Source organism: Massilia aquatica (assembly GCF_011682045.1).
In the GTDB taxonomy this organism is placed as follows: domain Bacteria; phylum Pseudomonadota; class Gammaproteobacteria; order Burkholderiales; family Burkholderiaceae_D; genus Telluria_A; species Telluria_A aquatica.
This window is the reverse complement of the sequence record NZ_VVIW01000004.1, coordinates 227784-282440: the sequence shown is the minus strand read 5'-3', so window position 1 is coordinate 282440 and position 54657 is coordinate 227784. Positions and strand designations below refer to the sequence as shown.

General features: G+C 60.8%; 64 protein-coding genes (1 of these 64 cut by a window edge). 45 read left to right on the top strand and 19 right to left on the bottom strand.

Annotation, left to right across the window (positions count from 1 at the left end; genetic code table 11):
• Positions 1-615 carry the 5' end (the start) of an efflux RND transporter periplasmic adaptor subunit gene (locus tag F1609_RS09885; protein WP_167076268.1) on the bottom strand. Its footprint begins 654 nt before the window's first position, so the window shows 615 of its 1269 coding nt (coding positions 1-615); the start codon lies at positions 613-615; its stop codon lies off the left edge, out of view.
• Positions 616-835: 220 nt separating this feature from the next.
• On the opposite strand from F1609_RS09885, the gene F1609_RS09880 reads away from it, so the two are divergent.
• A complete protein-coding gene (locus tag F1609_RS09880; protein WP_229421768.1) occupies positions 836-2455 on the top strand; it encodes a MutS-related protein in 1620 nt (539 codons plus the stop codon).
• Between the two features lie 95 nt (positions 2456-2550).
• Here the strand turns inward: F1609_RS09880 and F1609_RS09875 are convergent, their stop codons facing one another.
• Entirely contained in the window at positions 2551-4365 is a 1815-nt protein-coding gene (locus F1609_RS09875) for a phosphoethanolamine transferase (protein WP_167076267.1), read from the bottom strand.
• A 247-nt stretch (positions 4366-4612) separates the two neighbouring features.
• On the opposite strand from F1609_RS09875, the gene F1609_RS09870 reads away from it, so the two are divergent.
• From F1609_RS09870 to rpsJ, 8 genes are all read left to right on the top strand, one after another.
• Positions 4613-4996 (top strand): hypothetical protein, encoded by a 384-nt coding sequence (locus F1609_RS09870; RefSeq protein ID WP_229421766.1) that lies wholly within the window; start codon positions 4613-4615, stop codon positions 4994-4996.
• Positions 4977-5564, top strand: coding sequence for a hypothetical protein (locus F1609_RS09865; protein ID WP_167076266.1), 588 nt, complete (start codon positions 4977-4979; stop codon positions 5562-5564). The genes F1609_RS09870 and F1609_RS09865 overlap by 20 nt, the downstream gene beginning before the upstream one ends.
• Before the next feature lie 180 nt (positions 5565-5744).
• Complete coding sequence (locus F1609_RS09860; protein WP_167076265.1) at positions 5745-6488, top strand: M48 family metalloprotease; 744 nt, start codon at positions 5745-5747, stop codon at positions 6486-6488.
• A gap of 372 nt (positions 6489-6860) precedes the next feature.
• A complete protein-coding gene (rpsL, locus tag F1609_RS09855) occupies positions 6861-7244 on the top strand; it encodes a 30S ribosomal protein S12 (RefSeq protein ID WP_025603541.1) in 384 nt (127 codons plus the stop codon).
• A 127-nt stretch (positions 7245-7371) separates the two neighbouring features.
• Positions 7372-7842, top strand: coding sequence for a 30S ribosomal protein S7 (gene rpsG, locus F1609_RS09850; protein WP_054265804.1), 471 nt, complete (start codon positions 7372-7374; stop codon positions 7840-7842).
• A gap of 132 nt (positions 7843-7974) precedes the next feature.
• Positions 7975-10080, top strand: coding sequence for an elongation factor G (fusA, locus tag F1609_RS09845; RefSeq protein WP_167076264.1), 2106 nt, complete (start codon positions 7975-7977; stop codon positions 10078-10080).
• 79 nt (positions 10081-10159) lie between these two features.
• Complete coding sequence (tuf, locus tag F1609_RS09840; RefSeq protein ID WP_167076263.1) at positions 10160-11365, top strand: elongation factor Tu; 1206 nt, start codon at positions 10160-10162, stop codon at positions 11363-11365.
• A gap of 112 nt (positions 11366-11477) precedes the next feature.
• Entirely contained in the window at positions 11478-11795 is a 318-nt protein-coding gene (gene rpsJ / locus F1609_RS09835; RefSeq protein WP_005663509.1) for a 30S ribosomal protein S10, read from the top strand.
• A 93-nt stretch (positions 11796-11888) separates the two neighbouring features.
• Here rpsJ and F1609_RS09830 read toward each other — a convergent pair whose 3' ends face one another.
• From F1609_RS09830 to F1609_RS09820, 3 genes are all read right to left on the bottom strand, one after another.
• Positions 11889-14054, bottom strand: coding sequence for a peptidase domain-containing ABC transporter (locus tag F1609_RS09830; protein ID WP_167076262.1), 2166 nt, complete (start codon positions 14052-14054; stop codon positions 11889-11891).
• Positions 14055-14098: 44 nt separating this feature from the next.
• Complete coding sequence (locus F1609_RS09825; protein ID WP_167076261.1) at positions 14099-15385, bottom strand: HlyD family secretion protein; 1287 nt, start codon at positions 15383-15385, stop codon at positions 14099-14101.
• Positions 15386-15523: 138 nt separating this feature from the next.
• Positions 15524-16219, bottom strand: coding sequence for a PEP-CTERM sorting domain-containing protein (locus tag F1609_RS09820; protein WP_167076260.1), 696 nt, complete (start codon positions 16217-16219; stop codon positions 15524-15526).
• Positions 16220-16436: 217 nt separating this feature from the next.
• Between F1609_RS09820 and creB the strand changes: the two genes are divergently transcribed.
• The 3 genes from creB to creD all read left to right on the top strand — a co-directional run bounded on the left by creB (position 16437) and on the right by creD (position 20583).
• Positions 16437-17138, top strand: coding sequence for a two-component system response regulator CreB (gene creB / locus F1609_RS09815; RefSeq protein WP_167076259.1), 702 nt, complete (start codon positions 16437-16439; stop codon positions 17136-17138).
• Complete coding sequence (creC, locus tag F1609_RS09810; protein WP_167076258.1) at positions 17135-18565, top strand: two-component system sensor histidine kinase CreC; 1431 nt, start codon at positions 17135-17137, stop codon at positions 18563-18565. Before creB ends, creC begins: the two co-directional genes overlap by 4 nt.
• A 605-nt stretch (positions 18566-19170) precedes the next feature.
• Positions 19171-20583, top strand: coding sequence for a cell envelope integrity protein CreD (creD, locus tag F1609_RS09805; RefSeq protein ID WP_167076257.1), 1413 nt, complete (start codon positions 19171-19173; stop codon positions 20581-20583).
• Positions 20584-20630: 47 nt separating this feature from the next.
• Here the strand turns inward: creD and F1609_RS09800 are convergent, their stop codons facing one another.
• From F1609_RS09800 to F1609_RS09765, 8 genes are all read right to left on the bottom strand, one after another.
• A complete protein-coding gene (locus tag F1609_RS09800; RefSeq protein WP_167076256.1) occupies positions 20631-21863 on the bottom strand; it encodes a TerD family protein in 1233 nt (410 codons plus the stop codon).
• 28 nt (positions 21864-21891) lie between these two features.
• Positions 21892-22806 (bottom strand): HpcH/HpaI aldolase/citrate lyase family protein, encoded by a 915-nt coding sequence (locus tag F1609_RS09795; RefSeq protein ID WP_167076255.1) that lies wholly within the window; start codon positions 22804-22806, stop codon positions 21892-21894.
• Positions 22799-23890 (bottom strand): cysteine protease StiP family protein, encoded by a 1092-nt coding sequence (locus F1609_RS09790; RefSeq protein ID WP_167076254.1) that lies wholly within the window; start codon positions 23888-23890, stop codon positions 22799-22801. The genes F1609_RS09795 and F1609_RS09790 overlap by 8 nt, the downstream gene beginning before the upstream one ends.
• Positions 23887-24651, bottom strand: coding sequence for an HAD family hydrolase (locus tag F1609_RS09785; RefSeq protein WP_167076253.1), 765 nt, complete (start codon positions 24649-24651; stop codon positions 23887-23889). The genes F1609_RS09790 and F1609_RS09785 overlap by 4 nt, the downstream gene beginning before the upstream one ends.
• Positions 24638-25804 (bottom strand): phosphoribosyltransferase domain-containing protein, encoded by a 1167-nt coding sequence (locus tag F1609_RS09780; protein ID WP_167076252.1) that lies wholly within the window; start codon positions 25802-25804, stop codon positions 24638-24640. Before F1609_RS09780 ends, F1609_RS09785 begins: the two co-directional genes overlap by 14 nt.
• Before the next feature lie 2 nt (positions 25805-25806).
• Positions 25807-26841 carry an ATP-grasp domain-containing protein gene (locus tag F1609_RS09775; protein ID WP_167076251.1) on the bottom strand — a complete coding sequence of 345 codons (1035 nt, stop codon included), beginning with the start codon at positions 26839-26841 and terminating at the stop codon, positions 25807-25809.
• Positions 26842-26889: 48 nt separating this feature from the next.
• Positions 26890-28212 carry a VWA domain-containing protein gene (locus tag F1609_RS09770; RefSeq protein WP_167076250.1) on the bottom strand — a complete coding sequence of 441 codons (1323 nt, stop codon included), beginning with the start codon at positions 28210-28212 and terminating at the stop codon, positions 26890-26892.
• A gap of 194 nt (positions 28213-28406) precedes the next feature.
• Positions 28407-28982, bottom strand: a complete 576-nt coding sequence (locus F1609_RS09765; protein WP_167076249.1) for a TerD family protein — start codon at positions 28980-28982, stop codon at positions 28407-28409.
• Between the two features lie 256 nt (positions 28983-29238).
• Here F1609_RS09765 and F1609_RS09760 point away from each other — a divergent pair, with 256 nt between their 5' ends.
• The 31 genes from F1609_RS09760 to F1609_RS09610 all read left to right on the top strand — a co-directional run bounded on the left by F1609_RS09760 (position 29239) and on the right by F1609_RS09610 (position 47990).
• A complete protein-coding gene (locus F1609_RS09760; protein WP_166870756.1) occupies positions 29239-29742 on the top strand; it encodes a hypothetical protein in 504 nt (167 codons plus the stop codon).
• A 460-nt stretch (positions 29743-30202) separates the two neighbouring features.
• The gene (gene rplC / locus F1609_RS09755; protein WP_166870758.1) at positions 30203-30859 is read left to right on the top strand and encodes a 50S ribosomal protein L3; all 657 of its coding nucleotides are present in this window, start codon (positions 30203-30205) and stop codon (positions 30857-30859) included.
• 2 nt (positions 30860-30861) lie between these two features.
• The gene (gene rplD, locus F1609_RS09750) at positions 30862-31488 is read left to right on the top strand and encodes a 50S ribosomal protein L4 (RefSeq protein ID WP_166870760.1); all 627 of its coding nucleotides are present in this window, start codon (positions 30862-30864) and stop codon (positions 31486-31488) included.
• A complete protein-coding gene (gene rplW / locus F1609_RS09745; protein WP_166870762.1) occupies positions 31485-31802 on the top strand; it encodes a 50S ribosomal protein L23 in 318 nt (105 codons plus the stop codon). The genes rplD and rplW overlap by 4 nt, the downstream gene beginning before the upstream one ends.
• Positions 31802-32629 carry a 50S ribosomal protein L2 gene (gene rplB / locus F1609_RS09740; RefSeq protein WP_054265823.1) on the top strand — a complete coding sequence of 276 codons (828 nt, stop codon included), beginning with the start codon at positions 31802-31804 and terminating at the stop codon, positions 32627-32629. The genes rplW and rplB overlap by 1 nt, the downstream gene beginning before the upstream one ends.
• Before the next feature lie 9 nt (positions 32630-32638).
• A complete protein-coding gene (rpsS, locus tag F1609_RS09735) occupies positions 32639-32914 on the top strand; it encodes a 30S ribosomal protein S19 (protein WP_054265824.1) in 276 nt (91 codons plus the stop codon).
• Entirely contained in the window at positions 32911-33243 is a 333-nt protein-coding gene (gene rplV / locus F1609_RS09730; protein WP_181002795.1) for a 50S ribosomal protein L22, read from the top strand. Before rpsS ends, rplV begins: the two co-directional genes overlap by 4 nt.
• 9 nt (positions 33244-33252) lie before the next feature.
• Positions 33253-34104, top strand: a complete 852-nt coding sequence (gene rpsC, locus F1609_RS09725; protein WP_166897191.1) for a 30S ribosomal protein S3 — start codon at positions 33253-33255, stop codon at positions 34102-34104.
• Between the two features lie 2 nt (positions 34105-34106).
• The gene (gene rplP / locus F1609_RS09720) at positions 34107-34526 is read left to right on the top strand and encodes a 50S ribosomal protein L16 (RefSeq protein ID WP_167076248.1); all 420 of its coding nucleotides are present in this window, start codon (positions 34107-34109) and stop codon (positions 34524-34526) included.
• Positions 34527-34538: 12 nt separating this feature from the next.
• Positions 34539-34730, top strand: coding sequence for a 50S ribosomal protein L29 (gene rpmC / locus F1609_RS09715; protein WP_054265828.1), 192 nt, complete (start codon positions 34539-34541; stop codon positions 34728-34730).
• Complete coding sequence (gene rpsQ, locus F1609_RS09710) at positions 34727-34999, top strand: 30S ribosomal protein S17 (protein ID WP_054265829.1); 273 nt, start codon at positions 34727-34729, stop codon at positions 34997-34999. Before rpmC ends, rpsQ begins: the two co-directional genes overlap by 4 nt.
• A 422-nt stretch (positions 35000-35421) precedes the next feature.
• Positions 35422-35790 (top strand): 50S ribosomal protein L14, encoded by a 369-nt coding sequence (gene rplN, locus F1609_RS09705; RefSeq protein ID WP_008444317.1) that lies wholly within the window; start codon positions 35422-35424, stop codon positions 35788-35790.
• A 9-nt stretch (positions 35791-35799) separates the two neighbouring features.
• A complete protein-coding gene (gene rplX / locus F1609_RS09700; protein WP_099873836.1) occupies positions 35800-36114 on the top strand; it encodes a 50S ribosomal protein L24 in 315 nt (104 codons plus the stop codon).
• A 6-nt stretch (positions 36115-36120) separates the two neighbouring features.
• The gene (gene rplE, locus F1609_RS09695; protein ID WP_054265831.1) at positions 36121-36660 is read left to right on the top strand and encodes a 50S ribosomal protein L5; all 540 of its coding nucleotides are present in this window, start codon (positions 36121-36123) and stop codon (positions 36658-36660) included.
• A 4-nt stretch (positions 36661-36664) separates the two neighbouring features.
• A complete protein-coding gene (gene rpsN, locus F1609_RS09690) occupies positions 36665-36970 on the top strand; it encodes a 30S ribosomal protein S14 (protein ID WP_054265832.1) in 306 nt (101 codons plus the stop codon).
• Between the two features lie 14 nt (positions 36971-36984).
• The gene (gene rpsH, locus F1609_RS09685; RefSeq protein WP_166897186.1) at positions 36985-37380 is read left to right on the top strand and encodes a 30S ribosomal protein S8; all 396 of its coding nucleotides are present in this window, start codon (positions 36985-36987) and stop codon (positions 37378-37380) included.
• Positions 37381-37392: 12 nt separating this feature from the next.
• On the top strand, positions 37393-37926 hold the full coding sequence (rplF, locus tag F1609_RS09680; protein ID WP_054265834.1) for a 50S ribosomal protein L6: 534 nt from the start codon (positions 37393-37395) through the stop codon (positions 37924-37926).
• 11 nt (positions 37927-37937) lie between these two features.
• Positions 37938-38300: a 50S ribosomal protein L18 gene (rplR, locus tag F1609_RS09675; RefSeq protein WP_054265835.1), complete on the top strand. Its 363-nt coding sequence runs from the start codon at positions 37938-37940 to the stop codon at positions 38298-38300.
• 12 nt (positions 38301-38312) lie between these two features.
• A complete protein-coding gene (gene rpsE, locus F1609_RS09670) occupies positions 38313-38831 on the top strand; it encodes a 30S ribosomal protein S5 (protein ID WP_054265836.1) in 519 nt (172 codons plus the stop codon).
• A gap of 10 nt (positions 38832-38841) precedes the next feature.
• Positions 38842-39030, top strand: coding sequence for a 50S ribosomal protein L30 (rpmD, locus tag F1609_RS09665; RefSeq protein ID WP_054265837.1), 189 nt, complete (start codon positions 38842-38844; stop codon positions 39028-39030).
• A gap of 28 nt (positions 39031-39058) precedes the next feature.
• Entirely contained in the window at positions 39059-39490 is a 432-nt protein-coding gene (rplO, locus tag F1609_RS09660) for a 50S ribosomal protein L15 (protein ID WP_054265838.1), read from the top strand.
• Positions 39491-39522: 32 nt separating this feature from the next.
• A complete protein-coding gene (gene secY, locus F1609_RS09655; protein ID WP_167076247.1) occupies positions 39523-40857 on the top strand; it encodes a preprotein translocase subunit SecY in 1335 nt (444 codons plus the stop codon).
• 36 nt (positions 40858-40893) lie between these two features.
• On the top strand, positions 40894-41112 hold the full coding sequence (gene infA / locus F1609_RS09650) for a translation initiation factor IF-1 (protein WP_005663428.1): 219 nt from the start codon (positions 40894-40896) through the stop codon (positions 41110-41112).
• Between the two features lie 37 nt (positions 41113-41149).
• A complete protein-coding gene (rpmJ, locus tag F1609_RS09645) occupies positions 41150-41263 on the top strand; it encodes a 50S ribosomal protein L36 (protein ID WP_010394471.1) in 114 nt (37 codons plus the stop codon).
• A gap of 28 nt (positions 41264-41291) precedes the next feature.
• Positions 41292-41657, top strand: a complete 366-nt coding sequence (gene rpsM, locus F1609_RS09640; RefSeq protein ID WP_054265840.1) for a 30S ribosomal protein S13 — start codon at positions 41292-41294, stop codon at positions 41655-41657.
• A 12-nt stretch (positions 41658-41669) separates the two neighbouring features.
• Positions 41670-42074, top strand: a complete 405-nt coding sequence (gene rpsK, locus F1609_RS09635) for a 30S ribosomal protein S11 (protein ID WP_008444339.1) — start codon at positions 41670-41672, stop codon at positions 42072-42074.
• A 229-nt stretch (positions 42075-42303) separates the two neighbouring features.
• The gene (gene rpsD, locus F1609_RS09630; RefSeq protein ID WP_054265841.1) at positions 42304-42927 is read left to right on the top strand and encodes a 30S ribosomal protein S4; all 624 of its coding nucleotides are present in this window, start codon (positions 42304-42306) and stop codon (positions 42925-42927) included.
• A gap of 201 nt (positions 42928-43128) precedes the next feature.
• The gene (locus F1609_RS09625; protein ID WP_126077545.1) at positions 43129-44106 is read left to right on the top strand and encodes a DNA-directed RNA polymerase subunit alpha; all 978 of its coding nucleotides are present in this window, start codon (positions 43129-43131) and stop codon (positions 44104-44106) included.
• A gap of 123 nt (positions 44107-44229) precedes the next feature.
• Complete coding sequence (gene rplQ / locus F1609_RS09620) at positions 44230-44625, top strand: 50S ribosomal protein L17 (protein ID WP_099873839.1); 396 nt, start codon at positions 44230-44232, stop codon at positions 44623-44625.
• Between the two features lie 660 nt (positions 44626-45285).
• The gene (locus F1609_RS34085; RefSeq protein WP_187362975.1) at positions 45286-45642 is read left to right on the top strand and encodes a hypothetical protein; all 357 of its coding nucleotides are present in this window, start codon (positions 45286-45288) and stop codon (positions 45640-45642) included.
• Positions 45573-47990, top strand: a complete 2418-nt coding sequence (locus tag F1609_RS09610) for a M66 family metalloprotease (RefSeq protein WP_167076246.1) — start codon at positions 45573-45575, stop codon at positions 47988-47990. The genes F1609_RS34085 and F1609_RS09610 overlap by 70 nt, the downstream gene beginning before the upstream one ends.
• A gap of 47 nt (positions 47991-48037) precedes the next feature.
• Here the strand turns inward: F1609_RS09610 and F1609_RS09605 are convergent, their stop codons facing one another.
• A complete protein-coding gene (locus F1609_RS09605) occupies positions 48038-48997 on the bottom strand; it encodes a LysR family transcriptional regulator (protein WP_167076245.1) in 960 nt (319 codons plus the stop codon).
• A 92-nt stretch (positions 48998-49089) separates the two neighbouring features.
• Here F1609_RS09605 and F1609_RS09600 point away from each other — a divergent pair, with 92 nt between their 5' ends.
• Positions 49090-50022: a sodium-dependent bicarbonate transport family permease gene (locus F1609_RS09600; RefSeq protein ID WP_167076244.1), complete on the top strand. Its 933-nt coding sequence runs from the start codon at positions 49090-49092 to the stop codon at positions 50020-50022.
• Positions 50023-50082: 60 nt separating this feature from the next.
• Here F1609_RS09600 and F1609_RS09595 read toward each other — a convergent pair whose 3' ends face one another.
• From F1609_RS09595 to F1609_RS09580, 4 genes are all read right to left on the bottom strand, one after another.
• Positions 50083-50505: a hypothetical protein gene (locus F1609_RS09595; RefSeq protein WP_167076243.1), complete on the bottom strand. Its 423-nt coding sequence runs from the start codon at positions 50503-50505 to the stop codon at positions 50083-50085.
• Positions 50506-50724: 219 nt separating this feature from the next.
• On the bottom strand, positions 50725-51273 hold the full coding sequence (locus F1609_RS09590; RefSeq protein WP_167076242.1) for a tetratricopeptide repeat protein: 549 nt from the start codon (positions 51271-51273) through the stop codon (positions 50725-50727).
• A gap of 55 nt (positions 51274-51328) precedes the next feature.
• The gene (locus F1609_RS09585) at positions 51329-51601 is read right to left on the bottom strand and encodes a hypothetical protein (RefSeq protein ID WP_167076241.1); all 273 of its coding nucleotides are present in this window, start codon (positions 51599-51601) and stop codon (positions 51329-51331) included.
• A complete protein-coding gene (locus F1609_RS09580) occupies positions 51598-51900 on the bottom strand; it encodes a hypothetical protein (protein WP_167076240.1) in 303 nt (100 codons plus the stop codon). Before F1609_RS09580 ends, F1609_RS09585 begins: the two co-directional genes overlap by 4 nt.
• 163 nt (positions 51901-52063) lie before the next feature.
• Here F1609_RS09580 and dsbD point away from each other — a divergent pair, with 163 nt between their 5' ends.
• Positions 52064-53905: a protein-disulfide reductase DsbD gene (gene dsbD / locus F1609_RS09575; protein ID WP_167076239.1), complete on the top strand. Its 1842-nt coding sequence runs from the start codon at positions 52064-52066 to the stop codon at positions 53903-53905.
• A 21-nt stretch (positions 53906-53926) separates the two neighbouring features.
• Here dsbD and F1609_RS09570 read toward each other — a convergent pair whose 3' ends face one another.
• Complete coding sequence (locus F1609_RS09570; protein ID WP_167076238.1) at positions 53927-54598, bottom strand: hypothetical protein; 672 nt, start codon at positions 54596-54598, stop codon at positions 53927-53929.
• Between the last annotated feature and the right edge of the window lie 59 nt (positions 54599-54657).

Genomic DNA, 54657 nt, shown 5'->3' with positions numbered 1-54657 from the left:
CGCGGCCGCCTGCGTGGCGTGGCGCGCGCGGATGCCGGCCGAGTTGAGCGCGTCCTTGGCTTTCTGGTAGTCGATCTTGGCGATGATGCCTTCCTGGACCACGCTGTCGTAGCGCTCCAGGGTGCGCTGGGCCGACAGGCGGTCGATTTCGGCGGTGTCGGCTTCGCGCTGGGCCAGCAGCTTCTGCTTTTTGGCCAGGATGCGCTGGCGCGCCACTTCCGCCTCTAACTGCTGGTAGCTCGATTGCTCGCGTTTGAGCGCGTCCGACAGATCGGGCGATTCGAGCAGGGCCAGGACCTGGCCTTTCTTGACAGTGTCGCCGGCGGCCACCTTGAGCGTGACCGTGGCCGGCGCCGTGGCGTACAGGGTGGGACTGACGGCGGCCACCACGCGGCCGTTGACCGAGGCGTCGCGCACCAGGGTGCCGCGCGTGACCTCGGCCACGCGCAGGCGCGCCGCGCTGACCGCATGCTCGCTGCTGCGCCAGGCCGACAGCAGCAGCGCCGCGCCGCCCAGCGCGCCCAGCACCAGTGCGGCGGCGAGGATGCGGCGCCTGGCCTTGTGCGCCGGCGACGCGCTGATGGTGGCGTCCTGGGAAGAGGTATCTCGGATCATGGATCTTGTCTGAACAGTAAATGACAACACCAATGCAGGAAGCATGCCATGGATTAAGTCTTTGATTCATAAGAGGTTTAATACCGGTGAACGCCTGTCCGCGCTGTCCGGACAATGCGTATGGACAGGCGCCGGACAGTGCGGACTTGCATTTTGTCAATTTATCCACATCTTGCAGGCAGGCAGCGCAACCCGCGCCGCCGCAGGCCAGAAAGGCAGTATGTCCGCGTTCGTCTCGAAGTTGTCCGCCCTGTGGGTGCTGGTGGCGAGCCACTTGCGCGCTTTGCTGATGATTCCCGACCGGGAGCCGGTCGACCATGGTTTCGTCGCCAGCGACGTGGCGCAGCTACACCGGCTCTGCGCGGACCCGGCGCGCGGCGCGCTCGACGACGCCACCTGGAAGGACCTGCTGCTCGATACCTACCGCGCGCAGTTATCGAAGGAGGTCAGCATCTTTGGCCAGCAGGTGCTGTACCGGCGCCTGCGCGCAGGGCTCGGTGACGCCGCCTGCGCCGCCGTGGGCGAGCGGGTGCGCGCATTGATGCGCGAGCCGGCGCGCCTGGCCGCGCTGCACCGCGACTGTACCTCGCTGCGCCATGCGGAACAGGAAATCGCCACCTTGCTGTTCGAAGACGCCGCGCCGCCCGTGCCCTGGTGGGTAGGCAAGACCTGGCCGCTGCCGATCCTGCTGCTGGCGTCGATCGCCGCCGTCATCGTCACGCCGGCCGCGTGGCTGGCCACCGGCGTGGTGGCCTACCTGTTAATGAGCACCCAGATGCGCTACTACGAGCGGGTGGACGAATGGGACCGCTCGATGAACGCGCTGCAGATGCTGCTGCGGACCTCCAGCATCCTGGGCGCGCGCGGCGATGCGCTGCTGCTGCCGTTCGCCGAAGCGGCTGCGGCGGCGGGCAAGCTCAATCGCCAGCTGTCGCGTCCGCCCATGGTGATGCTGACGCCCGGCGCGCGCACTTACCTGGACTGGTTCATGCTCGACAACGTGAACCATTACTACAAGGGCGTGCGCCTGGTGCATGGCCATCTGGATTTTTTGCGCGCGTGCTTTGCGCGGATGGGCGAGCTGGAAGCCGATATCGCGCTGGCGCGCCATCTGCTTGAGGCTCCGGTCCTGTGCTGGGCCGAACGGCATGCGCACGGCGCGCTGGCGCTGGAAGGGACCGTGCATCCGCTGCTGCCGCAGGCGCAGGCGCTGTCGGTCAGGCTGGCTGGTGGCGGGGCCTTCATCTCGGGCCAGAACGGCATTGGCAAGAGTACTTTGCTACGCACCGTGGGTGTGAACCTGGTGGCGGCGCGGGCGTTCGGCTTTTGTTATGCGCACAAGGCCAGCGTGCCGGACCTGCCGGTCTACACCAGCATGCAGAGCGAGGATTCGCTGTTCGGCGGCGAAAGCCTGTACATGGCCGAACTGCGGCGCGCGCAGGAACTGCTGGCGGCGGCCGACGGGCCGCATCCGGGCATCTGCATCATTGACGAGATTTTCAGGGGCACCAACCACCTCGAATCGGTGTCGGCGGCGGCCGCGGTGCTCGATGTGCTGGCCGCCAAGGGGCTGGTGATGGTCTCGTCGCACAACCTGGTGCTGGCGTCCCTGCTGGCGCAGCGGCTCGCGCCCCTGTGCGTGCGGCTGGACGCGGACGGGCGCCTGGTGCTGGAAGCGGGCGTGCTGGCCCATACCAACGGCATCGCCCTGCTGGCGCAGCGCGGCTTCGGCAGCGCCATCGAAGAACGCGCGGGCCGGGTGTTCGACTGGCTCGATGGCTACCTGGCGCATCCGGGCGATTGCGACGGGGTGCTGGCCGGCGCTCCCGTGTCAGGGTAGCGGCCCGGCCGGTGCTCAGCACGATTTCGCCATATTTATAATTAACGAATTTCCAACTCAGGACACGAGCCGCAGGCCGATGCCGATGAATTTTTTCATTTTTCGCGCTTGAGCGGCGTGCCCTTGTCGATCACTTCGCGGCAGTCGCCCTTGAAGGTGGCGTTGTCGTAGTCGCTCCAGCCGTAGCTGTCGACGTAGCGCTTGTGCTGCTCGAAGCCGGGGTTCACGAAACTCCACGCCAGGCGCTCGCCGGGATAGCGGATGTCGGCCAGGTCGAGCAGGGTGTGGAACATGTTCTCGGTCGCCAGGCGCGCGCCCCGGTGGCGCTGCAACTGTTCCACCTTGCCCGGATAATGCGCCTGGTACTGGTCGGAGTACCAGAGCAGCGCCGGTACGTGGAAGTCGTACTGGGTATTGTGGCCGTGGAAGGCCAGCTTGCAGCTGTTGTCGTACAGCGCCTGGCCATGGTCGGACACGTACAGCATGGCGCTGCGCTGCTGCGACGCCTTGAGCTGCCCGATCACGCTGGCCAGGAACCAGTCGGTATACAGAATCGTGCTGTCGTAGCTGTTATTGAGCTGCGTCTTGAGCGCCGGGTCGCTGTAGACCGGCTTGTCGATGCCGAACAGCGATGGCTGCCAGCGGTCGAACTGCTTGGGATAGCGCTGGCTGTAGTTCCAGTGGCTGCCCAGCGAGTGCAGCACGATCAGTTTTTTCGGGGCCGGGTCGGCAATGGCGCCGCGCAGCGGGTCGAACAGGATCTGGTCGAAGTTCGAGCTGTTGGTAAAGCCGCCCAGGTTGAGGAACTGGATCACGTCGGCCTCTTTGGCGAATACCGACACGGGCGTGTCGAATTCGCCGAACGAGATCTGGTTCGACAGCCAGTAGGTCTTGAAGCCGGCTTCCTTGTAGGCGGTCAGGAAGGATTTTTCGGCGAAACCGTCCTTGAGGCTCTGGGTGGCCGGTTTGCGCGAAATGATCACCGGTACCGACAGGCGCGTGGCCGAGACCGAGGTGATCACGTCGGGCAGGGTCACCAGGTTGCTTTCTTTTCCCAGCAGGGGATTGGTCTCGCGCGCGTAACCGTTCAGGCTCCAGCGGTCGAAGCGCGACGATTCGCCGATCACCATCACCACGATCTCGGGCTCGGCGTCGGGCGTGGCCTGGCGCGCGCCGAAGCGAAAGTGGCTGTTGCGCTCAACCAGTGCGGCCAGGTGCTTGCGTTCTTTATAGAAGTCGACCCCGCGCGCGGTGATGCCGAACGGCCAGGTTTGCGCGAAGGCGCCGAATTCGAGCGGCAGCACGGCCCAGTGCGGCAGGGGGGCGGACTTCCAGCCGGTCCAGGCGGCGCCGATGCCAGCGCTGGCCTTGCTGGCGCTGGCGGACGCCCTGGCGGCGGCGGGCGTGCGCGGGGAAACGCCGAATTCGTGGCCGTAGGCCCACAGGCCGGCGCCGATGGCCAGCAGGCCCAGGGTCAGCCAGCGCGAGCTGTCGTCCCAGTCGAGTTCGCGCGCGCGGCGGGCCGCCTGGAAGGAGGTGAGCCACCAGGCGATGACGGCGGCCATGACGGCCAGCATCAGCCACACCGTTTTGCCGAGAAACTCCAGCGCTTCCTTGGGACTGGTCTCGGCAATGATGCCCAGATGATGGGTGGAAATGCTTTGGCCGTAGAAACTGAACAGGTAGAGCTCGGTGGGCAGCGCCAGGAAGGCGGGAATCAGCAGCCAGTGGAACCAGGCGGGACGCTTGAACAGCGCCCACACCGCCACCCACGCCACCGCTTCGATGCCGAGCACCTGCCATGGACGGTCGAGCCGTTTGCCCAGCAGCATGGGAAAGAAGGGGATAGCGGACAGCGCCGCGTAGGTCAGCAGCAGGTACAGCGGGGCGGGGCGCAGCAGGTGTCGCATCAGGGAAAGGTGGGGCCGGCGAAATTGGCCATTATCCGGGGTTTTTCATTCTGATTGCCAAATATTCGAGTTGGCATACCTGTCTGCGACGTGCAGCGAGTCCTCCAACAATGCATATTGTATAAGTTGAATAATGTTTGGTTATAATGATATTGTTCACAAGTTCATTATTCTGGGGCGGCAATGAGCGGAAACCTGGCTGGCCCCTGACAATCTGGCAAACAACAACATCGTTTAAGGGCTGACTATGGCACTCGATTTGGAAAAATTTGTAAAACATTTGAAGGACAATGCGCTGCCGGGCTTCGGGCAGGGTAAGTGCGCCACCCATGTACGCAAAGCGCTGCAAGCCGGCGGCGCCTTTGTGACGCCGAATGTCGCATCTGCAAAAAATTACGGTCCGGTCCTGCTGCAAATCGGTTTTCGCGAAATCGAGGTCAAGGACCCGGGCAGCTTCCATTTCCTCAAGGGCGATGTGATGGTCATGCAGCCTTATACCAACGGTAATATCAACGGGCATGTGGCCGGATATACCGGAACCAAATGGATTTCCGATTTCGTTCAAACCGATTTCTGGGCAGGTCCCGGATACCGCGCAGAAAAGCCCGCTTATGTCGTCTACCGTTATTAAGCGCCTGTGCGCGGCCGTCGTCCTGGCGGCATTGAGCGCCGTTGCGGGCGCCGCCGAGAGCAACCAGCCGCCCAAATTCGTGCAGGACCCGATCCTGGGCCTGCGCTTGCCCGTGGCGAAGCTGAAACTCGATCCGGTATCTGAAGAGATCCGGGCCCTGTGCACCCAGATGGCCGACAACGAGAACTGGACCGCGCGCCAGTGGACTTTTGGCGAAGCCAAGTCTTCCGAGGCGACGTATTACCTCACCAGCGGGTATTTCCAGCGCCGTCATCCGCAACGCGGCCAGCGCCGGTATTTGCAGGAAGAAGGCGGCGGCGTGTATCAGGTAGCGGGCGGCAAGTGCAATGGCGACCCGGCACGCGAAACCTTCGCTGTGCGCGATGCCAAACAAATCCCGCATGAGGTGCTGCAACAGCTTGCCGCCGATCTGGTCAAGCGGCTCGAAGGTGCCGCCGGCGGCCCGGATCGACTGCGTGCCGACATCAAGAAGCAGCGCATCGACCTGCGCAAGCTCTCGCCCGAACTGCAGGAAGCATTCAAACCGTATATCGGGCCCGCCAGGTAGTTTGCCGCATGGCGCATGGCAACGCCCCGGATAGCATCCGGGGCGTTCTTCGTTTACCCGGTGTATTTGTCAATCGTGTTATCAGCGAGGTAAGTCGCGGTATCAAAATGGCATGAGTGATGCACGAGACTGTTATAATGGCAATGTTTGTATACTAATAACCTGACTGAGAGCACATCCATGAAAAACCCTATCCGTATTGCCGCGCTGACCATGTTGATCCTGACCGCGGGCGCCGCCCCGGCGATCGACCTCGGCGGCATGCTCGGCGCAGGCAAGGACCTGGCCAAGGCCGCCACCATCAGCGACAAGGACGTGATCGAAGGCTCGCGCCTGATGATGCGCCAGATGGACAAGGAAGAAAAAGTCGCCCCGGCCGGCAGCAAGTACGCCAAGCGCCTGGCGATGCTGACCAAGGGCCTGGAAAACGAAGACGGCCTGAAGCTGAACTTCGCGGTCTACCAGTCGCCCGAAGTGAACGCCTTTGCCACGCCGGACGGCAGCATCCGCATTTACACCGGCCTGATGGACCTGATGAACGACGACGAGCTGCGCGGCGTGATCGGCCACGAAATCGGCCACACCAAGCTCGGTCACTCGGCCTCGCAGATGAAAAAAGCATTGTTGCTGTCGGCCGGTACCAAGGCGGCGGGCGCGAGCGGCAACCAGATCGGCGGCATGGTCGCGGCCAACGAAGAAACCATCAAGGCCTTCGGCAATGCCCAGTTCTCGCAGTCGGACGAGACCTCGTCGGATGACTATGGCTTCAAGTTCATGCAGAAGCATAAATATGACGTGCGCGCCATGGAATCGGCCTTCCGCAAGCTGGCCAAGGGCGAGTCGGGCGAAGGCAGCATGATGGCCAGCCACCCGGGCTCGAACGCGCGCGCCGACCGTATGAAAGCGGCCGCCGACAAGCTGTAATCGAGGGATCAGACCCCGGTTTTTCCGTTGGGGGTCTGACCCCGGTGTCGCTTGCAGCTGTGTTGGGCCGACCGTTGGTCAGAGACCGGGGTCAGACCCCTTCCCGGTGTCTCAACCCGGCCACATCGCCCGTCCCGCCTAGCATCTTCGCCCCACATTCGCATTGCCAGGCGTTAAACTGTTTGACTGCCTGCCACTTCGCGTCTATACTCGCGAGTTCTCGATTTTATTCTGCGCATTGTTTACGCATTCAGCGCCGCTCCTCGCAGAGCGGCTGTCGGTGCCTCCCCTGCGCAGTCCTCGGGACTCCGTTTTAGTCCCCGGACAGTTTGTCCGGGTTATTCATGTTGTAATTTTGTTGGATTTATAACGATGCCAACCATCAATCAACTGATTCGCAATCCACGTGTCGCTCTGACCGTGAAAAGCAAATCGCCGGCGCTGGAAAACAGCCCGCAAAAACGTGGTGTTTGCACCCGTGTATACACGACGACTCCAAAGAAGCCAAACTCGGCTCTGCGTAAAGTCGCCAAAGTTCGCCTGACCAACGGTTTCGAAGTCATTTCGTACATCGGCGGTGAAGGCCACAACCTGCAAGAACACAGTGTCGTGCTGCTGCGCGGCGGTCGTGTTAAGGATTTGCCGGGTGTGCGTTACCACATGGTTCGCGGTGCACTGGATACTCAGGGCGTTAAAGACCGTAAGCAAGCTCGTTCGAAATACGGTACGAAGCGCGCTAAAGCAGGCAAGAAGTAATTTTTCGCCCCGCTTTCACTAGAAGTTTAACGAGTTGAACCGATCGTAATGGTCGAGTAAGTGGATGGCTATGATGGCCTCCGCGAGTGCGCACAGCGCGCTCAACTGAAGATAGGAAGGAATTGATATGCCACGTCGTCGTGAAGTACCCAAGCGCGAAATCTTGCCAGATCCAAAGTTCGGTAACCAAGATGTCGCCAAATTCGTCAACGTACTGATGCTGTCCGGTAAAAAATCGGTCGCAGAAAACATCATCTACGGTGCATTTGAGCACATCAAGCAAAAGTCCGGCAAAGACCCGCTCGAAGTGTTTGCAACCGCGATCAACAATGCCAAGCCGATGGTCGAGGTTAAGTCCCGCCGCGTCGGTGGCGCCAACTACCAGGTGCCAGTTGAAGTTCGTCCGGTTCGTCGTATGGCGCTGTCCATGCGTTGGTTGCGCGAAGCCGCAAACAAGCGCAGCGAAAAATCCATGCCGCAACGCCTCGGTGGCGAATTGATGGAAGCCGCTGAAATGCGCGGTGGTGCTATGAAGAAGCGGGACGAAGTTCACCGCATGGCAGAAGCGAACAAAGCGTTCTCGCATTTCCGCTTCTAATCAATTGGCCAATCCCCGGTTTGCACGATTGTGTAAGCCCGGGTGCGGCCATGTATCTGTTGTTCGAGGCCGGGCTCATTTTGTTCACAAAATGCCGCTCGGTTTTGTCCATTAAAAGATTTAGGAATAATTATGGCACGCAAGACCCCCATTGAGCGCTACCGCAATATCGGTATCTCGGCTCACATCGATGCTGGCAAGACCACCACGACCGAGCGCGTCCTGTTCTACACGGGCGTGAACCACAAGATCGGCGAAGTGCATGATGGCGCGGCCACCATGGACTGGATGGAGCAAGAGCAGGAACGCGGTATCACGATTACCTCGGCTGCAACGACCTGCTTCTGGAAAGGGATGGCTAACAATTTCCCTGAGCACCACATCAACATCATCGACACCCCGGGCCACGTTGACTTCACGATTGAAGTTGAACGCTCGATGCGCGTACTCGACGGTGCTTGCATGGTTTACTGCGCAGTGGGCGGTGTTCAGCCACAGTCGGAAACCGTATGGCGCCAGGCGAACAAGTACAAGGTGCCACGTCTTGCTTTTGTCAACAAGATGGACCGTACCGGCGCCAACTTCTTCAAGGTCTACGAGCAGATGCGTGCTCGCCTGAAAGCGAACCCGATTCCGCTGCAGATTCCTATCGGCGCCGAAGACAACTTCAAGGGCGTCGTCGATCTGGTCAAGATGAAAGCCATCTACTGGGACGACGCGTCGCAGGGCATGAAGTTCGACTACCGCGAGATTCCTGCTGAGTTGCAAGAGCAGGCTGCCGAGTGGCGTCTGAAGCTCGTCGAAACCGCTGCTGAAGCGAACGACGAACTGATGAACAAGTACCTGGAAGAAGGCGACCTGTCGGAAGCCGAGATCAAGGCCGCCCTGCGCCAGCGTACCATCGCGTCGGAAATCGTCCCGATGATGTGCGGCACCGCGTTCAAGAACAAGGGCGTGCAAGCCATGCTCGACGGCGTGATCGAATACCTGCCATCGCCAATCGACATCCCGCCAGTCAAGGGTATGGACGAAGATGACCAGCCGACCACGCGTAAAGCAGAAGACGACGAGAAATTCTCGGCGCTGGCATTCAAGATCATGACCGACCCGTTCGTGGGCCAGCTGATCTTCTTCCGCGTCTACTCGGGCATGATCAAGTCGGGCGACACCGTCTACAATCCGATCAAGAACAAGAAAGAACGTCTTGGCCGTATTTTGCAGATGCACGCGAATCAGCGCGAAGAAATCAAGGAAGTCCACGCCGGCGATATCGCTGCCGCGGTCGGCCTGAAAGACGCGACCACGGGCGAAACCCTGTGCGATCCATCGTCGATCATCACGCTGGAAAAAATGGTCTTCCCTGAGCCGGTGATTCAGCAGGCTGTTGAGCCAAAAACCAAGGCTGACCAGGAAAAAATGGGCCTGGCGCTGAACCGCCTGGCACAGGAAGATCCTTCGTTCCGCGTAAAAACCGATGAAGAATCGGGCCAGACCATCATCGGTGGTATGGGCGAGTTGCACCTGGAAATTATCGTTGACCGCATGAAGCGCGAATTCGGCGTTGAAGCGACCGTCGGCAAGCCACAAGTGGCTTACCGCGAAACGATCCGCAAGGTGTGCGAAGAATCCGAAGGCAAGTTCGTCAAGCAGTCGGGCGGTCGTGGTCAGTACGGTCACGTTGTCCTGAAGATCGAGCCGCAAGAAGCCGGTAAAGGTTTCGAATTCGTCGACGCGATCAAGGGCGGTACCGTTCCACGCGAATACATCCCTGCGGTTGAAAAGGGTGTGCGCGGCACGCTGAACGCCGGCGTGATGGCTGGTTATCCAGTGGTCGACGTCAAGGTCACGCTGTTCTTCGGTTCGTACCACGATGTGGACTCGAACGAAAACGCGTTCCAGATGGCCGCTTCGATGGCATTCAAAGATGGCTGCCGTAAAGCATCGCCAGTCATCCTCGAGCCAATGATGGCCGTGGAAGTGGAAACGCCGGAAGACTACGCCGGTACCGTGATGGGCGATCTGTCGTCCCGCCGCGGTATGGTGCAGGGCATGGACGAGATTCCAGGCGGCGGCGGCAAGATCATCAAAGCCGAAGTGCCACTGTCCGAAATGTTCGGTTACTCGACCTCGCTGCGTTCCGCAACGCAAGGCCGTGCTACCTACACGATGGAATTCAAGCACTATTCGGAAGCGCCTAAGCACGTGACTGACGCAATCGTTACGGCCAAGGCCAAGTAATTCAGTCAGGGCCGCGCCATAAGTGCGGCCCTGCTCATCGAACAAAAATTGTAAAAATAGTCTTTAAAGGAAGATCAAAATGGCAAAAGGTAAATTCGAACGGACCAAGCCGCACGTCAACGTGGGCACCATCGGTCACGTCGATCACGGTAAAACCACCCTGACGGCTGCGATCGCAACCGTTCTGTCGAAGAAATTCGGCGGCGAAGCAAAAGCATACGACCAGATCGATGCGGCACCGGAAGAAAAAGCACGCGGCATCACCATCAACACCGCCCACGTCGAGTACGAAACGGCTAACCGCCACTACGCTCACGTTGACTGCCCAGGCCACGCCGATTACATCAAGAACATGATCACCGGCGCGGCACAGATGGACGGCGCGATCCTGGTTTGCTCCGCAGCTGACGGCCCAATGCCACAGACCCGCGAGCACATCCTGCTGGCACGCCAGGTTGGCGTTCCTTACATCATCGTGTTCCTGAACAAGTGCGACCTGGTCGACGACGCAGAACTGCTGGAACTGGTTGAAATGGAAGTGCGTGAGCTCTTGTCGAAATACGAGTTCCCAGGCGACGACCTGCCAATCATCAAGGGTTCGGCACGTATGGCTCTGGAAGGCAACACCGGCGAAATGGGCGAAGTCGCGATCATGGCTCTGGCCGAAGCGCTGGACACCTACATCCCAACGCCAGAGCGCGCAATCGACGGTGCATTCCTGATGCCAGTCGAAGACGTGTTCTCGATCTCGGGTCGCGGTACCGTTGTGACCGGCCGTATCGAGCGCGGTATTGTTAAAGTCGGCGAAGAAATCGAAATCGTCGGCATTTCCGACACCGTCAAGACCACTTGCACCGGCGTGGAAATGTTCCGCAAGCTGCTGGACCAGGGTCAAGCCGGCGACAACGTTGGCCTGCTGCTGCGCGGCACCAAGCGTGAAGACGTCCAGCGTGGTCAGGTTCTGGCCAAGCCAAACTCGATCAAGCCGCACAATCACTTCACCGGTGAGATCTACGTCCTGTCGAAAGACGAAGGCGGCCGTCACACTCCGTTCTTCAACAACTATCGCCCACAGTTCTACTTCCGTACCACGGACGTGACTGGTTCGATCGAGTTGCCAGCGGACAAAGAAATGGTTATGCCAGGCGATAACGTGTCGATCACCGTCAAGCTGATCAACCCGATCGCGATGGAAGAAGGCCTGCGTTTCGCAATCCGCGAAGGTGGCCGTACCGTTGGTGCAGGTGTTGTTGCAAAGATTCTCAGCGAAGTCGCTGGTAAGTAATTCGTAGTCAAAGGCAGGAAAGCAGGTATACTTGCTTTCTTGCCTGATGTGCCCAAGCAAAAAATTCATATCGCCGGCTTCATGCCGGTTCGTTCTTTTTAAGGGAATTACCATGTCCGCACCAAACCAGAAAATCCGCATTCGCCTCAAAGCGTTCGACTACAAGCTGATCGACCAGTCCGCACTGGAAATCGTTGACACCGCCAAGCGTACCGGCGCTGTTGTCAAAGGCCCAGTCCCACTGCCAACCCGCATCCAGCGTTTTGACGTCCTGCGTTCGCCGCACGTCAACAAAACCTCGCGCGACCAGTTCGAAATCCGTACGCACCAGCGTCTGATGGACATCGTGGACCCAACGGACAAGACCGTTGACGCGCTGATGAAGCTGGACCTGCCAGCTGGCGTCGACGTCGAAATCAAACTGCAATAATCATTGCAGTGTTGCCGCCAGCGCATTGATATGCGCGGGCGAGTCAGGGCCGGGCGAGTTCGCTGTCAGCGAACGGACCCGGCCCTGATGCGTTTACGCGCACAGCTTGCCGGCCTCATCCAGCACATTCTCCTGTGCACTTTCCTGGACGACATCCTGGCAGATCGCCCCCTGCTGCAACACCACCACCCGCTGCGCCATGGCGATGGTTTCCGGCCGGTGCGCCACGATGATGCGGGTCAGGTTCAGTTGCCGGATCGAGGCATTGACCGCCACTTCGTTCCACACGTCGAGGTGGCTGGTGGCTTCGTCGAGCACCAGCAGGCGCGGCGTCTTGTACAGCGCGCGCGCCAGCAGCAGGCGCTGCTTCTGTCCGCCGGACAGGCCGGTGCCGATGTCGCCGACCAGGGTGTTGTAGCCCATCGGCATGGCCATGATGTCCGCATGCAGCGCGGCGGCCTGGGCGCTGCCCTGGACCCGCTCCTCGTCGCGCGTTTCGGCAAAGAAGCTGATGTTGTCGGAGATCGAGCCGGCGAACAGATGATCGTCCTGCATGACGGTGCCGATCATCCGGCGGTAGTTCGACAAGCCCAGCTGGCCCAGCTTGACCCCGCCGATCAGGATCTCGCCGCTGGTCGGCTCCAGTAGCCCGAGCAACAGTTTCATCAAGGTCGTCTTGCCGCAGCCGGATGGCCCTGTCACCGCGATGCACTGGCCGGCGGGGATGGTCAGGTCCAGGTCGTGCAGGATGAACGGTTCGCCGTCGGCGTAGCGGAACGACAGCTTGCGCATCTCGACCGATGGCGAGACCGAGGCCGGATCGATTTCGCATTCCGCCGTTGTTTCTTCCGGCGCCGAGAGGACAATATCGGCCACGCGCTCGCCGTGCAGGCGCAGCATGGCGAATTCGAACACCTTGTCGACCAGGCTGGCCATGCGGTTGCTGAACTGGTCCTTGTAGCTGATGAAGGCAAAAATCATCCCCACCGAAAAGCGGTTGTCGAGCACCAGCAGCGCCGCCATCCAGATCACGATCACCCTTTCGGTATTGAACAAAAACGTATTCGCGCTCTGGTACGACACCCCCATCCTGGCGATCCGCAGTTCGGCATTGACCTGGTCGACCAGGGTATTGAGCCATCCCGCGTGGCGCGCATCGTGGCGCCCGAACAGGCGGATGCTCTGCACTCCGCGCACCGATTCGAGAAAATGCGTCTGCTGGCGCGCGGCGTGGATAATCTGTTCGGCGTTGGCTTCGCGCAGGCTGCGGAAGATCGCGCAGCGCATGGCGATGTAAATGAGTACCGCGATGCAGGCCAGCGCCGACAGCTTTCCACTGTAGGCAATCATCATGGCCAGGGTTCCCAGCACCAGGAAACCGTCGATGATCCCCTCGACGAATTGGGTGGTCAGGCTTTCCTGGATCGCGCGGATCGAACTGAAACGCGACACGATGTCGCCCGTGTGGCGCTTTTCGAAATACGACAGCGGCAGTTTCATGAGGTGGCCGAAGGCGTTGCTGAGCCACTGGACGTTCAGATTGGTCGACAGCACCGTGGTCACCCACGAGCGTACCGCGCCGACCGCGGTTTGCAGCAGCACCAGCAGCAGAAAGCCGCAGCCCAATACCGTGATCATGTCGCGGTCGGCCGAGAGCAGCGCTTCGTCGATCATCCATTGCATATAGAAGGGCGCCACCAGCGCGCACACCTGCAGCACCAGGCCGAGCACCAGGATCTGCGCCAGGCCGCCCTTCAGGCCGGTCACGCCGCCCATCAGCGAATACAGTGAGAATTGCTGGGTCTCATTGTGCGGCTTGAATTGCTGCGACGGCAGCAATTCAAGCGCGACGCCGGAAAAGTGCTTGCCGCATTCCGGTAAAGGCAGGCGGCGCATGCCGACCGCCGGGTCGTGAACGACGGCGTGGGTCGCCGAGACCGATGTCAAGACCACGAAGTGATTCAGGTCCCAGTGCAGGATGCAGGGCAGTTTCAGCTGCGCCAGCTGGTCCAGCTCGAGTTTCAGGGGACGCGGCTGCAGCGCCAGCGCTTGCGCCATGGTCATCAGGCTGCGCAGGGTGGCGCCCTTGAGCGAGACCGAAAAACGCCGGCGCAGATTGGCCAGGTCGACCCGGTGTCCCCAATAGCTGGCGACCATGCCCAGGCAGGCCAGCCCGCATTCGGCGGCCTCGGTCTGGAGCAGGATGGGCAGCGATTTGCCGGGCCAGAAAGCGTGTTGCAGGCGTTCGTGGAAATGCATGGTGGTTCCGATATCGTGAGAACGCGGTCGGTCCGGGCCGCCCGTCAACGCCCGGAAATGGTGAACAGGGGTTCCAGCACCCACTCGTAGAGGCGGCGATGGTCGAGCGCGATGCTGGCGTCGACCAGCATGCCCGACTTGAGCGGCACCGGCTTGCCGTAGGCTTGCACCGACTGCCGCTCCAGCGTCAGGCGCAGGCGGTACATCGGTTCGGCCGCGCCCGTCGACGCCAGGGCGGTGTCGGCCGGGCGTGACGAGGTGTCCGCCACATCGCGCACGCGCGCTGTGTGCTGGCCGAATTTCTGATAGGGGAAGGCCGCGTAGCGCAGCGAGACCGCCATGCCCGGCTTGATAAAACCGATCAGGCGCGAGGGCACGTAGATCTCCGCTTCCAGCTGCGCGCCGGCCGGCAGGATGGCAGCCAGGCCGGTCTCCGGGGTAACGGTCTGGCCAATGTCGCCGCCAAGCGCGGTGAGCACGCCGTCGATCGGGGCGCGCAGCACGATGTCGCTTTGCGCCTGGTTTTCGGCCAGGTCCTGTTCGAGTGCGCGCATGCTGCGCTCCAGGGCTGCGCGTTCACGGTCCGCCTGCGGCGCGATGTCCTGCATCTGCGCGCGCGCTTCGCTGGCGGCGCGTTCGGTCACCGTCTTGATACGCACCAGTTCGGCCAGGCGCTGGCGTTGGTCGAGCAGTTCGGCGCGCTTGTCGCTTAACTGGTTGGGCGATATATAGTTGGTCCGGGCCAGGCCCTCGTAACGGCCGAACGCTTCGCGCGCCAGGGCCAGCCGGTCTTCCTGCAGCGCGATCTGCTCCACCACGCGCGCCAGTTCGGCGCCGATATCGTCCACCCGCCGCCGCGCCGCGCCGCTGCGCTGGGCGGCTTGCGCGATCACCTTGTCGAGCTCGGCGCGGTAGCTGTCGCGCCGCTGGTGCAACAGCGCGGCCACGGTTTGCTCGGTCGATCCGGCCGCCGCGATCGTGCGTTTTCCCGATAATACGAACAGCACGTCCCCGGCGGCAACCTGCTGGCCTTCGCGCACGCGCCTTTCCATGATCACGCCGACGCGGCCGGGGATCACGCGGATCACCCCGCCCGTGGGCAGCAGCAATCCTTGCGACTGGGCCTTGCGCGTGGTGCTGAAACAAAAGAAAAAGGCCACGATGGCCAGCGCCAGTGCGGCGAACAGGATCGTCAGCGTGCGCTGGCCGGGCGCGCGCGCCAGGATGACCTGGCCGTACTGGCGGGAGCCGGCGTGCTCCAGCGCCTGAAGGCGGAACAGGGGGCGCGGCGGGGATGGCTGTGCCTGGGCGGGCGATGACGGATCAGGCATGGAAACTCCGTTGATGGAGTCGTCATCCTTGCATGCATATTTACTTAAGGCAATTCAAGCAGGCCCATATTCGCGCCGGTCCAACACCGTCCTGTCATAACGTTGAGCCAGCGCAAACCAGGCGCTGGCTCGCTGGCGCTATCGGACCGATCGCGACCGGCGGCGTGCGCCCAGCATCGCCAGCGCGCCCAGGCCCAGCAAGCCCAGGCTGGCCGGTTCCGGCACGGCCGCCACGGTACTCATCGAAAACTCCTCGATCTCGCCATAGAACACGATCGAGCGTCCCGAGGCGACGTCGGCATGGCCGAACTGCGCCTGCTTGCTCATGTACTCATACAGGTCGGGGCGCAGCTTGGCCGAGAAGGGCGTGGTCAGGCTGGCATTGGCCCCGGCAAACAAGTGCTCCGCCGATTCGATGCCGTGGTAGGCGTACAGGCTTTCCTCGCGCGTGGTCCAGTTCACGCCGGCAAAGGCCTGGTCCGATCCAAACGGGCTCGGGGCTGAGGCGCCGTTGGCGGTCTGTTGCTGGAAATTGCCGGTACGCTGGTAGTGGCGCGTCACGCCGTCGACCGTGATGCGGGCGCTGAACAGATTCATGCCGTACAACCCTTCATACTGGTTCAGGTAGCTGTTGCGGGTGGCGCTGCTGTCGTCGAAGGTGAGCGTCATCTGGAATGCTCTGCCGGCCAGATTGCCCGGACCGAAGTCATCGAGCGTGTTCTGGACCACGCTGCTGACCACCCCGCGCGAGGTGGTGGTGAGGATGGTGGCGTGGGCGCTGGAGATCCAGGCGGAGGCGAGCAGGGCGATTGCGAAGAATGATGTTGAAGACAAGATATTCTTTCTTATACTTTGGTTAAGATGGCATCGTGTTCAAGCAAAAAACATACCATTTGGAAATTATCGTTTGGTATCATCAGCTTAGGATTTTCTATGAAGAAATTTCGTGAGCATCTGTAAGGTTTTCCGACAAGCAGGCTGCTGTTCCGCCGGTTGACTGGTCCGGCCCGGCCCCGGATACTGTCGCCATGACCATTCTTGAAACCCGCGCATGCCCGTAACGATCCTGATAGTCGAAGATGAGCTGGCCATTGCCGACAGCATCGCCTACGCCCTGCGCACCGACGGCTTCGTGCCGCGCCACGTGAGCCTGGGCGCGCAGGCGCTGCAGGCCATGCGCGAGAGCGATCCGGCCACCTTGCCGGCGCTGGTGGTGCTCGACGTCGGCCTGCCCGACATGAACGGCTTCGAGGTGTGCCGCCAGCTGCGCCAGTTCTGCAACGCCCCGGTGATCTTCCTGACCGCGCGCAGCGACGAGATCGACCGCATCGTCGGGCTCGAGATCGGCGCCGACGATTACGTCACCAAGCCGTTCTCGCCGCGCGAGCTGGTGGCGCGCATCCGGGTCGTGCTGCGCCGCCTGGCGCCGCCGGGCGCCGCGACCGCTGCCTTCAGCGTGCCCGCCGCCCGCTTCGAGATCCGCGAGGCCGAGGCGCGCATCCTGTACCGCGCCCAGGCGCTCGAGCTGACCCGCTACGAATACCTGCTGCTCAAGGCCCTGTGCGAGCGTCCCGGCCACGTGCTCTCGCGCGCGCAGCTGATGGACCGGGTCTGGGCCGACGCGCCCGATACGCTCGACCGCACCGTCGACGCCCATGTCAGGTCGTTGCGCGCCAAGCTGCGCCTGGTCGACCCCGCCGACGACCCGATCCAGACCCATCGTGGCATGGGCTACAGCCTGGCAGGCACATGAGAATCGGCCTGCGCATCCTGCTCGGCTATTTTCTGATTGTCGGGCTGGCGGCGTGGTTCTTGCTCAATGTGTTCGTGGCCCAGGTCAAGCCGGGCGTGCGCTCCACCCTCGAAGACACCCTGGTCGACACCGCCCACCTGCTGGCCGAGGTCGTCGCCGACGATGTCAAGGCCGGGCATCTGGACGAGTCCCAAGTGCTGGCGCGCCTGCAATCGTTCGGACGGCGCCATGTGGACGTCTCCATCGACGGCTTGAACAAGCGCGCCCTGAACTACCGCGTCTACATCACCAATGTGAACGGGCAAGTCACCTTCGACTCCAGCGGCAAGGATGTCGGCAAGGATTATTCGCGCTGGAACGATGTCTACCTGACCCTGCGCGGCGAGTACGGCGCGCGCAGCACGCGCGACGTCTACTCCGACGACAGCAACGCAGTGATGCACGTGGCCGCGCCAATCATGGACGGCAAGCAGATCATCGGCGTGCTGACCGTCGCCAAGCCGGTCTCGACCGTGCAACCCTTTGTCGAACGCAGCCAGCGCATCATCCTCACGCGCGGCGCGCTGCTGCTGGTGCTGTCGCTGCTGATCGGGATGGCCTTCGCCTACTGGCTCAACCGCTCCCTGCGCGTGCTGATGCTGTACATCGCCGATGTCGAGGCGGGCCGCAAGGCCACCTTGCCGGCGCTCGGCAACAACGAGATCGGCACGCTCGGGCGCGCGCTTGAAGCGATGCGCAACAAGCTCGAAGGCAAGGAATACGTGGAAGAGCTGATGCACACCCTGGCGCACGAGCTCAAGAGCCCGATCGCGGCGATCCAGGGTTCGGCCGAGCTGATGCAGGAAGACATGCCGGACGCCGAGCGCCGCCATTTCCTGAACAATATCCTGAACCAGAACCTGCGCCAGAAGCAGCTGATCGACAAGCTGCTGGCCCTGATCCGGGTGGAAAAGCAGCAGCGCCTGAGTGCGCCGGAGACGGTCGCGCTGCGCAGCCTGGCCGGGGAAGTGCGGGCCGATGTGTCGGCGCGCTTGCTGGCGCGCGGCCTGACCCTGGAAACCTTCATCGACAACCTGATCGTCAAGGGCGACCCGCTGCTGCTGCGCCAGGCGGTGGGCAACCTGCTCGACAACGCCATCGATTTTTCGCCGCCGGGCGGCGTGATCACGCTGCGCGCCGAGACGCTGGGGGACGAGGTGATCATCAGCGTGAGCGACTGCGGTAGCGGCATTCCCGAGTTCGCGCGCGAGCGGCTGTTCGAACGCTTTTACTCGCTGCCGCGTCCGGATGGCGCGAAAAGCACGGGTCTGGGCTTGCCCTTCGTGCGCGAGGTGATGGCGCTGCACGGCGGCCGAGTGAGCGTCGAGAACGCCGAGCCTGGTGGCGTATGCGCCGAACTGCGCCTGCCACTTGTTTTGGTTTCTTAACCTTCGCGTCAAAGAGAGTTATCCGCGCACGTTGATTTTAGTCAACTAAAATACGCAAATGGATTTTTGACAAAGTGCATATTTTACTTCGGCCTACACTTCAACGCTGAGTGAGCAAATAAGCTTGCTTATGGTATTTTGGGTATAAACGAGTGGCCGTTAATGGAGAGGGTCATCATGAATGGAATATGTAGAGATCTATCTGCTTTCATTAGTGCTTTACCTGTCCTGATGCAGTATTTCTTGAACGGAATTGCAGGGGTATTGCTTTATCTGATGGCCGAGCACGCTGGGGGCACCATTGGTAAAGCCGTGTATCTCATCTCGCAGACTTGATTGTTAACAGACCAGCATAGATAGGGAGTTGCATTGGGGCGCGCAGTCTACCTCATGACCCATAAATAGTTTCCTTGATTCGACTGAGAATAATGAGGTTTGGCTGGCTAAAATTTCCTGGTGACGTTTTAGCCAGCAAGCTGCCTGGTTTCGCACGCTAAAACAGCTTTCTTTCCTGCTTCACATCCACCGCACATCAACGCACATTCAGCGCATACCCAGCGCACACACGCTCCCTACACTGGCGCCATCACCAATCGGGAGCTTCCATGCAAAAAACACTGTTGTACAAGATACTCGCCATCCTGGCGCTCACTGTGCTGATCTGCCTGCCTTTGGCGATGATTCAGAGCACCATCAGCGAACGCAGCGATTTCCGCGCCCAGGCGGTCGCCAGCATCGCCGCCGATTCGGTGCGCGAACAGTCGATCGTCGGGCCGGTCATGGTCATTCCCTACACCGACGAGTTCGACGTCACTGTTCCCGCCGCCAACGATGCCAGCAAATCGGAAACCGTGAAACGCTCGGTCAGCCGCGTGCACCTGGTGTTTCCGAACCAGCTCAACGTCGAAGGCAAGTTCGATACCGATTACCGCTATCGCGGCATCCACCGGGTGCTGTTCTACAGCGGCCAGCACAAGCTGACGGGCGACTTCGACCTGCCGCTGAAATCGGCGCTGCCGCGTGCTAACTCGCTCTCGCGCATCACGCTCGGCCAGGTCAGCATCGCCGTCGGCATCGAGGATGTGCGCGGGATCCGGAATATCCCCACCATCGCCTGGGGCAAGCAGTCGATCGAATTCCAGCAGGGCACCGGTTCCATCGCCCTCGGCAGCGGCCTGCATGCCGACCTGCCGGCCATGGACCTCGAACAGACCGCGCGCGTCCCGTTCGCCTTCAACCTCGGCCTGGACGGCATCGAACGCCAGCATTTTGCCCCGGTCGGACGCAATAACCAGATCAGCCTGACGTCGAAGTGGCCGCATCCTCAGTTCGCCGGTAACTTCTTGCCGTCGACCAAGGACCGCGTCATCAACGATGACGGCTTCAAGGCCAATTGGGCGATTTCGTCCTTGTCGACTGCCGCCCAGCAGCAGTTGCTCGCCTTGCAAAACGGGGCGGCCAACGCCGATGCCGTGCCGGCCGGGCAAGTCGCCGCGGCACGCGCGGCGGTGCAGGTGGACCGCTTCAGCGTGGCCTTCATCGAACCGGTGAATGTGTATTCGCTGGCCGAGCGCGCCACCAAGTATGGCTTGCTGTTCGTGGCGCTGACCTTTGCCGCCTTCTTCATCTTCGAAATCCTCAAGCGCCTGCCAATCCACCCAGTGCAGTACCTGCTGGTCGGCATGGCGCTGGTGCTGTTCTTCCTGTTGCTGGTGGGCTTGTCGGAACATATCCAGTTCATCGTCGCGTATGCCATCGCCAGCACGGCGTGCATCTTGCTGCTGGGTTTTTATCTGAGTTTTGTGCTGCGCAACTGGCAGCGCGGACTGGGTTTCGGCGTGGCGCTGACCGTGCTCTACGGCGCGCTGTATGGCTTGCTGGTGTCGGAGAACAATGCGCTGATGCTGGGAAGTATCCTGCTGTTCGCCGTGCTGGGCGCGATCATGGTGGCAACCCGCAAGGTCGACTGGTACCAGGTCGGCAAGAGCGACGCGGAGCCGGTCACGGTGGTGTCGTAAAAAACCGCCGCCGGGCCCGCATTGCGCAGGTCCGGCGGCTTCAACGCTTAGTCTTTGGTGCCGGTGGTCCAGCGCAAGCCGAAGCCGAAGCGGCGGTCCATCAGTTCGTGCGCGCTTTCGCGGCCGACCTGCGAGAAGTACTCGGCCAGCTTGGTCACCTGCATGCTGCCGCCCCGGTTTTCGATCATGGCAATCGCGCACATCATCTGGTTGCCGCCCTGGTCGAGCCGTACTTCGATCGGCGCCTGGTCGGGCATGTTGATGGTCACCACGCCGTCGGTGGCGGCCCAGTTCGGTGCGCCGTCGTAGATGAAGGCGAAGATCAGGGCGCGCTTCATGTCGTTGAAATGGTCGCCGTTGATGCTCAGGTTTTCACCGTCGCTCGATTGCCCGGTGCGGTCGTCGGCGGCCAGGCGCATGTATGGCGGACGGTCGAAGTCGCCCCAGGCGTTGCCCAGCGCCTGCACCAGGCCCGGACGGCCGTCGGCCAGTTCGTACATGCAGCCGAGATCGAGGTCGACGCCCTTGTTGCCGCCACCGCCGGTCAGGCGCGAGAAAAAGCCTTGCTTGGGCGCAGCCCCGGGGGCGGCGCCACGGTTCCAGTTCAGGTTGACGTGGATGCGGCCGAAACCCTGGCTGCCGCCGCGCTTGTCGAGCGAAACCTTGTCGCCGCGCTTGTCGAGCGTGACTTTCGACAGCGACACCGGCTTGTGCGGTGGTGGCGCCGGTGGCGGAGGCACCGCAGCCGGTGGCGTTGGCGCCGACGTCGGCGCAGCCTCGGTGCCGCCAAAGTGCTTGAGCAGGGCCGACAGTCCGCCATTGAAACCCTGGCCGACGGCGCCAAAGCGCCAGATGCCGTCTTTACGATAGATTTCGCCGACGATGACGGCTTTTTCATCCTGGAAGTCGGCGCCCGACCACGGGAACTGCACCGCCTCGCCCAGCTTGATGCTGCTCGCGCCCACGCTGCGCATGGTGCCGTTGCCGTCGATCGCGGCCACGAACACCAGCTTGGCGATCGAGGCCGGCAAGGCGTCGAGGTTGACCGCGAAGCTGGCGGCGCGCCCGGCCAGGGTCATCTTGATTTCATTGGCGGGGCTGGCCAGCTGGTTGTAGAACACCATGTAGCGTTCGTCCGAGAGCTTGTCGCTGCCGTCCAGGCCGAAGCAGGAGATGTCGACCACCAGCCCGGCCGTGTCGATATCGACCATGACGGTGAAGGGGGCGCTCAAGCCCAGGTCGGCCAGCTTGCCTTTTTGTCCGCGCGAAAAATGTGTCACGTTGTGGTCCTTTTCACTCAAGTGATGGTCAGAGTTCCCGTGGGATTGCCGGGCTCATCGGTGGGAGGTCGTGATGAGCGCCAAATACTTTCGACTGTTCGATGGTGCGTTCGGCCCAGGCGCGGTGGGTGGCCACTTCGCACATGGAATCATGCATCTTGAACACGGCTGGCGCATCGACGTCGAGGATGGCGCGGGCGGCCGCCAGGTCGTTCGGCTTTACCCGGTAATGCTGCTCGATCGGCGCGATCTGGCTCGGGTGGATGGCGGTCTTGCCGACCATGCCGTGGGCCAGGTCTTCCAGCACTTCCTGGTCCAGCAGTTCAGGCAGGTCGAGGTGTTCGAACACCGGCGCGGTGAGCACGAAGCCGTACGGGCGGAAGGTGGTCACCAGGCGCGCCATGACCGGCCCCAGCGGCGTGCGGTACAAGGTCATGCTGCGCGGACGGCGCAGGCCCAGCAGGGCCAGCAGGTCGTTGCCGCCGATCCGCAGCGCCAGGATGCGGTGACGCACGCCGGGCGCTTCGAGCATCTTGCGAAATTGCCGCATTTCCCAGTCGTTGAAGACTTCGGCCGTTTCCAGGGTCGGCATGAGCATGTGATCGGTATTGCGGATCTGCTTGAAGTAGGCGTCGAAGTTGGTGCGCGTCGCTTTCGGGATCACGAAGCCGGTCAGCTTGTCGGCGCCCGGCATGGCCAGCACGCGCGCCATGACGTCGGGATTGCGCACGCGCACGAAACGCTCGGCCGTGCCGTCGCTGCGCATATTGGCCAGCACCACGGACAGGTTGAACAAGGCCCAGCTCAGGTCGGCATCGGCGACCGCGTCCTCGGTGCAGAAAATCAGCGAGCGCACATGCCCCATGCGCTCGCCATTGGCCACATCCATCAGGTATTTGTGATTCGCCGGCACATACAGCGACGCTCCCATCGACTTAACCATCCAATGCACTCCTGATCAATGAAACGGCGTGATACGGCAACGTAGCGTCGACGATCACGGGAATTGCTTTTTCCTGCGCCAGCAGGGCCAGATGCGCCACGTCGGGCGCGCCGGCGTCACGCAGGATCAACAGGCGCGGACTACGGCGCAGCAACACGCGGGTTGCTTCGCCGATGCCGGGCTTGATCATGTTGACGTCGGTAATGCCATGTTGTTCGAGCGCGGCCAGCATGTAGGCGCGCGAGACGGCGCCGGCGGCTTCACGGTCGACCGCTTGGGCGTCGGGCGTGCCGTCGGCGGCGGCGATCTCCAGCGCGGCGGCCACCAGGCCGTCGGCGAAACTTTGCGACTGGTCGTGCGCTTCGAACTGCTGATAGTACACGCAGCCGTGGAAGTCCCCGGGTCCGATTGCCTCGTTCAGGATCGAACGGCTGATCAGGCCGGAAACGGTGGCGTTCAGTATGCTCGACGGAATCAGGTAGTCGTCGCAGGAGGCGGCGCAGGCGGCGCTGCCGGCCAGGTCGGACAGCACGTACAGGCCGCCGTCGATGGCGGTGCCGCGGCGGCGGTTGAATTCGTCGATGGCGCTTAATAATTCGCGCGAGATCACGCCCTTGCCGGTCCAGCCGTCGATGAAGACGATCGATTCAGGGGCGTGGCCCTGCGCCAGGATATGTTCGAGCGCCACCTGGTCGATGCCGCGGTCGCGGATGATCGAGACCGAATAGTGCGTGCTGGCGCGCCCGAACACCTTGGGCAGCAGGCTGTTCAAGACCACGCCGACCGGGGTGCCGGCGCGCGCCAGCGAGACCAGGGTGACCGGGCCGCTGCGGCGTTGGGCGATCAGGCCGGCCAGGGTCAGGCAGTCGCGCGCCATGCGCGCCGTGTTGGCGGCGCAGGCTTCGCGAAACACCGCCAGGTAGCGCTCCGAGGGCAAGGATTCGGGCGAGAGCATTTCGCTGTAGTGGCGCTGGCCCGACTGGATCAGGAATTCTTTTTCGGGAACGTCGACGAAGTCCTGCATCGCCAGCGGCTTGAGCAGGAAGCTGACGTCTTCCGAACGGTAACTGCCGGAAAAATTCATAGGGTCTCCAGGGTCAGGCCCGCCAGCTGGGTGTGGCGCGGGGTGATGGCATAGTCGCAGGCGGCCATGAAGCGCGCGTCGGACTTGCTGTCGCCCATGCCGAAGGTGAGGATATCGCCGTGTTCGGCGCGCAGGCGCGCGCTCACGTGCGCCACCGCATGCGCCTTGTTCAGCGCGTTCGGCAAAATCGCCAGGTTGTTGCCGTTGCGATGGATGAAGTAATCGCGATTGCCATTGTCGATCCACGGCTGGACCACGTCACGCTCGATCGGTTCCAGGTTGGCCGCGATTTTTTGCGGGTCTTTCACCACCAGATAGAACGGCGTCTCGAAATCCTCGATCAGGCGGGCGCGGTTGCCGAAACCGGTGCGCTCGGCCCAGGCGTCGATCAGGCCGGCCAGTTCCTGCAGGCCGGGCAGGGCAGCCTGCATGGCGCCGCGCATGTGTTCCAGCCATTCCTGGTCGACCGAGCCGTCCGGCAGCAGGATGATCCCGCCGTAGTCGAGCACGGCATAGCTGTGGAAGTCGATGCCCACGCGCTGGAATGCATTGACGTTGCGCGCCGTGGTCGGAATCACCGTCATGCCATCCTGGGCAAAGGCCAGGAAGGCGCGCTGGCCCGGCGTGGTGTACGAGATCGGGCTGCCGTCCTTTAAAAAGGCGGCCGCTTCGATGGGCGTACCGCGCCCCTCGCACTTTTCCAGCGACTGGAACAGGGTGTCGTCCAGGTCGGCGAACAGGAATTTCTCAAACTTCTTCAATATGGGTCTCGGTCTTAAAGTGGAAAAGACGCGCGCTGAGCGTGTCCGCAAGGCCCCGCAGCGCCTCGGTGGGGGCGGTTTCGTGGCAAATGAATACGTGCCGGTACTGGCCGGGGGTGACGTTATACAGGAAATTGGCCACACCCTCGCCGTAATTGTCGGGGAACGTGAGCGCGGCCCCGACCGCGCCCCAGGTCAGGATCGGCGAGCGCGTGGTCGATTGCACGACCACGTCCACGCCGAGCCGCTCCAGGGCGGCGCCGAGCAGGTAGGACGGGTGCATGAACTCGCCGGTGCCGAGCACCAGCACCTGGTCGCCCGGCTGCACCTCGGCCGCCAGCCGTGCGGCCAGGGCGGCCGGCGCCGTGAGCGCGCGGTGCAGGCCGTAGCGGCCGAAGTCGCCGCTGGCGCCGCGGTCGGCCGAGGGGTCGAACAATTGCGCCGGGGCGCTGGCGCTGGCCAGCTGGCCGGGCGTAAAGCGATATTCGCCGCTGACCGGCGCGCCCATCGTCACCGGCAGGCCGAAGCGCGCCGACAGGGCTTGCGTGGCGGGGGCGCCCATGAAGTTGGTAATCGTCGCCAGGTGCACGTGGGCGATGCCGGGATTGAGCTTGCGGCAGGCGTCGGTCAGGTTCAGGAAGGTGTTGCCGGTGCTGGCTTCATCGTCCACCAGGACCAGTGCGCGGGCGCCCAGCAGCAGCTCGCGCGTGTGCGCGTCCGGCGGCATGTGCAGGAACTGGCGCGGGGCGTGGCTGTGCGCTTCCTCGAATTCGATGATGGGGGCCTCGCCCACCCGGTAGCGCGAGGTGTGCAGGAACAAGCCTTCGCGCCCGGGATGGGCGGCCAGCCAGGCTTCGAACACGCCCTGGCCCAGGCCAATGGCGGTTTCGGCCATGGCGATGAAGACCACCGGGCCGGGCAGTTCGGGCACGGTGTCGGCCAGGCTCTGGTGCACGGTGCGCATCATGCTCGGGGTGACCGGCCAGTGCTTGCCCAGCACCTTGCTCAGGAACAGGAAGCCGCGCTTGGCGTTGGCGCGCGCGGCAAAACCCATCACGTCGTCCAGGGCAAAGGCGCTGTCGTGGATGTCGAGTTCGAGCTCGCCGGTGGGCAGGCTCAGGCGGTGGCGCTGCACCTGTGGCGCTGGCATCATGCTCACAGCAGGTCCACCGAATGCAGCTCGGCCGGCGCGCTCAGTTCGGCCACGCGGATGCCGTCGCGCACCGGCGGCACCGTCACCGTGTCGAAACCGTCGGCAAAGCCTTTCAGGGCGATGTAGGGCAGGTTGGGGCCGGCTACGCAGGCCATGCCGATGCCGCCCGACATGCGCGGATTGATTTCGAGCAGGTGCAGCTTGCCGTCGCCTTCGCGGAACTGGACATTGAAGGCGCCGTTCAGGCCGTGGATGCGGGTCAGCTGGCTGGTTGCTTCAAGGATGTCGGCGCGCATGTCGATCAGCTGGCCGCGCCCGGGCGTCATCGGTTTCTTGCGTGACACGGCGGTCACCAGGCGGCCGTTGTCGCCCACGCAGTCGACGCTGTATTCATGGCCGTCCAGGTAGGCCATCAGCAGCATGGTGCGGAACTCGCCCAGCTCGGCCAGGCCGCGCCGCATGTCCTGGTAGCCGATGTGATATTCGGCGCCGGCCAGCAGCAGGGCGGCGCTGCTGCGCTCTTCGTCGAGGATGGCGAACCCGAGGCCGTACACCGAGCGCGAAGGCTTGACGCACAATGTCGGATAACGCGCGCGCAGTTCGGCGTAGTGGGCGTCGAACTGGGCGATGTTTTCAAACACGCGGAATTCGGCCACCGGGGCGCCGGGCAGGTTAGTGGTGGCGTAGAAACGCGCCTTGTCGTGGATCAGTTCGAGCTGCTCTTGCGTGGCGGCGCTGAGCACGCGCGTGCCTTGGGCTTCGAAGCGGGCGTGGGCGCTGGCCAGTTCGGTCGACAGGCGGCCGGCAATGAAGATCTCCACCCGGTGCTCGCGGCAAAAGGCCAGGCACCAGTCGATGTATTGCTCGTTATCCAGGCCGGTCGGCTCGATGAAGAATTCGTGCGCCACGCGCCCGGCCAGGGCGTGCGGATTGGCATTGCTGTAGATGAGGTGGAAACGGCCTTCCAGATCGGCTTCACGGATGAGGCCAATCGCCGCGTACACGGACGAAAACGTCCTGTTGAACCAGACACGCATGAGTTGCTTTCTTATTAAATCGGAATTGTTGTTATTGTTGCTGTCGTGCTAGGCGAGCAGGCGGTGTTGTTTTGCCAGTGTGATCCAGCCCGGGTATTCTGCCATGAGCAAGTCGTACAACGCCGAATCTGAATGTTCGTCGGGCGATTCGACCGAAAAGTAGTCGGCGTTGTCGATCAGGCGGCCGGGCAGTTCGTCGAGTTGTTCGAGAAAGGGGAAGTCGGAGTGGGCGAATGCCGCCAGCTTCTTGCTTTTCGATTTCTTGCCTTTGCCGATGCCCATGAATTGCCAGAAAATAGGCTCCTGGCTGGCCCAGCGCAGCTGTTTTTCGGTCACGGATTTGTCCGAGGTGGAACCGTCGGTGACGAACATCACGAACACCGGCACCGGTGCCGACTGCACGCTCTTGCGCTCGCCGCCGTTGGCGTCGGGGAAGTAGAAACGGCGTACCGCTTCCATCGCCTTGCCGTAGCAGGTATCGGCTTCGAGCGGATGGGCTTCGACCACGTCGCGGATGTAGTTGCGCGCGTTGGCCAGGGTCATGGGGGCGGGCTGGTGGACATTTTTGCCGAACAGGAAGACGTCGATCTCGCCGTCGTCGTCGAACTTGCAGCCCAGGGCCAGGATGCGGTCGGCGAATTGCTGTACCAGGCCCTTTTTGTAAAGCGACCTCATGGACCCGGAAATATCCAGCACCAGGGCGACCTTGGCGCGGTGCTCGGACAGGCCGGCCTTTTCCAGCGAGACGGTGGCGTGCTTGACCAGGCTGACCAGGTGCGGCGCGCTGCTGGCGATGCGTTTTTCGAGCGAGATGCGGGCAGGGGCAGGGGCGGGCGCGGCTGCCGGGGCCGGTGCGGCGACGGCGCCGCCGAAGTGCGCCACCAGCGCGTCCAGGCCGCCGTTGAAGCCCTGGCCGACCGCCATGAAGCGCCACTGGCCGTCTTTGCGGTACAGCTTGCCCAGCATGATGGCGCGTTCCTCGGCAAAATCTTTTCCGGAAAAGGCGAAGCGGGCTTGTTCAGCGCCGCCGGCGAGCAGGCGCAGGTGGCCGCTGGCCAGCTGCGACAGGGTGCCGTCGCCATCGACGCTGGCGGTGATGGCCAGCTGGTCGATGTTGGCCGGCAGCAGGCCGGTATCGATGGAAAAACCGCTCAGGTCGCCGGGGATGTCGGCCAGCACGGCGCCGCCGCAGGGCGTGCGCGGCTGGTTGAAGAAGGTCATGTACGACTCATCGAGCAGCTTGCCGTCGGCGCCCAGGCCGAAGCAGGCGAAGTCGAGGCGCAGGCCGCTGGCGGCCAGGCCGATCTCGATGCGGCCGTTGGGGGCGATGCCAGCCAGCGGCAAGCGCTGCCCGCGTGATAAGTTTTCCATGGTGTTTGTTTTCAGGAAGAGTCAGGTAAACGGTACGACGTGTTGTCCGTCGCCCTAAAGACGACTCTACAGCTGGAGCTTGTCGACGCGCACAAATATACATACGCAGGTCCACACGTCACAACGCCCGCAAGGCGCCGCTCTGAAGCAGCGATCCTTGCGGGCGCAAACCTGCGGGTCGGGCGGGTCGGGCTTTACGCGTCGACGCCGAACGACTTGGCCAGAGGCCCCAGGCCGCCAGCGAAGCCCTGGCCGATCGCCTTGAACTTCCACTCGGCGCCGGCGCGATAGAGCTCGCCGAAGATCATCGCCGTTTCGGTCGAGCCGTCTTCGGACAGGTCGTAACGCGCCAGTTCCTTGTCGCCGTCGGCGTTCAGGCAGCGGATGTAGGCCTTGCCGACCATGCCGAAGTTCTGCTTGCGCGACTCGGCTTCGTGAATGGTCACGCAGAACGAGATCTTGTCGATGTCGGCCGGTACCGCGCTCAGGTCGACATTGACCTTCTCGTCGTCGCCTTCGCCGGCGCCCGAGGTGTTGTCACCCGCATGCACCACCGAACCATCGCTCGACTTGAGGTTGTTGTAGAAAATGAAATCCGCATCGGCGCGCACTTTACCGTCAGCCTTGAGCATGAAAGCGCTGCCGTCGAGGTCGAACGCGCTGCCGTCGGTCGCGCGCGGATCCCAGCCGAGGCCGATAACGACCTTGGTCAGTCCCGGAGCTTCCTTGCTGAGGTTGACGTTGCCGCCTTTTTGCAAACTGATTGCCATGTAGAACTCCTTGTAACGGGTTGAGGGACACTTTCACGCCAGCATCCTGGCGGTGATAACAAAATTACAGTGTTGCAATTTCCGGTCGTAATATACAACGTGCCAGCCGCACTGTATATGGGCGCACATGATTAGTAGGCAAGCGCTAAATTCTGTTTTTGAGGTTTTCGCGTCACGCCGCTCTGGGCGTTGCTGGACAGAAATCACCGCTGGCCATAAACTGGCGAGGTTACCTCCAGGCTTTACCATACTGTCCATGACCCCAGATCTTGCTATCCGCCGTTCCATCCGCAAGGTCTCGCATGCCGACTTTGCCGCCTATCCTATCTGGGAATGGGCGATCGACGAGGAAGTCAACCTGGGCAATGGCGAGTCGTTCGTGCGCCCGACCAGCCTGGACGCGGTGCCGCTCGATCCGCTCGGCCATTATATTGTGGCGGCCAACACCACCCTGAGCGATGGCGTGATCCTGCCGTCCTGCGTCGAAGTGAGCACGCGCGGCAAGAAGCAGCATGTCGAGCCGATGTTCGTGTTCCTGCTGGACCGGCACCTCGATTTCGCCGGGGTCGAGACCACCGCGCTGTTGAGCCGCTACACCAAGCGCGTCAATATCTATCCGGTGCGCTGGGAAATGGCGGTGCCGATGGCGGGCGAGACGCGCCTGCGCAGCGGCAAGGTGCGGCGCGGGCTGTGGGAGCGCCTGGCGCAGTTCTGGGCCCGCCTGCGGCTCGGTTCGGGCGGACAGCCGCTGGCGCGTTAATCAACCTAATAACGCAAACCAACGCAATAACGCAAACGCAATAACGCAAACGCAATAACGCAAACGCAAACGCAAACGCAAACGCAAACGCAAACGCAAACGCGTTTCGAGCCACGAACCGCAAGACCGTCTCCCCCGCGAAGGCGGGGGCCCATAGCACCTTTGCTCAGAGGTGCTATGGACCCCCCGCCTGCGCGGGGGAGACGGATAAAAAGCTAGCGAAAACAATGGCAATATCCGTTTTTGTGCGCTTTTGCGCCCCCCTCGAATACCTCGCGCATCACACCTGCCTCACCCGCCGTACAACACATCGACATACCTCCAACTAAGTTGTTGCGTCAAGCCTTTTTGCGTGCTATCCTAGCCGGCTTCGGTATGGATTCGTGTGTTTTTGAATCTGTCCTTTACTTGGTAGTTAAACAGTCAGCCCCGCCCAATCGCAGGTGGGAATGGAGAAAAAATGAGCCTAGGCCTTCTCGGTCGCAAGGTTGGAATGATGCGCATCTTTACGGATGAAGGGGACTCGATCCCTGTCACCGTTCTGGACGTGTCGAACAACCGTGTCGCACAAATCAAAACCCCTGAAACAGATGGTTATTCCGCTGTCCAGGTCGCATTCGGTCAACGTCGCGCTTCCCGCGTGACCAAAGCTGTTGCGGGTCACCACGCTAAAGCCGGCGTCGAAGCTGGCACCATGTTGCGCGAATTCCGCGTCGACGCGGGTAAAGCAGCCGAACTGAAAGCTGGCGATGTTGTCGCCGCTTCCCTGTTCGAAGTCGGTCAGAAGATCGACGTCCAGGGCGTTACGATCGGTAAGGGTTACGCCGGCGTCATCAAGCGTTACCACTTCGCTTCCGGTCGCGCAACGCACGGTAACTCGCGTTCGCACAACGTTCCAGGTTCCATCGGTATGGCGCAGGATCCAGGTCGTGTTTTCCCTGGTAAGCGCATGACCGGTCACCTCGGTGACGTGAATCGTACCGTACAGAATCTCGAAATCGCCCGTATTGATGCCGACCGTCAGCTGTTGCTGGTCAAAGGTGCCGTACCAGGTGCGAAAAATGGCCAGGTGATCGTTTCGCCAGCTATTAAATCCAAAGTTCAGAAGGGAGCTTAATTATGGAACTCAAGCTTCTGAATGAGCAAGGTCAAGCAGGTTCGAACGTCGCCGCAGCCGATACCGTTTTCGGTCGTGACTACAACGAAGCGCTGATCCACCAGATCGTCGTCGCCTACGCTGCCAACGCACGTGGCGGTAACCGCAAGCAGAAAGATCGTGAAGAAGTTCACCACACGACCAAGAAGCCATGGCGCCAAAAAGGTACCGGCCGCGCGCGTGCTGGTATGTCGTCCTCGCCACTGTGGCGCGGCGGCGGTCGGATTTTCCCGAACTCGCCTGACGAAAACTTCACCCACAAAGTGAACAAGAAGATGTATCGCGCAGGTATCTGCTCGATCCTGTCGCAACTGGCCCGCGAAGAGCGCCTGGTTGTGGTTGAAGGCATGAACATCGATGCTCCTAAAACCAAGCTGCTGTCGCAAAAGCTGCAGGGCATGGGTCTGGAATCGGTCCTGATCATCGCTGACAACCTCGCGGATAACCAGAACCTGTTGCTGGCATCGCGCAATCTGCCGAACGTGCTCGTCGTTGAGCCGCATCAGGCCGATCCGATGTCGCTGGTGTTCTACAAAAAAATCGTGGTCACCAAAGCAGCACTGGCCAAGATCGAGGAGATGTTCGCATGAGCGGCGTAATCAAATTTTCCGAAGAGCGCCTGATGAAGGTGCTCCAGGCGCCGGTCATTTCCGAGAAGGCCACCATGGTCGCGGAAAAGAACGAGCAGATCGTGTTCCGCGTATTGCCGGATGCGACCAAGCCTGAAATCAAGGCAGCCGTTGAACTGTTGTTCAAGGTTGAAGTGCTGTCGGTGCAGACAGCCAATCGCCAAGGTAAACAAAAGCGTTCGGGCCGTTTCAATGGCCGTCGCAACCATACCAAGCGTGCTTTCGTGTGCCTCAAGCCTGGCCAGGAAATCAACTTCTCCGAGGAGGCTAAATAATGGCACTCGTAAAGATGAAACCAACCTCACCAGGCCGTCGCGGCATGGTGAAGGTTGTGAACCCGGACCTGTACAAAGGTCGTCCGTTCGCAGCCCTGGTTGAAAAGAAATCGAAAACTGCCGGCCGTAACAACAACGGTCACATCACCACCCGCCACATCGGCGGTGGTCATAAGCAGCACTATCGCCTGATCGACTTCAAGCGTCAGAAGGATGGTATTCCGGCAAAGGTCGAGCGTATCGAATACGATCCAAACCGTACCGCGAACATCGCCCTGCTGTGCTATGCAGACGGTGAGCGCCAGTACATCATCGCAACCAAGGGCATGTCCGTTGGCGATTCGGTGATGAACGGTTCGGAAGCGCCGATCAAGTCGGGCAACTGCCTGCCTATCCGTAACATCCCAGTCGGCACCGTGATGCATTGCGTCGAGATGCTGCCAGGTAAAGGTGCCCAGATGGCACGTACCGCCGGCGCTGGTGTTGTTCTGATGGCGCGTGAAGGTACCTACGCTCAAGTGCGTCTGCGCTCGGGTGAAGTGCGCCGCGTGCACATCGAATGCCGTGCAACGGTTGGCGAAGTCGGTAATGCCGAGCACAGCCTGCGCAAGATCGGTAAAGCTGGCGCGATGCGCTGGCGCGGTGTTCGTCCTACCGTTCGCGGTGTGGTCATGAACCCGGTCGATCACCCGCACGGTGGTGGTGAAGGTAAAACCGCAGCTGGTCGTCATCCAGTGTCGCCTTGGGGCCAACAGACGAAGGGTAAGAAGACGCGCCGTAACAAGCGTACGACTTCGATGATCGTCTCGCGCCGCGGCAAGAAATAAGGATAAGACATGACACGTTCATTGAAAAAAGGGCCGTTTATCGACGCCCACCTGGTGAAAAAAGTCGAAACCGCGCAAGCGAACAAAGACAAGAAGCCAGTCAAAACCTGGTCGCGCCGTTCGACGATCTCGCCAGACTTCATCGGCCTGACGATCGCAGTGCATAACGGCAAGCTCCACGTGCCGGTATACATCTCCGAGAACATGGTTGGTCACAAGCTCGGCGAATTCGCACTGACCCGTACGTTCAAGGGCCATGCCGCTGACAAGAAGGCGAAGAAATAATGGAAACCAAAGCTATCCTCAAAGGTGTGCGCCTGTCCGACCAAAAAGGTCGTCTGGTTGCCGATCTGATCCGTGGCAAGAAAGTTGACGCAGCACTCAACATCTTGCAGTTCAGCCCGAAAAAAGGTGCAACGATCATCAAGAAGGTTCTGGAGTCCGCCATCGCGAACGCCGAGCACAATGATGGCGCTGACATCGACGAGCTGAAGGTCGTCCAGATCTACGTTGAAAAGGGTCCTATCCTGAAGCGCTTCACTGCACGCGCTAAAGGCCGGGGTGATCGCATCTCAAAACAATCCTGTCACATCTACGTGACTGTCGGCAACTAAGGGGTCACGATGGGACAGAAGATTCATCCAACAGGCTTTCGCCTGTCAGTAACCCGTAACTGGGCATCGCGTTGGTACGCGGGCAATGGTAACTTTGCCCAAATGCTGAACGAAGATCTCAAGGCACGTGCGTTCCTGAAAAAGAAACTGAAGAACGCTTCGGTTGGCCGCATCGTCATCGAGCGTCCTGCCAAGAACGCGCGCTTCACGATCTACAGCTCGCGTCCAGGCGTGGTCATTGGTAAAAAAGGCGAAGACATCGAAGTACTGAAGTCGGCGCTGACCAAGATCATGGGCGTTCCTGTGCACGTGAACATCGAAGAAATCCGCAAGCCGGAAATCGACTCGCAGCTGATCGCCGATTCGATCTCGCAGCAGCTGGAAAAGCGCATCATGTTCCGCCGCGCTATGAAGCGCGCCATGCAAAACGCCATGCGTCTGGGTGCCCTGGGCATCAAGATCATGTCGTCGGGCCGTCTGAACGGCATCGAAATCGCACGTAAAGAGTGGTACCGCGAAGGCCGCGTGCCTCTGCACACCCTGCGCGCCGATATCGATTATGGCACCAGCGAAGCAGCAACGACCTACGGCATCATCGGCGTCAAGGTCTGGGTATACAAGGGTGACCGCGCGCCGAACGGCGACGCACCAGTCATCGATACCCCGGCTGACGAGAAGAAGAGCCGCGGTCCGCGCCGTGATGATGGCAAGCCAGCAGGTCGTCCGCGTCCAGCCGGTGCTCCAGGCGGTCGTCCAGGTTCAACCCCAACTGGCGCTCCAGTCGTCCGTGCTCGTCCTGCAGTCGCAGTGAAGAAGCCGGAAGCGGCTGCTGCTGCACCAGCTGAGAAAGCAGGAGAATAATCATGCTGCAACCAGCACGCAGGAAGTATCGTAAAGAGCAGAAAGGCCGTAACACCGGCATTTCGCACACACGCGGCACCGCTGTCTCGTTCGGTGAATTCGGTCTGAAGGCAGTTGCCCGCGGCCGTATCACTGCTCGTCAGATCGAAGCAGCTCGTCGTGCCATGACCCGTCACATCAAGCGCGGTGGTCGTATTTGGATCCGTATTTTCCCGGACAAGCCAATTTCGAACAAGCCAGCTGAAGTCCGTATGGGTAACGGTAAAGGTAACCCGGAGTACTACGTCGCTGAAATCCAGCCAGGCAAGGTACTGTACGAAATGGACGGCGTCGATGAGACGCTGGCCCGGGAAGCGTTCCGTCTGGCCGCCGCCAAACTGCCACTGGCAACGACGTTCGTCGTACGCCAGGTCGGCCAATAAAAGGAGTCGTATATGAAAGCAACAGAACTCCGCGGCAAAGACCAGGCAGCTCTTCAGAAAGAGCTGAATGATTTGTTGAAGGCACAGTTCGGCATGCGCATGCAAATCGCTACGCAGCAGCTGAGCAACACTTCGCAACTCAAGAAGGTACGCCGCGACATCGCGCGTGTGAAGACTGTCATGAACTCGAAGGAAGCCAAATGACCGAAACTACTAAAGTCGCCCTGAAGCGCACCTTGGTCGGTAAAGTGGTTTCCGACAAGATGGACAAGACTGTTACCGTCCTGATCGAGCGTCACGTCAAGCACCCGTTGTACGGCAAGATCATCATGCGTTCGAACAAGTATCACGCGCATGACGAAACCAACTCGGTCAAGACCGGTGATACGGTCGAGATTCAAGAAGGTCGTCCGATCTCGAAGACCAAGGCTTGGACTGTTACCCGCGTTGTGCAAGCAGCGCAGGTAATCTAAATCGTTGCGGGACAGGGCATGGTTCATCGCCGTTGCCCTGTCCTCAACTGACTAGAGATTGGTTGCGGGACAGGGCATGGTTCATCGCCGTTGCCCTGTCCTCAACTGACTAGAGTCTGATCAGACCAGCCTAGTAGCATCAGAAGTACCAGTAGTGCCGGATGGGGGTGTCGCTTTTTTGAGCGGCAGCCAGCTTCCGGATAAAAGTTCTTGCGGGTCCGCCAGTATTGTGTGATACTAGCGGGCTTCGTTCATGTAACGCCGCATTTATCAGTCACCCCGGTGGCAGCGGCCTGCAACGAAAGTTTTTGGAAAGTCCATCACCCAATCAATCGACCCAGCAGGGGAGGTTGGCGGGACCAAGACTGACCGCAGGCCCACATTGTGGGGATTCTTCGGCTTAAGTTGGGAAAGAGAATACTATGATTCAAACTGAAAGCCGGCTCGAAGTAGCCGACAATACCGGTGCCAAGGAAGTCATGTGCATCAAGGTATTGGGCGGTTCCAAGCGCCGTTATGCTGGCATTGGCGACGTGATCAAGGTAACCGTCAAGGTTGCTGCGCCACGCGGCCGTGTCAAAAAAGGTGAAATTTATAACGCTGTGGTTGTGCGTACCGCTAAAGGTGTGCGCCGCCAAGACGGCTCCCTGGTGAAGTTCGACGGCAATGCTGCTGTTTTGCTCAACGCCAAGCTCGAGCCGATCGGTACCCGGATTTTTGGACCAGTCACGCGCGAACTGCGCACTGAAAAGTTCATGAAGATCGTGTCCCTGGCACCTGAAGTCCTGTAAGGAGTCGTAATGGATAAGATTCGTAAAAACGACGAAGTCATCGTTCTGACCGGGAAAGACAAGGGCAAACGCGGTGTTGTTCAGCAACGTATCGATGCTGAGCATGTCGTGGTTGAAGGCGTCAACGTCGCTAAAAAAGCGACCAAGCCGAACCCAATGACCGGTGTAACTGGTGGTATCGTCGACAAGACAATGCCGATTCACGTGTCCAACGTTGCATTGTTTAATGCAGCGACTGGCAAGGCAGACCGCGTGGGCTTCAAAGACGTAGACGGCAAGAAAGTCCGCGTTTTCAAGTCCTCCGGCGAAGTAGTGAAGGTTTAAGACATCATGGCCCGTCTCCAAGCATTTTATAAAGATAAGGTCGTTGCCGACCTGGTCGCCAAATTTGGCTACAAATCGGCAATGGAAGTCCCGCGCCTGACCAAGATCACCCTGAACATGGGTGTTGGTGAAGCCATCGCCGACAAGAAGGTTCTCGAGCACGCTGTCGCCGACCTGACCAAGATCGCCGGCCAGAAGCCAGTGACCACCAAGTCGCGCAAAGCTATCGCGGGTTTCAAAATCCGTGAAGGTTACCCGATCGGTACCATGGTCACCCTGCGCGGTGCCCGTATGTACGAATTCCTGGATCGTTTCATCACCGTGGCCCTGCCGCGCGTGCGTGACTTCCGTGGCGTCAATGGCCGTTCGTTCGATGGCCGTGGTAACTACAACATCGGTGTCAAGGAACAGATCATTTTCCCTGAAATCGAGTACGACAAGATTGACGCGTTGCGCGGTATGAATATCAGCATCACGACAACCGCCAAGACCGACGACGAAGCGAAAGCTCTGCTCGCCGCCTTTAAATTTCCGTTCAGAAACTGAGATCATGGCAAAACTAGCACTGATTAACCGCGAACAGAAGCGTGCAGACCTGGTGGAGAAATTCGCCCCGAAGCGTGCCGCTCTGAAAGCCATCATCGACGACCAGTCGAAGTCGGAAGAAGAACGTTATGAAGCCCGTCTGAAGTTGCAGGCTCTGCCGCGCAACTCGGCCCCGACCCGCCAGCGTAACCGCTGCGCCGTGACCGGCCGTCCACGTGGCACATTCCGTAAATTCGGTCTGGCCCGTATCAAGCTCCGTGAATTTGCCATGCGTGGTGAGATTCCGGGTATGACTAAAGCAAGCTGGTAATAGGAGAATAAGCAATGAGTATGAGCGATCCTATCGCCGATATGCTGACCCGCATTCGCAACGCACAAGGTGTTCAAAAGACGACCGTGGCCATGCCATCGTCGAAAGTTAAAGTAGCGATTGCTGTCGTCCTCAAGGACGAGGGTTACATTGAAGATTTCGCCGTCACCGCAACCGGTGGCAAGGCGGAACTGAAGATCGGTTTGAAGTATTACGTTGGCCGTCCGGTCATCGAGCGCTTAGAGCGCGTGTCCCGTCCGGGTCTGCGCGTCTACAAAGGCAAAGATGACATCCCTACCGTGATGAATGGCCTGGGTGTGGCGATCGTGTCGACCCCGCAAGGCGTCATGACCGACCGCAAAGCACGCGCCACCGGTGTCGGCGGCGAAGTTATTTGCTACGTGGCTTAAGGAGTATCGACAATGTCCCGAGTAGCTAAAATGCCGATCGCTGTCCCAGCTGGCGCCGATGTGGCGATCACTGCAGCAGCGATCACCGTCAAGGGCCCGTTGGGCACCATGACCCAGGCCCTGAACGGCCTGGTAAAAGTAGAAAACAAAGATGGCACGCTGAGCTTCGACGTCGTCGACGACAGCCGTGAGTCGAACGCGATGTCCGGCACCTTGCGTGCCCTGGTCAACAATATGGTGACCGGCGTGACCAAAGGCTTCGAGAAGAAGCTGTCCCTGGTGGGCGTGGGCTACAAAGCCCAGGCCGCCGGCGACAAGCTGAACCTGTCGCTGGGTTTCTCGCACCCTGTTGTGCACTCGATGCCAGCAGGCGTGACTTGCGCCACCCCAACCCCGACCGAAATCATCATCAAGGGTATCGATCGTCAACAGGTTGGTCAGGTCGCTGCAGAAGTGCGCGCTTACCGCTCCCCTGAGCCTTACAAAGGCAAGGGCGTCCGCTATGTGGACGAAGTGGTTAAGCTTAAAGAAACCAAGAAGAAATAATAGGGCTGACCATGGACAAGAAAGAATCACGTCTGCGTCGTGGACGCCAGACCCGCATCAAGATCGCGGAACTGAAAGTAAATCGTCTGTCGGTACATCGTACCAACCAGCACATTTACGCCAACCTGATCAGCCCGGACGCGAAAATCCTGGTCTCGGCGTCCACCGCCGAAGCCGAAGTTCGCGCCGAGCTGGCAGGCAAGTCCGGCAAGGGTGGCAATGCCGCCGCTGCCGCCTTGATTGGCAAGCGCGTCGCCGAGAAAGCACTGAAAGCAGGGATTACCGAAGTTGCGTTCGACCGCTCCGGTTTCCGTTACCACGGCCGTGTGAAGGCGTTGGCAGAAGCCGCGCGTGAAGCCGGTCTGAAGTTCTAAGGAAGAATCGTCATGGCAAAAATGCAAGCGAAAATGCAAAGCGACAAGCCGGATGATGGCATGCGCGAAAAGATGATCGCGATCAACCGCGTGACCAAAGTGGTCAAGGGTGGTCGTATCATGGGTTTTGCAGCACTGACCGTTGTGGGCGACGGCGATGGCCGTATCGGCATGGGCAAGGGCAAATCGAAAGAAGTGCCAGTGGGCGTGCAGAAGGCAATGGAAGAAGCCCGTCGTAACCTGATCAAGGTTCCTCTGAAGAACGGTACTTTGCACCACACAGTTACCGGCCGTCACGGCGCATCGAAAGTAATGATGATGCCAGCCAAGCCAGGTACCGGCGTGATCGCGGGTGGCGCCATGCGCGCTATCTTCGAAGTAATGGGCGTAACCGATGTCGTGGCGAAATCCACGGGCTCGTCGAACCCTTACAACCTGGTCCGCGCTACCCTGGACGGTCTGTCGAAAATGAGTACTGCTTCCGATATCGCTGCGAAACGCGGCAAGTCGGTTGAAGACATTCTGGCTTAAGGCGGACAAAATGACACAAGCTACCAAAACAGTCAAAGTTCAGTTGGTCATGGGCCTGATCGGCACGCGCGAATCGCATCGCGCTACCGTTCGCGGTCTGGGTCTGCGTCGCGTCAACTCGGTTTCCGAGCTGGAAGACACCCCTTCGGTGCGCGGCATGATCAACAAAGTTTCGTACCTCGTTAAAGTTGTTTCGTAAGCCTTCGGGCTTATGAACGGAGAAAACAATGGAATTGAATACAATTCAACCAGCTGAAGGCGCCAAGCATTACAAGCGCCGCGTAGGCCGTGGTATTGGTTCGGGCATCGGTAAAACCGCTGGCCGTGGCCACAAAGGTCAGAAGTCGCGTTCGGGCGGTTTCCACAAGGTCGGCTTCGAAGGCGGTCAGATGCCTCTGCAGCGCCGTTTGCCTAAGCGTGGTTTCAAATCGCTCAATGCAACGTTCAAGGCTGAAGTGCGTCTGTCCGACTTGAACAACCTGGCGGTCGGCGATGTCGACATCCTGGTGCTCAAGCAAGCAGGCGTTCTGCAAGTGCTGGCGCGCGATGTGCGCGTGATCCTGTCCGGCGAGATCACCAAAGCGGTGAACCTCAAGGGCTTGAAAGTAACGGCAGGCGCGAAAGCGGCCATCGAAGCAGCTGGCGGCACGGTAGCGTAAGTTGCAGGCTAACAGCTTGATCGGAGCATAAATTGGCGACTAATTCACAACTTGGTAAAAGTGCAGCAGCCGGTTTCCCATGGAGTCGGCTCTGGTTTTTGCTCGGCGCGTTGGTCGTGTATCGTCTGGGTGCCCATGTCCCTGTTCCAGGGATTAACCCGGATGTACTGGCTGAGACGTTCAGCAGGAATCAAGGCGGCATCCTGGGCATGTTCAACATGTTCTCGGGTGGCGCGCTGGAGCGTGCAGCAGTCTTCGCTCTCGGTATTACGCCGTACATTTCGGCTTCGATCATCATGCAGTTGGCCGGCCTCGCAATTCCGGCCGTCGAGGCATTGAAGAAAGAAGGCGAAGCCGGACGCCGCAAGATCACCCAGTACACGCGCTACTTCACGGTGGTGCTGGCACTGGTGCAGGCAACTTTCATCGCTGTCGGCCTTGAAGCATTGCCGGGCCTGGTGATTGATCCTGGCATGGCTTTCCGTTTCGTGGCGGTCGTTTCGCTGCTGACCGGTACCATGTTCCTGATGTGGCTGGGCGAGCAGATTACCGAACGAGGCCTCGGCAACGGGATTTCGATCATTATCTTTGCGGGGATTGCCGCTGGTTTGCCATCGGCGCTGAGTAGCTTGTTCTCGCTCGTGTCGAACGGTGCCATCAGCAGCCTGTCAGCGATTTTCATCATTCTGCTGGTCGGATTCGTTACTTTTGGTGTGGTATTTGTTGAACGTGGCCAGCGCAAGATCCTGGTCAACTATGCGAAGCGCCAGGTTGGCAACAAAGTCATGGGTGGTCAGACCAGCCATTTGCCTTTGAAGCTGAACATGGCAGGCGTGATCCCGCCGATCTTCGCATCGTCGATCATCTTGTTCCCGGCCACCATCGTGGACTGGTTCACGAAAGGCAAAGATTCCAGCACACCGGTAGTCGGTTTCCTGAAAGACTTGGCAGCATCGATGGGGCCAGGCGAGCCTATCCATGCTCTGTTGTATGCAGTGGCAATCGTGTTTTTCTGTTTCTTCTATACGGCGCTGGTCTTTAACAGCAAGGAAACAGCGGATAACCTGAAGAAAAGCGGTGCCTTCGTGCCGGGGATTCGTCCCGGCGACCAGACGGCGCGTTATATCGACAAGATCCTGATGCGCTTGACACTGGCCGGAGCGGTGTACATCACTTTAGTGTGCTTGTTGCCGGAATTTATGCAGGCCCGTTGGAAAGTGCCATTCTATTTTGGCGGTACTTCCCTGTTGATTATTGTGGTTGTCACCATGGACTTCATGGCTCAAGTACAAAACTACGTCATGTCGCAGCAATATGAATCGCTGCTGCGCAAGGCAAATTTCAAGGGCGGAATTCCGACGCGCTAACCGGCGGTTACCGCGAACCAGGAGTGTACAGACCGAATGGCAAAAGACGACGTCATACAAATGCAGGGCGAGATTCTTGAGAATCTCCCTAATGCAACGTTTCGAGTAAAGCTGGAAAACGGGCACGTGGTGCTCGGACACATTTCGGGTAAAATGCGGATGAACTACATCCGCATCCTGCCCGGCGACAAAGTCACGGTGGAATTGACGCCGTATGACTTGAGCCGGGCCCGCATTGTGTTCCGGACCAAGTAAATTTAAGTAATCAATCCGAACATAAGAGAGTGCAAATATGAAAGTTCTCGCATCAGTCAAGCGGATCTGCCGCAACTGCAAGATCATCAAGCGCAAAGGCGTCGTCCGCGTAATCTGCGTGGAACCGCGTCACAAGCAGCGTCAAGGTTAATTTAACGTTATTTATTGAGGAATAACGAATGGCACGTATTGCAGGGGTTAATATCCCCAATCATCAGCACACCGTAATCGGCCTCACGGCTATCTACGGTGTTGGCCGCCCGCGCGCACAGAAGATCTGCGCACAAACGGGTGTTGCGACCAACAAAAAGGTCAAGGACCTGGACGACAGCGAACTGGAAAAACTGCGTGATGCCGTCGGCACTTTCGTAGTCGAAGGCGATCTGCGTCGTGAACTGTCCATGAACATCAAGCGTTTGATGGATCTGGGCTGCTACCGCGGTATGCGTCACCGTAAGGGTCTGCCTTGCCGCGGCCAGCGTACACGCACCAATGCCCGTACTCGCAAGGGTCCGCGCAAGGCCGCACAATCGCTTAAGAAATAATAGGACAACACCATGGCTAAGCAACAAAGCAGCGCCGCAGCAGCGCGCGTTCGCAAAAAAGTTAAAAAGAACGTCGCTGAAGGCATCGCACATGTCCACGCATCGTTCAACAACACCATCATCACGATCACCGATCGCCAGGGCAATGCCCTGTCGTGGGCGACGTCCGGCGGTGCTGGCTTCAAGGGTTCGCGTAAATCGACCCCGTTCGCAGCGCAGGTTGCGGCAGAAGCAGCAGGCAAGGTCGCTGTCGAATGCGGCGTGAAGAACCTCGAAGTACGCATCAAGGGCCCAGGTCCTGGTCGTGAATCGGCTGTTCGCGCTTTGAACAACCTGGGTATCAAGATCACCGAAATCCAGGACGTGACGCCAGTGCCGCACAACGGCTGCCGTCCACCGAAGCGTCGTCGTATCTGATACGGCCCGCTGGCGACCGGAACACCGTTTCCGGCCGTTTGTTGTAAATTAGTCGTTGATGATCGCCGGCGCAGTCCCCGAATAGGGTATACTGCCCGGCTGTTGTCGCCTGTCGCGTATTTTTCGCACAGGTATATTGTCAGCCACCGTCTGGCGCATCGCGTACGGACTAGCGCCTGGCCAGCATCACAGGATGCCGCCGGGGCGTCATTATTCTAAAGGAAACATTGTGGCACGTTATATCGGACCTAAAGCAAAACTGTCCCGCCGTGAAGGTACGGACCTGTTCCTCAAGAGCGCACGTCGCTCGCTCGATTCGAAATGCAAACTGGACGTCAAGCCAGGCCAGCACGGTGTCAAATCCGGTGCTCGTACCTCGGACTACGGTAACCAACTGCGCGAAAAGCAAAAAGTCAAGCGTATGTACGGCGTTCTCGAGCGTCAGTTCCGCCGCTACTTCGCTGAAGCAAACCGTCGCAAGGGCAACACCGGCGAAGCGCTGCTGCGTTTGCTGGAAGCGCGTCTCGACAACGTCTGCTACCGCATGGGCTTCGGCTCGACCCGCGCTGAAGCGCGTCAGCTGGTCAGCCACAAAGCGTTCACCGTCAACGGTAACGTTGTGAACATCGCCTCGTACGCTGTCAAGACCGGCGACGTCATCGCTGTTCGCGAAAAGTCGAAAAAGCAAGTGCGTATCGTTGAAGCCCTGTCGCTGGCTGAACAAGTTGGTATGCCTAGCTGGGTTTCGGTTGATTCGAAGAAAATGGAAGGCACCTTCCGTTCGTTCCCAGAGCGTAACGAAATCGCTAACGACGTCAACGAATCGCTGATCGTCGAACTGTATTCGCGTTAATCGGCCACGTTGCGGGCAGCCTGGCTGTCCGCATACTGGTTGCCCCGGCCTGTCCGGGAGCCAATTGTCGGCTTCCCGCCACGCGGGGGGCCGTCCCCACGAAGGTGGGGAGCCAAGTTTCTCGCGCAAGCGAGAATTTTCATTTCTAATGCCATCAGCCTTATCGGTGTAACGAGCCGAGGGTATTGAAAAGGACATTTCATGCAAAACAGTCTGTTGAAGCCACGTATTATCGATGTTGAAACGCTCGGTGCCGGTCACGCCAAAGTCGTGATGGAGCCGTTCGAACGTGGCTATGGCCACACATTGGGTAATGCGTTGCGCCGCGTACTGCTGTCGTCGATGGTCGGCTACGCGCCAACCGAAGTGACGATCGCCGGCGTTGTCCATGAGTATTCGTCGCTGGACGGCGTGCAAGAAGACGTGGTCGACCTGTTGCTGAACCTGAAGGGCGTGGTCTTCAAAGTCCACAACCGCGATTCCGTCACGCTGACCCTGAAAAAGGAAGGCGAGGGCGCGATCCTGGCTTCCGACATCGACCTGCCGCATGACGTCGAACTGATCAATCCAGACCACGTGATTGCCCACTTGACCGCTGGCGGCAAGCTGGACATGCAGATCAAGGTCGAAAAAGGCCGTGGCTATGTGCCGGGCAACGTCCGTCGCCTGTCGGAAGACACCAACAAGACCATCGGCCGCATCATCCTGGACGCGTCGTTCTCGCCGGTGCGCCGCGTGTCGTACTTCGTTGAATCGGCCCGCGTCGAACAGCGTACCGACCTCGACAAGCTGGTGATCAATATCGAAACCAACGGCGTGATCACGCCGGAAGAAGCGATCCGTCAATCGGCGCGCGTGCTGGTCGATCAACTGAACGTGTTCGCGGCGCTGGAAGGCACCGAAGCGGCTGCCGAAGCGCCTTCGCGTGCACCGCTGGTCGATCCGATCCTGCTGCGTCCGGTCGACGACCTGGAACTGACCGTGCGTTCGGCCAACTGCCTGAAAGCCGAAAACATTTACTACATCGGCGACCTGATCCAGCGTTCGGAAAACGAACTGCTCAAGACGCCGAACCTGGGCCGCAAGTCCCTGAACGAAATCAAGGAAGTGCTGGCATCGCGCGGCTTGACCTTGGGCATGAAGCTCGAAAACTGGCCACCAGCCGGCCTCGAGAAGTAATTTTTGCAGCACCGTCCGGGACAGGGGTTCCGGGCGTATCACTCCATACCAACCGGCCCGCGCTGATCCAGCAATGGAAACGCGATCGAAGAGCTGGATTTAAACAACTCGAAAGGAATTACCATGCGTCACCGTCACGGCCTTCGCAAGCTGAATCGTACTTCGTCCCACCGTCTGGCAATGCTGCGCAACATGACCGTTTCCCTGCTGCGTCATGAAGCCATCAAAACCACCGTGCCAAAAGCCAAGGAACTGCGCCGCGTTGTCGAGCCAATCCTGACGATGGGCAAGACCGATACCTTGGCCAACAAGCGTCTGGCATTTGCCCGCCTGCGCGACCGCGAAATGGTGTTGAAGCTGTTCGCCGAACTCGGCCCACGTTACGCAAACCGCAACGGCGGCTACCTGCGTATCCTGAAAATGGGTTTCCGCGTTGGCGACAATGCACCAATGGCTTACGTTGAACTGATGGACCGTCCAGAAGTCACCGAAGTTGAAGACGCACCAACCGCTGAGTAATCGGCGCGGTACGTAAAAAAAGCCAGGCCCAGCCTGGCTTTTTTTACGTCTGTACGCCGGCGGGAGCCTATGCATCGCCTTAAAAAGTGATGAATGTATGCATTCTGGGTGGAAATATCGCAAGAAAAAAGCATAACAAGAGATGCTAAATACCTATCTGAAAGTTGGGTATTTACATAAAGATAATACTTTACTGCAAGACTTTGAGCCTCTACACTGTTGCCTCCCGGAATTTATACATATAAACAGGAGATAACATTGAATACAACAAAACGTATCGTAGGCGTGGCGATTCTTGCAGCCTTCGCCGGTTGCGGCGGCGGATCCGGCAATAAGGACGTCGTTGGGACGCTTGGCGGCGCCATGCAGCCCGGTGTCGCCACGCCGCCGCAGGCCGCTACGCCAGCCGTGCCCGAGGTGACGCCAGGCGCCCCCGTGCCCCCGGTTAGCGCCACGCCCCCGGTCGATAACGTGCCCCCGGTTGGCGATACGCTACCACCCGGCACCGTCATTCCTGATGGCTACCTGCCCCCGGTCAGCGGGGTGCAGCCAGGCGCCAGCGCGCCCGAGGCTGCCGTACCGCCGGCAGCGGGCGTGCCTCCTGTGGCCGTCGTGCCGCCAGCCGTCGTCGTGCCCCCGGCGGTCGTGCCCCCAGCGGTCGTGCCCCCAGCAGTCGTGGCGCCCCCAGCGGTCGTGCCGCCAGCGGTCGTGCTGCCCCCGGCGCTCGTACCGCCGGCGCTCGTGCCGCCGGTGGTCGTACCGCCGACGGTCGGCGTGCCTCCGGTGGTGAGCGTGCCGCCGGTTATCGTGCCGCCGGCGCCCGCCCTTGCTTTCCCCGAACCAAACTCGGCCACATACGACCGCAGTACGGCGCTCGCCTTCTACGACACCACGCCAATGGCCAGCCGCGTGCCGTACGCAAAGACCTGCAAGGGTCGTTCGGCGCAATGGTCCAGTTCGTCCAAAGCCACGCTGTCAACCCGTCCGGCAACGAAGCGGCGAACTTGCCGCGTCTGACCACCGAGCGCGATGCACTGCTCCTGATTACCCCCGACGCCGCTTTGGGCAATGTGGAAACCCTGCAACTGACCGTGACGGTCGATGGCGCCGCCAGGCCGCTGCTGGCCATGCGCGCGCCGCAGGCTTTGTTCACGGCCGACCGCCCCGGCGCCGACGAGCGTCACGACGTGGTCTACTCGCACAAGGCCTGGTCGGTCGTGCTGCCCTGGAATTGGGTCAAGCCGGGCATGACCTTGAGCGTCCGTGACGACAAGGGCCGCACCGGCACGCTCGGCGCTGCCGCGATCGACTTCGCCGCACCCGCCGAACTGGTCATCGCCAGCATCCAGCTCGGCATGCTCGCAGACCCGCCGGCCAGCAGCGGCCACTACATGCTGACCGATGCCGCCGCCGCCGCCACCGACTATTTCCAGACGGTCCCCATATCGAAGCTGACCGTCGCCTCCTACGAGCCGCTCAAGCTGGCCCGCGTCATGGTATCGAGCGGCGTCATCTATGACGTGGCCAGCGCCACCAGCGGCGACGTCTACGGCGGCGACATGCGTGCCGATACGGCCAAGTCCACCTTCAGTACCGGCATCAACATGGCGAACTGGGGCGTTACCAGCTCGAATATGCAAAGCCAGAAGCAGCCGCACATCACCCAGGCGGCCACCATCCATCATGCGCGCGGCAAGTACACCAACGGCCTCGTCACCCACGGCCTGAGTGGCGGCAATGGAATCCTGACCCTGATCGACTCGGTGGGTAACGAATTCAGCCATGAGATCGGCCATCATTACGGGCTCGGCCACTATCCTGGCCAGGTCGGCGCCAACTGTTTCGATTGCGCGCATCACCATGACAGCGGCTGGGGTTTCATTGCCAACCGCAACCACATGCGCGCCAACCTGAACTGGGGCAGCAAGAGCCTGGGCGACGGCAGCAACGGCGTTCCCAATTTTGCCAAACTGTACCCGTTCGGATGGGACTCGATGGCCGGCGGCTTTTCGTCGAGCAGCATGTCGCGCTACACCCACTACACCGGCTACAGCACCAGGCAGAAGATCCAGCCGGCGCTGGACAAAGCGGTGTTTTCTGCGGACTCGCCGACCGGCTACCGCAAGTGGAATGCCACCCTGCGTGCCATGGAGAACACTGCGCCAGCGCTGCCAAGTTCGACTACCGAGTGGTACAACACGAGCGGCGGCAAATTTGCGCCGCCGCGCAAGCATGGCGTACCGGTCTGGACCATTCTCGGCGGCTACGACCCGGTCGCCGCAGTCGGCCTGCTGTATCCGGCCGCACGCGGCAACTGGGGCAACACCTTCGACCTGCCGCAACCGGCCGCGAATGCCAGTACGCGCCAATGCTGGCTGAGCGTCGACTTTGCCGCCGCGGCCAGCAAGAAGATTGCGCTGGCACCCAACCGGATGGGCGTCAACGCCAACAAGCTGCACGTCCAGCTGGCCCAGGACGAACAGCCGACCCAGGTGAAGCTGTTCTGCCAGGAACCGGGCGCGACGGCCAGGGAACTGTCCACGATCGCCATTCCCGGCAATCTTGCAGCCATGCCGCCGGCAGTACGGGTCGGGCGCGAGTTCGGCTACGCGGCGCTGCGCAAGGCTGAGATGCCGCGCTTCCAGACCGCACTGCTAGCATTGTCCGGACGCAAGGTGCTGGCACTCGACACCAGCGCGGCCCTGTTATTCGACAGTTATGCCGACAACTTTGCCAACGAATTGAGCAGCGCGGCACGGGCCCAGCTCGAACGCTATCAGACCCAGAACGACATCGCACGCCGCCTGAACCGCTGGATGGTTGCCTACGCCGCCAAACTGGACCAGAAGGATCCTGCGGCCCACAGTGCCTTGCTCGCACTGATCGAGAAACTGGGATTGAAAAGCACGCCGCAGATGCCGGCCGGCCAGTTGCTCAAGAATGGAAGCAATTGCCTGAAGACTGAAACGGTCGGCAACGCATTGCAACTGTTTATTTCGAATGCGGCCGGCTGCAGCGGTCAGCAAACCGAAAGCTGGGTCCAGGACGCCGCCGGCCGCATCCGTAGCGGGGCCCAGCTCGACCAGTGCCTGACCGATATGGGCGGCAGCAATCGGGTGACCTTGTCGACCTGCAGCCCGCGTGCCGACAACCAGGTATGGGATACCACCGTTGCAGGGTCGGTCAAGCGCGGTACTCGCTGTTTCGACCTGGCCAATGGCTTCCTGACCAACGGCCGTGGCAACCTCATCACTTATGGATGTACCGGCAACGCCAATCAGAAGTGGACGGGGCTGACCATGAGCGAGAACTTGCTGTTGCCGCTCACCGACGCGGCCAACGTGAAAAACTTGCCGTCCAGGTAAGGCGCCGGCGCGCCCTTCCTGGTCTTGAGGGTCGGAAAATCCGGCCCTCATCCGCCCTGGATGAAATCTTCCGCCACCTGCCCGATGTCGGGATAAATCCAGTCCGCCTCGATGCAGTCGGCCGCGTGCTGGCCAATGAAACGCACCAGTTCGCGCGCCGCGTACGGCAGGCGCCGGTCGCGCGGGGCCACCAGATACCAGTTGCTTTCCAGCGGAAAACCCTCCACGTCGAGCACCGCCAGCCGTTCGCGGCCCTCCTGCAAGGTGTGCTCGGAGATGACCGACAAGCCCAGTCCCGAGGCGACGCTGAGGCGGATCGCTTCGTTGCTTTCGATTTCCATGCTTTTCTCCAGCCCCAGCCCGCGCCCGGACAGCCACGCTTCGAACATCATGCGCGTGGCCGACCCCGGTTCGCGCATCAGGAAGCGTTCGCCCGCCAGGCGCGCGAACGGCAGCCTGGCCACGCCGGCCGCCCAGTGCCCCAGCGGCGCGATCAGTTGCAATGGGTTCTTGAGCATGCGCGCGCTGCGCACCGACGGGCCGCTCGGCGGATGGCTGAACAGATACAGGTCGTCTTCGCGCTTGTCGAAACGTTCCAGCACCCTGGCCCGGTTGGCTACGCTCAGGCGCACCTCGACCTCGGGATAGCTGGCCGCAAACGGACCCAGCAAGCGCGGCAGCACATATTTGGCGGTGGTGACCACGCAGATCCGCACATGCCCGGCATGCCCCCCCCGGGCGCGCTCCAGGAAGCCGGCGAAGTCGTCGAAGCGGTCGAGCACATCGCAGGCCGCCCGGTACAGTTCGCGGCCGGCCAGGCTCGGCTCCATGCGCGCGCTGCCGCTCTCGAACAAGGGTTCGCCGACCGCTTCGGCCAGCCTTTTGAGCTGCAGCGACACGGTCGGCTGGGTCAGGTGCAGCACGCGCGCCGCCGCCGAGACGCTGGCGCAACGCACCACTTCCACATACACCTGCAACAGCCGGAAACTCAGGTGCCGCACATTCATTGATGATCCTCTATGGGGTGTGGTTGAACAATTTATTATCCAATATACGTAACTTTCGGCAAACTCGCGATCCTGTCTTTGCCGGAGTGCACATGTTAGATATCGTCATTGCTTTTTTCGCGCTCGGGCTGGTCGCCGGGCTGGTCAAGTCGGACCTGAAAGTCCCGGTGGCGATTTACGACACCCTGGCGATCCTGCTGATGCTGGTGCTCGGCCTGAAAGGCGGCATGGCCTTGCACGGCGCCCTGGGCGCGGCCCTGCTGCCGGAACTGCTGGCAGTCGCCGCGCTCGGCCTGGTGCTGCCGGTCGCGTGCTATCCGGTGCTGCGCCGCCTGGTGCGGCTCTCGTCCGACGACGCCAGCAGCGTGGCAGCCCATTACGGCTCGGTCAGCGCCGGCACCTTCGCCGTCGTGGTGGCACTGGCCGAACGCTCCGGCCTGGCGCTGGCGCCGCAGACCACCTTGTATCTGGTGATGCTGGAACTGCCCGCCATCGTGCTGATGCTCCTGTGGCAGCGCCATCTGAGCGGCCGCGACGGCGGCGCCTGCGTGCTGTGGGAAGCGCTGACCAGCCGCGGCGTACTGCTTTTGGGTGGTGGCGTGCTGATCGGGTATCTGTACGGCCCGGTGGGGCTGGCCCCGCTCAAGCCGGTGCTGATTGACGGCTTCAAGACCATGCTCTCGCTGTACCTGCTGGAAATGGGACTGTGCACCGCGCGCAGCTTCACGGCCTCGTCGCCGCTGCGGCACTGGCGCCTGATGGTGTTTGCGGTGCTGGCGCCATTCGCGCTGGCCTGGGCCGGGATTGCCGTCGCGCTGTTATTGCGACTGCCTGAGGGCAGCGCCCTGGTGCTGGCCGCGCTGGCCGCCAGCGCCTCGTACATTGCGGCGCCGGCGGCGATCCGCAGCGCCATTCCGAATGCCGACCTGGGATTGGCGACCTTGGCCGCTCTGGGCATCACCTTCCCGGTGAACGTGTTGTTGGGCCTGCCGGTTTATCAACGCTGGGTGCATTGTTTTTACTGAAGACACATGACCGGCTTCCCTCCCGCGGCGACTGGCAACAAGCGTCATCGCCTCCCTAACCTAAGAGTATGTGGAAATCCACTCGTTATGTTCGTCATCGAGAACAGGGTCCGCGAAGTCAACATACGGCTCGTCTTTATAGTCCTTTCCGCTCCGGATTCTCGCCCCGAAACGCAGATTCAAAGCCGGGCTATCGAGGTCAATATTCAAGTCGGATCGCAGCTTGCGTTTGTAATACGCAAAATCTTTCGGATAGAACGAAACGCGGCTGAGCCGGTTGTTGAAGAAGTGTAAGCGAGCAGTTCCCAGGGCTCCGTGGTCCATCACATTCTCAACTGAAACAACTAGCAAGTGGTACGGCGGACGCTTGTCGGATGGACCAGTTTTGGTATTTTCGATCACTTTCCAATCGGCTGGCTTGACTGCGAGGCTTTGCATGACCGCTTGCGGCGAATCGTAGCTATGAACGGTCAGCGTCAGCATTACCGGCCTTGGGTCGGCCGGACGGCAGCCTGACAGAAAAACGCACACCAGAAGAAGCAGATATTTTATGAGTGACATCGGTGAGCTTGATTTGTGATGGAGATAGCCTGCTGGATCGAAAGCGCTTTGCGGGATATCTTCCCGCATTCCCGGGCTGTTCGTGCCCGACGGGCTGGGGGCGACGCGCCATGCCATTGTGACGACGCGCTTCAGCCTCGATTATCCCGTCGCACCAGTGAGCTTTTCCACGAGCGTGGCGGTCAATTCATCAGGATTGGCATGCATGCCATCCTCACATTTTGTCAGCGAGTCGCAGAAACGGAATACGGTCTCCTGGATGCGTGAGCGGTCTCCCAACTGAAGCATGCAGCACAAAAGCAGTTCGGCGACCTTGGCATCGCGCCACACCTGTCCCAGTGCGGAGAATTCGTCGTCCTTGAGACTGGACAATGCCGCAAGCGCGTCGGCAAATCGCCGCCGGTCGTAGTAATAATGGCCCAGGTAGAGACGCGCGAACCGGTGGCCGGGATCGATCTCCAGGGACTTTTGCAAATGCCAGGTCACCTTGCTGTTACGTGTCTGCGTCTCTTGCGGATGCAGATACCATGCGTAGCCAAGCGCATAATGGGTTTCGGCAGTGTGCACAGTGTCTGGCGCTGAAAGAGCGCTGATTGCCTGCTCAAGCAGCTGCGAGCGAACCAAAGGATCAATCTCGCCGTCCGCGTCGCCGATCGCCTGAAATGGATTAAATACGCAGTTATTCATCATGAGCTTTTATCATCAACGCGCCGTCCATGTTGGCATGTGTATTCAAGAGTCGATTTCATGCTGACGGAAACTCCTGATCGTGATTAACTATAGCGTCATCGAGCGAATCGAACCAAGAACAACGCTCGGTCGGCGATGTTTCGATGAGCAGCTCCACAAACTGTGCGGCGAAGTTGTGCGCCGAAGCGGGAGTCAGTGGCAATCGAAAAAAATCCGCGCTTTGCAGCGCGAACTTGTCGTTGTGCAAATCTTGAAGGCACGTGTATCGAACAGCCGAGACAGCGTCAAGACGTCTCCACACCATGACTTCTTTGAATAGCTCGGTCATCCTGCATCCCCTTGCGTAATCATGCTCTGGTGCCAATACCACCGTTCGTCCGCCAGCCAGGCAAACCTCTTGTTTTCCGCCAGCGGGGCCAGCGGCGCCATTGGAATCTGATATCGATAGAACAGGGCAATCAACTCCCGCAGCGTATTGTGGTTGAGGTGCTTCTGAACGATGCTCACTTGCAGTTGGTGCGCTATTCCCCGGTATCCGGACACTGCCGGGTTGTCGCCCAGCCCCTCAAAGAAGCGACGTTCGTCTCCCGCCGAGTAGAACGAATTCAGGTCGATCATCAGTTTCATAGGCAAGTCCTCAATCCACCGTCTGGTTTTACCGGTCGTGCTCGCGCAAGGCGCATCGGCGGGCACTTCAGGCGAGCCATTATAGAGCCCCGGCCATGCCCCAGCGCAGACGAGAACTCTTCCCCGGGTGTACTATTCTGCTTCGCATCCCGCTAAGGAAGTCATGTTTGCCTCTTCGTTGAAAGCGTTGAAAGCGCCGGCCCAGGCCTTCGCGCTGTTCCTGCTTGCCCTCGCATTCCTGTTCGCCGCCCCCGCGCGCGCGGAAGAAGACTATCTCGCGCCCGAGGTCGCCTTCAAGTTTTCGGCGCGCATGGTCGACCCGCAAACCGTCGCCGTGACCTACGACATCGCCGACGGCTACTATATGTACCGCGAGCGCTTTAAATTCACGGCCGCCAACGCCACCCTCGGTACCCCGGTCATCCCGGCCGGCAAGATCAAGTTCGACGAAACCTTCCAGAAGGATGTCGAAAGCTACCGCAAGAGCGTCACCATCACCATTCCGGTCGAGTCGTCCGGCATGTTCACCCTGACCGCCTCTTCGCAGGGCTGCGCCGACGCCGGCCTGTGCTACGCGCCGCAGGAAGCGGTCGCGCGCCTGGTCGGTTCCGGCGGTTCCTCGCCCGTGCCGGGCCTGAAACCGGGCATCGCTATCCCCGGCGCCATCCAACCCATGCAGGACAGCGGCAACCCGGCCATCCTCGACCGCCGCGTCGACGCACCCGCGACCGCCTTCACCCCAGCCCCGGCCGCCGGCGACGGCGCCGCGCTGCTCGGCGGCGGCAAGCTGTGGCTGATCATTCCGGCCTTTATCGTGCTCGGCCTCGGTCTCTCGTTCACGCCCTGCGTGCTGCCGATGGTGCCGATCCTGGCGTCGATCATCGTCGGCGAAGGCGAGGGGACCTCCCGCGCGCGCGGCTTCATCCTGGCGCTGGCCTATTCGCTGGGCATGGCCCTGGTCTACACCGCGCTCGGCGTGGCCGCCGGCCTGATGGGCGAAGGCCTGGCCGCCGAACTGCAAAAACCGTGGATCCTGATCGGCGTCGGCATCATGATCGTCGGCCTGTCGCTGTCGATGTTCGGCGTCTACGAGCTGCAAGTGCCGACCTTCCTGCAAAGCCGCCTGGCCAGCGCGTCCGACCGCCAGTCGGCCGGTAAACTGGCCGGCGTGTTCGTCATGGGCGCCATGTCGGCCCTGATCGTCGGCCCCTGCGTGGCGGCCCCGCTGGCCGGCGCGCTGACCTTCATCTTCCAGACCCGCGACGGCGTCATCGGCGGCGTGGCCCTGTTCTCGCTGGCGGTGGGCATGAGCATTCCGCTGCTGCTGGTCGGCTTGTCGGCCGGATCCTTGCTGCCGCGTACCGGCGGCTGGATGAACAAGGTCAAGAAGTTCTTCGGCGTGGCCATGCTGGGCATGGCCTTGTGGATCACCGCGCCGGTGCTGCCGCCGCTGCTGCAAATGCTGCTGTGGAGCGCGCTGCTGCTCGGCTATGGCGTATATCTCTTGCGCGATACCCGCCACTGGGGCGCGATGGCGCTCGGCGCCGCCTTTGCCATCCTCGGCGCGGTGCAGCTGGCTGGCCTGGCCACCGGCGGACGCGATCCGCTCGCGCCGCTGGCCCATCTGGGCGTGGGCGGGCAGCAGCATGGCCTGGCGTTCACCCGCATCAAGACCGTGGCCCAGCTCGACGCCGCGCTGGCGCAAAACGCCGGCAAGACCGCGATGCTCGATTTTTACGCCGACTGGTGTGTGTCCTGCAAGGAGATGGAAAAGCTGACCTTCGTCGATCCGCGCGTCAAGCAGCAACTGGCGGGAAGCTTGCTGTTGCAGGTGGACGTGACCGCCAACGATGCCGACGACAAGGCCATGCTCAAGCGCTTCGGTTTGTTCGGGCCGCCGGGGATCATCCTGTTCGACAAGAACGGCCGGGAAATCGCCGCCAGCCGCGTTATCGGCTACCAGAATGCGGACAAGTTCACGGCCTCGCTGAGCAAGCTGAACTGAGCCGCACCGACGTGAGCAATGCTACGGCAGCTTGAAGTCGTCGTGCTCGGGGGCGCCGCCGAGCAGTTCGTCGAGACGGCCGCGCAGGCTGCGCGCCATCTCGCTGCCCTTGGCCTTGAGCACCGCTTCCAGGTACTGCAGGCGCAGCGCGCGGAAGTCGGCCACGTTGTTGCACTTTTCAACCTTAAGCTGCAGCATGATGCCGCGCAGGCCGATGGTGCTCTTGATGGTCTGGTTGTAAAAATCGTACAGGTGACGGAAACGCGTAGCGTCGTCGAGCTGGCTTTCGGCCAGCGCCTGCGGCGATTGCAGGGGGGAGCTGGCCACCTGCGCCAGCGGCGCCGGCGCCGCTACCGCAGTCTCGTCCGCCACATCGGCTTCCTGATGCGCGCCCTCGACCCCGGCCGCGCGCCGGGCCAGCTGGCGCGCGCGCGCCGACATCGGCAGTTTCGATGGCGGTCCGGCCAGATCCGGTTCCGACCCGCTGGCGAGGAAGATATAGCCTTCTTGCAGCAATTCCTTGACGCTGTCCCCGGTCACGCCCACGCCGCCAAAATTGCGCAGCAAATCGTCGAGCGTATGGCGACCGTCGATCATGACCAAGAGGGTACGCAGGCGCGAGGCCAGCTGATGTTTTCGCGTGGAAATTTCCTCTCGACCCTTGTCGGTCTTGTCGTACACCATTGTGCCCATGCTGCCCCCGGATTGTGGTTTTTTAGTGCCGCAGCCGGAAACTGGTTGTGGATTGCCGC

Coding starts and splice junctions, on each gene's coding strand:
- F1609_RS09880 (WP_229421768.1), top strand. CDS start 836: ATGTCCGCGTTCGTCTCGAAGTTGTCCGCCCTGTGGGTGCTGGTGGCG.
- F1609_RS09875 (WP_167076267.1), bottom strand. CDS start 4,365: ATGCGACACCTGCTGCGCCCCGCCCCGCTGTACCTGCTGCTGACCTAC.
- F1609_RS09870 (WP_229421766.1), top strand. CDS start 4,613: ATGGCACTCGATTTGGAAAAATTTGTAAAACATTTGAAGGACAATGCG.
- F1609_RS09865 (WP_167076266.1), top strand. CDS start 4,977: ATGTCGTCTACCGTTATTAAGCGCCTGTGCGCGGCCGTCGTCCTGGCG.
- F1609_RS09860 (WP_167076265.1), top strand. CDS start 5,745: ATGAAAAACCCTATCCGTATTGCCGCGCTGACCATGTTGATCCTGACC.
- rpsL (WP_025603541.1), top strand. CDS start 6,861: ATGCCAACCATCAATCAACTGATTCGCAATCCACGTGTCGCTCTGACC.
- rpsG (WP_054265804.1), top strand. CDS start 7,372: ATGCCACGTCGTCGTGAAGTACCCAAGCGCGAAATCTTGCCAGATCCA.
- fusA (WP_167076264.1), top strand. CDS start 7,975: ATGGCACGCAAGACCCCCATTGAGCGCTACCGCAATATCGGTATCTCG.
- tuf (WP_167076263.1), top strand. CDS start 10,160: ATGGCAAAAGGTAAATTCGAACGGACCAAGCCGCACGTCAACGTGGGC.
- rpsJ (WP_005663509.1), top strand. CDS start 11,478: ATGTCCGCACCAAACCAGAAAATCCGCATTCGCCTCAAAGCGTTCGAC.
- F1609_RS09830 (WP_167076262.1), bottom strand. CDS start 14,054: ATGCATTTCCACGAACGCCTGCAACACGCTTTCTGGCCCGGCAAATCG.
- F1609_RS09825 (WP_167076261.1), bottom strand. CDS start 15,385: ATGCCTGATCCGTCATCGCCCGCCCAGGCACAGCCATCCCCGCCGCGC.
- creB (WP_167076259.1), top strand. CDS start 16,437: ATGCCCGTAACGATCCTGATAGTCGAAGATGAGCTGGCCATTGCCGAC.
- creC (WP_167076258.1), top strand. CDS start 17,135: ATGAGAATCGGCCTGCGCATCCTGCTCGGCTATTTTCTGATTGTCGGG.
- creD (WP_167076257.1), top strand. CDS start 19,171: ATGCAAAAAACACTGTTGTACAAGATACTCGCCATCCTGGCGCTCACT.
- F1609_RS09795 (WP_167076255.1), bottom strand. CDS start 22,806: ATGGTTAAGTCGATGGGAGCGTCGCTGTATGTGCCGGCGAATCACAAA.
- F1609_RS09790 (WP_167076254.1), bottom strand. CDS start 23,890: ATGAATTTTTCCGGCAGTTACCGTTCGGAAGACGTCAGCTTCCTGCTC.
- F1609_RS09780 (WP_167076252.1), bottom strand. CDS start 25,804: ATGATGCCAGCGCCACAGGTGCAGCGCCACCGCCTGAGCCTGCCCACC.
- F1609_RS09775 (WP_167076251.1), bottom strand. CDS start 26,841: ATGCGTGTCTGGTTCAACAGGACGTTTTCGTCCGTGTACGCGGCGATT.
- F1609_RS09770 (WP_167076250.1), bottom strand. CDS start 28,212: ATGGAAAACTTATCACGCGGGCAGCGCTTGCCGCTGGCTGGCATCGCC.
- F1609_RS09765 (WP_167076249.1), bottom strand. CDS start 28,982: ATGGCAATCAGTTTGCAAAAAGGCGGCAACGTCAACCTCAGCAAGGAA.
- F1609_RS09760 (WP_166870756.1), top strand. CDS start 29,239: ATGACCCCAGATCTTGCTATCCGCCGTTCCATCCGCAAGGTCTCGCAT.
- rplC (WP_166870758.1), top strand. CDS start 30,203: ATGAGCCTAGGCCTTCTCGGTCGCAAGGTTGGAATGATGCGCATCTTT.
- rplD (WP_166870760.1), top strand. CDS start 30,862: ATGGAACTCAAGCTTCTGAATGAGCAAGGTCAAGCAGGTTCGAACGTC.
- rplW (WP_166870762.1), top strand. CDS start 31,485: ATGAGCGGCGTAATCAAATTTTCCGAAGAGCGCCTGATGAAGGTGCTC.
- rplB (WP_054265823.1), top strand. CDS start 31,802: ATGGCACTCGTAAAGATGAAACCAACCTCACCAGGCCGTCGCGGCATG.
- rpsS (WP_054265824.1), top strand. CDS start 32,639: ATGACACGTTCATTGAAAAAAGGGCCGTTTATCGACGCCCACCTGGTG.
- rpsC (WP_166897191.1), top strand. CDS start 33,253: ATGGGACAGAAGATTCATCCAACAGGCTTTCGCCTGTCAGTAACCCGT.
- rplP (WP_167076248.1), top strand. CDS start 34,107: ATGCTGCAACCAGCACGCAGGAAGTATCGTAAAGAGCAGAAAGGCCGT.
- rpmC (WP_054265828.1), top strand. CDS start 34,539: ATGAAAGCAACAGAACTCCGCGGCAAAGACCAGGCAGCTCTTCAGAAA.
- rpsQ (WP_054265829.1), top strand. CDS start 34,727: ATGACCGAAACTACTAAAGTCGCCCTGAAGCGCACCTTGGTCGGTAAA.
- rplN (WP_008444317.1), top strand. CDS start 35,422: ATGATTCAAACTGAAAGCCGGCTCGAAGTAGCCGACAATACCGGTGCC.
- rplX (WP_099873836.1), top strand. CDS start 35,800: ATGGATAAGATTCGTAAAAACGACGAAGTCATCGTTCTGACCGGGAAA.
- rplE (WP_054265831.1), top strand. CDS start 36,121: ATGGCCCGTCTCCAAGCATTTTATAAAGATAAGGTCGTTGCCGACCTG.
- rpsN (WP_054265832.1), top strand. CDS start 36,665: ATGGCAAAACTAGCACTGATTAACCGCGAACAGAAGCGTGCAGACCTG.
- rpsH (WP_166897186.1), top strand. CDS start 36,985: ATGAGTATGAGCGATCCTATCGCCGATATGCTGACCCGCATTCGCAAC.
- rplF (WP_054265834.1), top strand. CDS start 37,393: ATGTCCCGAGTAGCTAAAATGCCGATCGCTGTCCCAGCTGGCGCCGAT.
- rplR (WP_054265835.1), top strand. CDS start 37,938: ATGGACAAGAAAGAATCACGTCTGCGTCGTGGACGCCAGACCCGCATC.
- rpsE (WP_054265836.1), top strand. CDS start 38,313: ATGGCAAAAATGCAAGCGAAAATGCAAAGCGACAAGCCGGATGATGGC.
- rpmD (WP_054265837.1), top strand. CDS start 38,842: ATGACACAAGCTACCAAAACAGTCAAAGTTCAGTTGGTCATGGGCCTG.
- rplO (WP_054265838.1), top strand. CDS start 39,059: ATGGAATTGAATACAATTCAACCAGCTGAAGGCGCCAAGCATTACAAG.
- infA (WP_005663428.1), top strand. CDS start 40,894: ATGGCAAAAGACGACGTCATACAAATGCAGGGCGAGATTCTTGAGAAT.
- rpmJ (WP_010394471.1), top strand. CDS start 41,150: ATGAAAGTTCTCGCATCAGTCAAGCGGATCTGCCGCAACTGCAAGATC.
- rpsM (WP_054265840.1), top strand. CDS start 41,292: ATGGCACGTATTGCAGGGGTTAATATCCCCAATCATCAGCACACCGTA.
- rpsK (WP_008444339.1), top strand. CDS start 41,670: ATGGCTAAGCAACAAAGCAGCGCCGCAGCAGCGCGCGTTCGCAAAAAA.
- F1609_RS09625 (WP_126077545.1), top strand. CDS start 43,129: ATGCAAAACAGTCTGTTGAAGCCACGTATTATCGATGTTGAAACGCTC.
- rplQ (WP_099873839.1), top strand. CDS start 44,230: ATGCGTCACCGTCACGGCCTTCGCAAGCTGAATCGTACTTCGTCCCAC.
- F1609_RS09610 (WP_167076246.1), top strand. CDS start 45,573: ATGGTCCAGTTCGTCCAAAGCCACGCTGTCAACCCGTCCGGCAACGAA.
- F1609_RS09605 (WP_167076245.1), bottom strand. CDS start 48,997: ATGAATGTGCGGCACCTGAGTTTCCGGCTGTTGCAGGTGTATGTGGAA.
- F1609_RS09600 (WP_167076244.1), top strand. CDS start 49,090: ATGTTAGATATCGTCATTGCTTTTTTCGCGCTCGGGCTGGTCGCCGGG.
- F1609_RS09595 (WP_167076243.1), bottom strand. CDS start 50,505: ATGCTGACGCTGACCGTTCATAGCTACGATTCGCCGCAAGCGGTCATG.
- F1609_RS09590 (WP_167076242.1), bottom strand. CDS start 51,273: ATGATGAATAACTGCGTATTTAATCCATTTCAGGCGATCGGCGACGCG.
- F1609_RS09585 (WP_167076241.1), bottom strand. CDS start 51,601: ATGACCGAGCTATTCAAAGAAGTCATGGTGTGGAGACGTCTTGACGCT.
- F1609_RS09580 (WP_167076240.1), bottom strand. CDS start 51,900: ATGAAACTGATGATCGACCTGAATTCGTTCTACTCGGCGGGAGACGAA.
- dsbD (WP_167076239.1), top strand. CDS start 52,064: ATGTTTGCCTCTTCGTTGAAAGCGTTGAAAGCGCCGGCCCAGGCCTTC.
- F1609_RS09570 (WP_167076238.1), bottom strand. CDS start 54,598: ATGGGCACAATGGTGTACGACAAGACCGACAAGGGTCGAGAGGAAATT.